Consider the following 57,671-nt stretch of genomic DNA (forward strand, 5'->3'; position numbering starts at 1 on the left):
CAGTAGAATTAATCCACCCAATCGCAATGGACCCAGGTCTACGTTTTGCGATCCGTGAAGGTGGTCGTACAGTTGGTGCTGGTGTTGTTGCTAAAGTAACTGCATAAGTATTGATTGTGTGAAAGAAACGCCCCTTTGGGGCGTTTTTTTATGGAATCTATAAAATTGTTAGACAATAAGAGTTGTAAGCTGTCCTTAACTGATAATGATGTGACCTATAAGGCATTTATCATAAAAATAATAAATCACTAAGATGAAGTAATGAAAAGAATCATAAAACTAGATTTGGATAGATCCCGAATAGGAGTCCAGCAATGAATGCTAAAGTAAATATTACAAATCGTGCCGGTGCATCATTTCCAGTACGTCGTATGCAATTTGATTTTGATCACGTACCAGAATATTGGATGAATGGTTCAGCAGGACTAACTCATTTCATGACAGCGTTATCTGCATTATTTCCTGCAGGTGAAAAATTCTTTATCGATTCAGTCCGTGCGGTTCGCCAACATCCAGCCATTAAAGATAATGAAGATCTCCAAAAAGAGATTTCAGCATTTATTGGTCAGGAAGCAATGCATACACATGAGCATGCTGGCTTTAATGCATCAGCACAAAAATTTGGTCATGATGTTGCTGCACTTGAAAAAGCCACAGATACGGTCATTCAAACTTTTCGTAAGTCAGCTAGCACCGTTATGAAACCATTTGGTATTTCACAAGAAATGATCGATCTGATGGGAACGACTGCGCTAGAACATTTTACAGCAACCATTGCCTCAGAATTATTGCGTAACGAACATATTCAAGCATTAATGACTGATGAAACAATGGCGACGATGTGGGCTTGGCATGCCATTGAAGAAAATGAGCATAAGGCTGTCGCATATGATGTATTTGAAGGTGTGTTCGGTAAAGGAATCAAATCTTATCTTGCTCGAACATCTTCTTTAGTGGCAGCAATGGTTGTGCTATTCATGGTGCAGACTTATTTTGTAGCGCGTTTATTGAAAGACGATAAACAGTTAAATATTGCATCTTTGAAAGATATCTATACCTATGGATATAGTCCATCTAAAGGCATTATTTCTGGTATGGGTAAGGAAATGTTGGCTTACTTTAAACCAGGCTTCCATCCGAATGATTTGGATACCGTAGGTTTATTGGCAACATGGAAAGCAAAACTCGGTTTTTAAGTATTTACTTTTGTGCATTCGGGCAGCGTAAGCTGCCTTTTTTTATTTCATTTATTTTCGAACTTTCTATAATGTACTGACTTAAAAAATGTAATGTAGTGATTATGATTCGACCGATGCTGACATCAGATGTTGATGTGGTATATGAAATTGAAAGTTTGGGGCAAACGCATCCTTGGACAAAAAAACAATTTTCAGAAGCGGTTGATTCATATCAATCCACAGTGATTGAATACCAGAATCGTGTTGTTGGTTTCTGTATTTTACAGCCTGTATTGGATGAAGCAAATTTGCTGTTGATGGCAGTTCATCCGAAAATGCGTGGAAAAGGGTTGGGATATCAATTGCTTGAAGCTTCAATGGCTCAACTCAATAATGATCCCGTACAAATCTTTTTAGAGGTCCGAGAAAGTAATAAGGCTGCGATTGCACTATATGAGAAATCCGGATTTCATCAAATTGATATGCGTAAAAACTATTATCCAACATTAGATGGTGGAAAAGAGCATGCCATCATTATGGTAAAGGCATGCAGTGATAATTTTGCAGATTTATTCAAGTGACAAAATTCAATACCTTACTTTACAATAAAGTTATTCCATTCAGAGGGAAGTGTCGTCATCAGCATATGACCTAATTGATCGATTTCTTCGTTGCTGAGCATTTTATTCACACGTCGCCATTGACCATCCAGTAATAATTCAAAAGGCGCATATTGGGACTTATAGTTCATTTTGAATGAATGGGGTACCCAATATCCTAAATATACAAACTCTTGATTGTGCTGCTTTACATATTCAATTTGCTTAAGGACTGCAAAAACACCTAAAGAACGTTTGGATTCATCTGGATCAAAAAATGTATAGACGGCGGATACTCCATCATCTAATACATCGCAGGTTGAGACACAAATGAGTCGATCATCTTTCCAAAGTTCTATAAAGAAACTATTGCTACAACTGTGAATCAAAAACTTCTCGAATTGATCATAGCTAGGGGGGAACATATCTCCATCTGAATGACGCTCATTGATGTAACGTTCATAGAGTTGATAGTGTAAATCAGTAGCATCTTGAGTTTGGGTTATTCTAACTTCTAAGTCTTGATTACGTTTCCAAGCTTTCTTTTGTTGACTGTTCATTTTAAAAGCATCAACAGGTACACGACATGAAAGGCATTGTCGACACAAATGACATTCAGGTCGATAGACAAAATCTCCGCTTCTTCGAAATCCTACACGAGACAATTCTGATAAAGTTACAACGTCGATTTTATGAGCAGGATCTAAAAAAACCATCCGTGCTGATTTCTCGGGAAGATAACTGCAGTCATGCGGTGGTGTAATGTAATACTGCAGTTCATTTAATAGGGACTGGGGTTGATAAGAATTCATGTTGTCCCTCCTATTTCTCAATCCATGAGTCGTTGATCAAATGCTATTGTTTTACTTGAAAATACACCGTCTTTATACTTTTGCCAATCAATCTGAGGCTGTTTTATCACATCTTGTAACGAATTAAGGTAGTCTTGGCGAGAAATTGTGCAAGCACCTAAGCTCATGAGATGATCATTCACCAATTGACAGTCAACCCAGGGTGCCTGGTTTTCAAGGCTGATCAACATGAGGGTATAAAAAGCCATTTTTGAAACATCAGTCTCTCGACTAAACATGGATTCACCAAAAATACCCTGACCTATAGAGACACCATACAGCCCGCCGACAATCGAATTTTCTCTGCGTACTTCGACACTATATGCATAGCCTGACTCAAATAATGAACAGTAACCCTGAATGATATCTTCATTAATCCATGTTTCATTGGCATAACTTCGTGGTAATGAGCAAGAACGTATCACATGTTCAAAATCACGGTTAATGGTAATCGTATAATCATGTTTTTTCATGTTACGAATGAGTGATTTACTTGGATGGTATGACGAAGGGTAGATAATACAGCGAGGTTCTGGACTCCACCAGCAGATCGGCTCACCTTCGGAAAACCAAGGAAATAAACCATGTGTATAAGCTTCAAATAATGTAGAAGGGGAGAGGTCAGCACCTATACAGATTAGTCCTTGACCTTCGGGATCGGATTCAATTGGATTAGGGAAAATAAATTCAGAAGGAGGGAGCATAGGGATTAAGTTCTAAAAATAATAATGAAAAACCGAAGATAAAAATGTTTAAAATGATTATGCCAAGTTGAAAGAATAAAAAAACCACCCGAAGGTGATTTTTTGGGTTTTTAAATAAATATTAGTTGTCTAAATATTTCTCAGCGTCTAAAGCAGCCATACAACCTGAACCTGCTGATGTAATTGCTTGGCGGTAGATATTGTCTGCAACATCACCTGCAGCAAATACGCCTTCAACAGAAGTCGCAGTTGCATTACCACGTGTACCACTTTGAACTTGGATATAACCATCACGTAGTTCAAGCTGACCTTCAAACATTGCAGTATTAGGTTTGTGACCTATAGCGACGAACAATCCAGTCACTTCAACGTTTTGTGTTGTAGTATCAGTTGTAGATTTCAAACGAACACTAGTAACGCCATCTTGAGGGTTACCAAGTACTTCTTCAACTTCATGGTTCCAGATGATGCTGATTTTGCCTTCTTTCTCTTTTGCAAAAATATGATCTTGAAGGATTTTTTCAGAACGTAATTTATCGCGACGATGTACAAGTGTTACATGTGAAGCAATGTTTGATAAATAAAGCGCTTCTTCAACCGCAGTGTTACCACCACCGACAACCATGACTTTTTGATTTTTATAGAAGAAACCATCACAAGTTGCACACGCACTCACACCTTGACCCATATAAGCAGCTTCGGATTCTAATCCTAAGTATTGAGCCGTAGCGCCTGTTGCAATGATCAAAGCATCACACGTGTATTCTTCCATATCACCTTTTAAAACGAATGGACGTACATTTAAGTCAACTTCATTAATGTGATCGTAAACCAATTCAGTACCAAAACGTTCTGCGTGAGCTTGCATACGCTCCATTAAAGCAGGACCTGTTAAGCCTTCAGGATCACCAGGCCAGTTATCAACTTCTGTAGTTGTGGTGAGCTGACCACCCAATTGCATACCAGCGATCAAAGTTGGTTTTAAATTTGCTCGTGCAGCATATACAGCTGCGCTATAACCTGCAGGACCAGAACCTAAAATAATCAATCTTGAGTGACGAGCGCTCATGTATAAGCATCCTTTTAATTTGATATATCGACTTACTGAAAATTATACGTGAAACTTCACCACAGTTGTGTGGAATGAATGTGGATTATATTGATCAACTAAATCGAATTGAGCTATATAGTTAAAAGTGTTAACAAGGAAACCTTAGAAAGCTGCACCTTTTTTTAATGAACAGGTGCATAATAGTAAGTTTTCTATAATGAAGAAATTGTTCCATTTCAACATTAGAACATTAATGAATAATCGTTTACAGGACAGTATATGACTGCGGTGTCGAGTGTATATGCACAGCGCTTAGTTTTAACATTCTTCTTAATATCATTTGGTATTTATCTGTTTTTAGCAACAGTGACTTATACGCCATTTGATCCGGGTTGGATGCATATTTCGAGTGATACTCAACAAGTTTCAAATGCAAGTGGTGTCGCAGGTGCTTGGATTGCAGATCTCTTATTTGGATTTCTGGGCTGGGCAAGTTTACTGATTCCAATTTATTTATTCATTGAAGCGATTCAAGTGTGGTGGCCAAGAAGTTTTTTGAGTCGTCCATTTCGTTTTGCTGCTCAATTTTTCATTCTACTTACCGTCGCGAGTTTGTTTTATTTACTTTGGTCAGTGCCTGCAGATACGCTTGCTAACGCTTCAGGTGGAATCATTGGTTACGAATTGGGTGAGAGTTTAAAACAGCTTCTGACGATTTATGGCGCCGTTTTTTTTCTGATCGTACTTAGCATCGTTCTAATCACACTGGCTTTTGGTATTCAGTGGAACAAGACATGGTCTACTTTGAAAGCGACACCCGCTTATTTGCAAGATTTGTTCTATAAAAATGTACCTGAGACTGAATCAGCTTATGATTTGACGACTCAGCCAAAAGCGAAAAAAGAAATTGAACCTCATCTAAAAGGTTCAGCCCCAGTCCCTCATCAAGCTGAGCTCAATGATGTCGATCATTTAGAAGAGAAAGATCAATTACAAGTGCGTCATGAACGTACTGCTGAAAGACTATTTGAAGATATGCGTTTCCAAGAGTCTCAACAAAATCATCGTTTTGATGAAGATGATGAGGCAGAGCTCGAGCGTACCATCGCGAAAGCGCATGAGTTAGAGCGTGAGAGTCAACGTATTGTTCCAACGGGTGAAGTTTGGAAAGCCTTGCATAGCGATGAAGATCATAAAAGAGAAATTGATGAGCTTTTGCGCGCAGCAGAGGAGGATCAGTTTGATCAACGTACTTCAGAAATTAATGATTTAAGTAAAAACGTTCGAGTAGAGCAGCGCTCAACTGTTCAAGATACTGCTTTGGACTGGAATGATGATCAAATCTTTGATGAATTGCTTGAAGTTGTTCCACAAGGACAGCATGCCAAAGATATTCATACTCCTTTTCATCATCAAACAAATCCTTCAGGTCAATCTGCTGATGATCAAAATACAGCATCCCTAATCCAAAATACCTCAGCTATTGGTGCAAGTGCTGTATACGCAAGTCAATCGAGCGCAGCTGCGGAAGCGATCACTAAAGCAGATTTGTTAGCTTCTGAGCTTGATGGTCTTGCATCACTTGCGGATGAAGCAGAAGCTTTGTCTAATCCAGAGGTCAAGCGTCCAAATTTGGTGACGCCAAATATTAAATTTATGACTTCACCTAAGTCAGATACATTCGCGGAATATGAATCAGAGCAAGACACTATTGCCCCATCACCACAAAACATTGTTGAGCAAGAGGGATCATCAATTCCTGTTACTAAAGTGAGTGATGAGGAAAAACTACGTATATCTTCAGATAAAGATGCTTTTAGAGAAGCTTGGCAAGAAACGGTAGGTAAGCCTGAAGTTGAAGAGGATGAGTTTGATTTCGATGCGCCATTAACAGATGCTGCTGGTCGTCCAATGTCTCGTGCAATGCAAGTTGCAGAGCGCCGTAAAGATTTATCACCACTTCCTGGTTTGGATTTACTTGATGAAGTAGACCCAAACAAAAAAGTAAACTTCACTGCAGAGCAATTATCAAGATTATCAGAACTGTTAGAAATTAAATTACAAGAATTTAATGTTAAAGCGAAAGTGATTGAAGCTCAACCGGGTCCAGTCGTGACCAGATTTGAACTAGATCTTGCTCCTGGTGTGAAAGCCTCGAAAGTAACTAATATTTCTCGTGACTTAGCACGATCAATGTCGATGGCATCAGTACGTGTGGTTGAGGTGATCCCAGGAAAACCTTACATTGGAATTGAAGTTCCGAATAGCACACGTGAGATGGTGCGCCTGATTGAATTGGTACAAATTCCAAAATTTAAGGATCCAGATGGAATCTTATCCATGGCCATGGGTAAAGACATTTCTGGTAACCCAGTCATTACTGAGTTAGGTAAGGCACCACATATGTTGGTTGCGGGTACCACAGGTTCAGGTAAATCTGTTGCTGTAAACTCGATGATTCTATCGATGCTTTTAAAATATACGCCAGATCAATTGCGTCTTATTTTGATTGATCCTAAACAACTTGAATTGGCGAACTATAATGATATTCCACATCTACTTACACCAGTTGTGACTGACATGAAAGATGCAGTCAGCGCTTTAAATTGGTGTGTGAATGAGATGGAACGTCGTTATAAGCTGATGTCGTTCTTAAAAATACGTAAATTGAGTGACTATAACCGTAAAGTTGAAGAAGCAATTGCCAATGGTGAAGATCTATTTGATCCAACTTGGAAAGCCAGTGAGTCAGTTGCAGGTGAACGTCCTCCACGCTTAACGCCATTGCCATCTATTGTCATTGTGGCGGACGAATTTGCCGACATGATCATGCAGGTGGGTAAGAAGGCGGAAGAGATGATCACTCGTCTAGCTCAAAAATCACGTGCTGCAGGCATTCATTTATTACTTGCGACACAGCGTCCATCCGTCGATGTAATCACAGGCTTAATTAAGGCAAATATACCGACGCGTGTTGCGCTACGTGTAAACTCTAAAATTGACTCGCGTACGATTTTGGATGCGGGTGGTGCAGAAGATTTGCTTGGACATGGTGATATGCTGTTCTTAGGACCAGGTAAAATTGAGCCTGAGCGTGTGCATGGTGCATTTATTGCCGATGACGAAGTGAACCGTATTTGTGATGCATGGCGTGAGCGTGGTGCACCAAACTATGTGGATGAAATTCTCACCCCATTTGATGAAGAGCCAGCATCACGTGGCTTTGAAGATGGGGATGGTGCTTCAGACCGTGACGCACTTTATGATCAATGTGTTGCTTTTGTTTTAGAAACCCGCAAAGCATCCACTTCATCTTTACAGCGTAAGTTTAGTCTTGGTTATAATCGTGCCGCACGTATTATTGACCAAATGGAAGAAAACGGTATCGTGAGTGCAATGGGCGCAAATGGTAAACGTGAAATTTTAGTTTAACGAAGACTGACTCAGAAAAAGCAACCATAGGTTGCTTTTTTTTATTTAACTCAAAAAAGTGTTGTTTTTGGGGGTAGTCCATTGGCTGGCAAATGTGATCAGTTCACTGACAGAGTGAACATTCAAGCTTTGATAAACTGACTTGACACAATCTTTAAATACCGCAGGGCTAATGGATAATTTTTGTAAAATTTCACTTTTATTCATGCCTGTAATTAACGAAAAAGCCACTTGGCATTCTCGGGGTGATAGATCAAGTGCTTCTAGTTTTTTTAAAATAATGAGGGAGCGTGGTAATGAGCGCTTTAAGTATAAGGCGATATTTGTATCGGTTGTATTTTGACTACTTAACCATTCAGCACGAAGGGTTAATATTCCATTAGGAATGGTCAAACTAAGCTTGGGGATTTGTTGCCCATATTTAAGCTCATTGATGACTTGATAGCATGATTTTGGCAACGCTTTATATGGTTCCCAAAATTCATAATGTATCGGGAAGAGATTCAATAAATCCTTTGCAGCATCGGTCATCATGACTAACTCATTTTGAGAATTTACGATTAACAACGCTTGATCCGATTCAATTACATCATCGCCATCCTCCATTTGATTGTTAAGCGCATATTCGATATAGACACCAGCTTGTTCTAATAAACGATGATCTTGTAATTGGAAGGGTTGTGACATACGCCTATAGAGGGTAATACCTCCTGCAGGAATATGATTGCGTTCTAATCTTAGATCTAGTGTATGGTGAAGACCGCTTTGGCGCACAATCATCTGGTAGGTTAAGCTATGAAAATAAGGATCATCTGGGCGTAAAAGATTTCCGACTTTGGGTAACATAGGGCAGTTGAGCCAGCGGATATGGCTTTCGGTTTTTAAGTTTAAGAATAATTCAGTATTTTCTTGCACATACCTCATCGACTGAGGGTTAAGATTTTTGTAATACAGGATATAAGGTTCACCATTTGGATAGGTTAGTGCCATACCGTAGGCATCATGTGGAATCAAAAAATTTAAATAGTCAAAAATACTGGGCGCAATGGTAAGTAGCGGAAGTTGAGTACAGCAAAGATTTCTCAGGCGGTGGAGGGTGCCACGCCTTGTTCGATCACTTTTACGAAAACTTATTGAATTCATCTTCGATTGAACTGTTTTGATTATAACAAATTCAAATTATAGATTTTTTAAAAAAAATTGAGATAAAAAAGTAAATATTAATCATTTTTTCATCCCCCCTTTAAGGGGGGCTTCGGCATTATCAGCTTTATGGTTTGATTTTCCTGAATATAAAAAGTCTTTCTTGCAAGCTAGGGAATATTTGCAAGTGACATGGCCATGTCAAAAACTAAGGGGAATTACATGAACCATATATACCGAGTTATCCGTAATCGTAATGGAAAATTAGTCGTAACAGGGGAACTTGGACGTACACGTTTTGCACAATCTTTAAAAAATATTGGAATGACGACAGGTTATCTGATTTTAATTGGGGCATTAACCGCAATGACGAGTCAGGTGCAAGCTGATGAATGTGAGGGTTCAACAGGCACAGCGACGAATTCAGACACTACATCTTTCATCTGTGGTGAAAATAACTCAGTGGTTGCACCGAGCAGTGTGGTTATGGGACAAAGCAATAACGTCAATATTGGGATGAATCATACTGTTTTTGGTTTGAATAATACGGTGACACCAAACGCTGTAACGACAACGCAAAATAATGTGGTCATTGGAAATCAAAACACAACGCATCATACAAGTAATATTGCCATTGGTAATAATCAAGTGGTTAAGGGGGAAGGGAGTATTGCGATCGGTAGTTCAAATACTGCTGAAGGGGGTATCTCTATAGGTATTTCAAATTTAAACTCGTCTGTAAAATCTGTTGTTGTTGGTATGAATAATACTCATGATGTCGCAAGTAATGGCTCGATGATTTTTGGTAGATTTAATGAGGTTGATGCGACGAATTCTTATGTAATTGCCTCCGACAGTAATGTGGATGGTAGCAAAAATGTGGCTGTCGGTGGTTCAATTATTATTCGATCAAGACCAAATGATGATCGACCAGTAATAGAGTCAGTCGCGATAGGTGAGCTGAGTCAGGTTTATGCGAGCAACTCTGTTGCTTTAGGTAGTGCATCGGTTGCAGATCGAGAGAATGTTATTTCAGTCGGTAGTGATCAATTAAAACGCCGAATCATGAACTTAGCGAAAGGTTTAGATACTCATGATGCTATTAATGTTGATCAATTGACACAAGCTTTACAAAGAATAGTAGGTAGTGAAGTGACTATGTTTCAGGGGAGTGTGATGCCCCTTTCATTTGAAATGCAAGGCAATACATACCAAAACATAAATCAAACTATTGGAGGGATTGATATTGAATTTACAGCGTTAAAAGACCGAGTGTCTGCACTCGAAAATAATGGTGCAGGCAGTGGAGCAGGCACGGGTGCAACAGGACCAGCTGGAGCAAGTGCGTACGAAGTTGCTGTGAATAATGGATTTGAGGGCTCTGAAACAGATTGGCTTACATCATTAAAAGGTGAAAAAGGCGATAAGGGAGATAAAGGTGATCAAGGTCCACAAGGATTGAAAGGTGACAAAGGGGATCAAGGTATACCAGGTACAAGCGGTGGACCTGGTGGCGGTGTAGGACCACAAGGTGATAGTGCTTACCAAGTGGCGGTGAATAATGGATTTGTAGGAACAGAGCAAGATTGGCTGACGTCACTCAAAGGAGATAAAGGTGACCAAGGTCCTCAAGGATTGAAAGGTGATAAGGGAGATCAAGGTGATCAAGGACTTCAAGGCTTAAAAGGTGACAAAGGTGATCAAGGATTTAGTGCTTTTGAGATTGCTGTACAAAATGGCTTTAATGGCACCGAACAACAGTGGCTAACGTCTTTGGCTAGTGGTGGAACTGTCGTAATATCTGTTGGAACAAATCCTAGTGAAAATGCAATATTACCAAATGCAACAGGTGAAGATGCTCTTGCAATCGGAAGTTCATCAGTAGCATCGGGTCGTGAGAGTATTGTAATTGGGGCTGAATCACAAGTCGCTGGTGAACATGCAACAGCTTTAGGAAATCACAATACGGTTACGGGTGAAAATACACATTCAGTTGGTAATTTCAACAATATTTCAGGAAATAGTACTGTAGCTCTTGGGAATAATATAACGTCTGACGCAAATAATGCTGTTCTTTTAGGAAATGCTTCGTCTACCGATCGGGACAATACGGTTTCAGTGGGTTCCTCTACGCAACAGCGCCAAATTGTTAATGTGGCAGCAGGTACAGTGGATACCGACGCAGTCAATGTAAAACAAATGCGTCAAGCAGATCAGAAAGTTTTGAGCGATGCACAGGAATATACGAATATACGAACCAATGAAATATTGAATCAGGCCAATGAGTATACTAGTCGACGTGTAAATGCTTTAGAACAGAGTTTTGCCGATGAACGACGTGACACTCGAGCAGCTATTGCAGCATCTTTGGCTGTCGCTTCATTACCCCAGCCAACTTATGCTGGTGCAAGTATGTTCAGTGCAGCTGCTGGTACATGGGATGGTGAGCAAGGTATTGCCATTGGATTTAGTGGGGTTTCTGAAACGAATCGCTTTGTCTATAAAGCATCTGGAACCGCAAGTTCACAAGGTGATGTTGGTGGTGCTATTGCATTGGGTTGGCAATGGAAATAATCTAAGTTTCACCCAAACGTAAAAGTAACCTTAATACGAAACTATTTTTTAACAGGTATAAGATAGATTTAAATCAAAAAAGCCTGCTCAAGCGGGCTTTTTTATCTGTTTTTTAGGCAAATTTTGCTAAAACAGCAAGGAATTCTGCACTTTGGCGTGGGAATTCTGCGATCACATCATGAATACGTTTGCCTTCAGGATTTTGAGCGTTAAGATCACGACCATCTGCTATAAATTTAGTGAGTAAACGCTCATAGTCATTAGCACGCATATGTTTAAAAGCATGATAGAGAACATGAAAATCAGCGTTTACACCTTCAGGAGGTAACTGATTTAAATAGGCAAAAACACGCTCGTCTGACCATTCTTCATTGAACGTGGCTGGCTGTGATAATGCCATCACAATCTCCTTGGTATTTTTAATCAATAAAAAAGGGCAAAATATGAGACTAGATGAGCAAAGCACTGCTTTGTCTAGTCGCAAGACTTGAAGCTCTGCTTCAAGTGGGCGGAATATAGCTAATAGCCTATTTCTGCCACTCTCATATTTTGCCCTGATTCAATTTGCTTGACTAATCAAAAATCAGATTAACGTTCTTCAGGCAAATTGATATTCATTTCTAGCATTTCGATATTTGCTTCTGATCGAACCGACATTTGTATATGCTGTTCATCTACACCACGCACATAACGATTCACAACTTGCATGATTTCTTTTTTCATTAAATCAATTTTATCTTGGCTTAAACGCTTACCTAGACCATTTTCAGATGCCACGATAACTTTTAAGCGATCTTTAGCTGTTTGTGCACTTGATGGTTTGTCATCACTACTAAAAAGTTTACTCCAGAATCCTGCCATCTTTATGCTCCAAATAAACGTGCTAACCAGCCTTTCGGCTTCACAGAGATGTGACGATATGGACGTTCTTCACCAAGGAAGCGTGCAACAAGATCGTCATAAGCTTGTCCAGCTGCTTCTTCAGTATAAAGAATAACAGGCTTACCTTCATTCGAAGCTTGTAACACGCTTTTACATTCAGGAATTACACCGAGCGTTGGCACGCGAAGGATATCTTTAGAAATATCATCGACTGTTAACATTTCTTGCTTGTCAGCACGTTCAGGGTTGAAGCGTGTGATACAAAGATGCTTACGAATACGACCTTCGTTATTTTCTACTTTCTTCGTTTTACTGTCCAACATACCAATAATACGATCGGAATCTCGGACAGATGAAATTTCAGGGTTCGTTACAATGATTGCTTCATCAGCATGGTACATTGCTAAAATCGCACCACGTTCAATACCTGCAGGAGAGTCACAAATGATGTAGTCGAACTCTTGAGAAAGTTCGTCCATAACACGTGCAACACCTTCATCGGTCAACGCATCTTTATCACGGGTTTGTGATGCAGGTAAAATATATAGATTTTCGATTTCTTTATCGCGAATAAGTGCTTGTTGTAATCTCGCTTCGTTATTTAATACATTCACAAAATCATAAACAACACGACGCTCACAACCCATGATAAGGTCGAGGTTACGTAAACCTACGTCAAAATCGATTACAACAGTTTTGTGGCCACGAAGGGCTAAACCTGTTGCAAAAGATGCACTGGTAGTTGTTTTACCTACGCCACCTTTACCTGATGTTACGACAACAATTTTCGCCACCGAATCCACTCCTGTTATGTTTATCCCCAATACTATAGGGGTTCTCATGTTTAGTTATACATTAAAATTCGAGTGCTTCAAAGACAAGCTCTTGAGCATCATTTAAATAGATATGTACTGACTTTTTTAGCATATGTGGTGGAATATCATCTGCAACACAATATGTTCCTGCGATAGATACTAATTCAGCTTCTAAAACATGACAGAAAATTCGTGCTGCTGTATTGCCACCGGCGCCGGCGATGACTCTACCACGAGCAGAGCCATAAATATGTATATTTCCTGAAGCGATGATTTCAGAGCCACTATTAATTCCAGCAGTTAAAATAATATCGCCGTGATCTTGTACCAGACATTGTCCTGTTCTAAGCACTTCATCGTGATACGAAGTTTTATGTGTGGTTGCAGGAGCTATGTGTGTTGGAGCCTTCTCAGCTTCAGGGGTATTTGCTGGGGCTTCTACCACTTGTTCTTTTGTTGCTTTGATGCGCTGCAAAGGACGATCAGCCGCAAGAACTGGGAATTGGATCGCACGTGCTTCATCACCCATTAAACCATCAACGACAGCCATGGGCTGTAACCCTAAACTGATGACCAATTGAATGAGTCCAATAAGTTCTTGTTCAACGGTTGTGTCTAGAATGACAAGCGCACCTTCATAAGAGGTTTCACTCATCATGGCACTTAATTGTTGGCGGATAACATTATGATCATTGGTGTCAAAGGTAATTCGGGTAAAATTCACCATTCTACCGGTAATCCGAATATCTGCCATATTCATTCCTTGCTTGCTTCCCGCTTTATAATCGAAGTAAAAATTGTTAATTGTGCAAATGCTAGTTCAATTCTCAAGAATTCTCTAGCGGATATATTAAATTAATAGAGAAATGATCATTCCTTGACTTGATTGTTTTTTGATAACTCTATTTGCCATTGTTTTACTGCCACCTGTTTTCTTAAAGACTCAAGACTTTCATAAACGACAGATTCAACGAGTTGTTCTAATGCATGATTATCAATATTGAGCTGGCTAATTTTTTCAGCAATGAGTTGATAATGCGCATTCGGTTTATCAATGGTTCCAGAAATAAAAGGTTCAACTAAACCGTCGGTAATATTTTCACCTAATCGTTGACCAATGTTGTGGATTTGCTGTTCTATACGACCACCCACCAATGGAATCAGCTTTAAGAGCTGTGTTAGCTCTGGTGTGTCTTCAATTGCTTTAATGACAATGTGACCAACGCCTTGCGAGATATTATCTTTTTGAAGTTTTAATTCGGTTGCTAAAGATTCTTGTAAGACTTGCGCTAATGTCGTGGCAAACATGTCTCGATGGTGATTCACCAGATCATGAATGATTTTTTTATGGGTTGAGCTAGTGTCTAACTCTTTTTTTACACTATCAATGACAGTAATCACCACACGATCAGAGAGCTCTTCCATGATCACGTTATAGTAAAAATTAAGACGTCTGAACCATTTATTAGGTATGACTTTATAGCCTAGCTCATGCAGTCTATAGGCAATCACTCCGACACGAATTAAACGTAAAAAGCGAAGGTAAGGGATAATGGCTAATATTTCATACCAATGAATGAAGGGAAAGAAAAACCAACGCTGATGATGTTTATTGACGATTGCAATCAGCCATCTTACAGCGAGTTCAACAATTAAAAATGTGATAAACCAACTTTCGGTAATGATGACCCATGGGTGAAGCTCGGATTTATAAAACTCCAGAATTTGAGGTAATTGAACCGTGTCAAATACCCATGAGCCAAAATTACTCATTAAAAATGCATTGGCACATAGACAAAACAAATTGACTAAAATAATGAGCATCATAAAGATGTCATAAATCAGGAACATCTTCCAAAATAACGTGTCATGACGCTGTGGACGGAAAGTTTTTCGAGAATTAGTCATGCGTTCTGTCATATGCAATACATTCTGAGGACAGCTTAATTTACAGATTCAGCTTGAAGCTGTTGTTTTAACTGTGTAATTAACTGATCTTTTTCTGTCCAAAGCTCATCAACCCATTTTTGGAAACGAGCGCGATAGTCGGCATCATCCTCATAATTGCCGCCATGCACCCAAGCAGGAATTTCAATTTTTCTTAAATTCACGGCAATTTGAGAAACTTCTCCTAACCAAAAATCTCCATAACCTGGCACACCATCTGGATAGACAATGGTCATATCGACTAGTGCATCAATTTCACTTCCTAGAATATTTAGGGCAAGTGCTAGACCACCCGCTTTAGGCTTGAGTAAATTTTTATACGGAGATTTTTGTTGAGCTTGTTTTTCGGGCGTATAGCGCGTACCTTCTAAATAATTTAACAAGGTAAAAGGTTGGCTGAGCAGTTGTTCACACGATTTACGCGCTTCTTCCATATCACGATATTTCAGCGCAGGATTTTTTTCGATTTGCGCTTTGGTATGACGCTTCATCATAGGAAAACCAAGAATCTTGAATGCTTGCCCAACAAAAGGAATAAAAATGAGTTCCCATTTCGTAAAAAAACGTGTGAGCGGCATACGTTTAAGACCAAAATATTGAGTAACAGTTGTATCCACCCAGCTTTGGTGATTACAGGTCATGATGTAACGACCTTGTAGATTGAGATCTAGATCTTCATCAATCGTGATGTGCCATTTAAGCTCAGGGAGAACTTTTTCAATGAGCCAGTTATTCGTACCAATCCAACCATTGGCGATATTGATATTGGTTTCATCGATTTTTGATGATTTTTTTACGAGTTTAGTCAAACCTAATGCAAGAATTGGTGGGCCACGAAAAAATGTACTTCCTGTGATCACAGAACCTACGGTTAAACCCTTAGAAATTTTTTTTAAAATAGGTTGTTTCTGCTTCTCTGCTGCCATTGCACAGTCCTAAAAAGTGATTGCATGTGATTGAAATTTTTAAAACACTATAAATCGAGTCGCTCAAATCACAAAGCCCGTTTTCTTAACTATGTATAAAATATGATGAAGCATTAACGAAAGATGCTACAAAAGATTACATATTGTTAATAAACTGTTTATTATTAACAAAATAGTAATGGTTAAATTGTTTCTAACAAATCATTATTCATCACATACAAAAACATATAAAAGGAGTCATCCCATGCGTGCATTAGCTATTTCAGCTGCAGTGGTTGGGGCAATGGTACTTTCTGGTTGTCAAACAACTGGTAACAATATTGGTGGCGTCGAGTATGACAAAACTGCATTGGGTACTTTAATTGGTGCAGCAGCTGGTTACGGTGTTTCTAAAGGTAATGCGAACACTAGCCGTCAAAATAACCGTGCAGCAGCGATTGGTGCTGTATTAGGTGGTGCTGCAGGTGTATATCTCGACAATAAAGAGAAAAAATTACGCCAAGCCACTGCTGGTACAGGTATTGATGTAAACCGTAATCCAGATGGCTCTATTAACTTAGTAATGCCAGGTGCTATTACGTTTGATACAAATAAATCAAATATCAAGCCAAACTTCTATGACACTTTAAACCGTGTTGCACAAGTTTTAACTGAAGACAACAAGAGCGGTATCCTTGTAACTGGTTATACTGATAGTTCAGGTAATGATGCGATTAACATCCCATTGTCACAAGCACGTGCTCAATCTGTTGCTAGCTATTTAGCATCTAAGGGTGTTTCTACAGCACGTATTAATGCTCAAGGTTTAGGTTCTTCAAACCCAATTGCTGATAATACAACTGCAGCAGGTAAAGAACAAAACCGTCGTGTAGAGATTGCTGTTTACGCAGTTCAATAATACATGATCAAAAAAGAGCCACCTTCGGGTGGTTTTTTTATGTCTGAAATTTATTCAAACATACCTTCATGAAATTTAACGTTAGTCATATTCGAAGCAGATGACTATAATCGAGCGCTGAAGGAAAAGAGGAAAGAATATGTCATCAGCCAGTCATTTGAACGACAAGCAACTTGAAGCCATGAAATACACTCAAGGACCCTTGTTAGTACTTGCTGGGGCAGGCTCAGGTAAAACCTCTGTAATCACGCAGAAAATTGCATATTTAGTAAAAAAATGCGGTATACCAGCACATCGTATTACTGCGATGACATTTACCAACAAAGCTGCACGAGAGATGAAAGAGCGTGTCGGTAAATTGCTTGGTAAAGAGGATGGAAAGGGTTTATCTGTTTCTACCTTTCACACCTTTGGTTTGAATTTATTAAGACTAGAATTAAAACATACGCCACTTAAAGCAAACTTTTCTATTTTAGATGCTGATGACTGTAAGCGTATTTTAATGGATTTAATGCACCGAGATAATTTGTCTGGTGCAGAAAGTAAAGAGCTGATCGCAAAAGCGATGAAGATGATCTCAGATTGGAAAAACGATCTAATTTTGCCTGAGCAAGCACATACGACTTGTGAAACGGCTGAAGATGTTCAATTTGCGCATCTCTATCAACTTTATGAGCGTAATTTACGTGCCTATAATGCGGTCGATTTTGACGATTTAATCGTAATGCCGACACGCCTTCTTCAAGAAAATGCTGAAGTCCGTGATAAATGGCAAAACCGTGTACGTTATTTATTGGTTGATGAATATCAAGATACCAATACCGCCCAATATATCTTGGTCAAACTGCTTGTTGGTGTCATGGGACAATTTACGGCTGTAGGAGATGATGACCAATCAATTTATGCTTGGCGGGGGGCAAAGCCAGAAAACATGGCCTTATTGAAGGAAGATTTCCCCAATTTAAAAGTCATTAAGCTTGAGCAAAACTATCGTTCAACCAGTCGTATTTTAAAAGCTGCAAACCATGTGATTGAGAATAACCCACATATTTTTGATAAAAAATTGTGGAGTGATAAAGGACATGGTGAGGTGATCCGTATTATTACTTGTCGTAATGATGATGATGAAGCGGAACGTGTTGTTAAAGATTTGCTGACTCATAAATTGATGAATGGCAAAAATTGGAAAGATTACGCCGTGTTATACCGTGGAAACTTCCAAGCACGTGTTTTAGAAACACAACTTCGTCAGATGCAGATTCCCTACAAACTTTCTGGTGGTCAGTCGTTCTTTGGTCGTGCTGAAATCAAGGATATTATGAGCTATCTACGTCTCATTATTAACCCTGAAGATGACAGTGCTTTCTTACGCATTATTAACACACCTAAACGTGCCATAGGACCTGTGACTTTAGAAAAACTAGGTTTATTTGCGCAAGAGAATAATCTTTCTTTACTAGGTGCCGCGAATGATCAGCGCCTAAGTATGGTATTACCGAAGAAGGCGACATCTCAATTGGCTGAGTTTGCTGATTTTATCGAAGGTTTTACGCGTGAACTGTTAGATGATGATGAACCTGTGCCTAAAGTCCGCCAAATGATGGTTGAGGCAGGATATATCGACTACATCAAAGAAACGGCAGCGACGCCAGCACAAGAAAAAACTAAAATTGACAATATTGAAGTGCTTTATAGCAGTATTCAAAGTTTGATCAATCGTGCTGAAGATGTCGATGAAAAAAATATCGAAAGTGTCATTCGTAAGATGGTGTTGCTGGATATGTTGGAGCAACAGCAAGAAGATGAAGATATCGATAAAGTAAACTTACTGACTTTGCATGCTTCTAAAGGCCTGGAATTCCCATTTGTTTATATTATGGGGCTTGAGGAAGAGTTGCTTCCGCACAAGAATTCAATTGTGGCTGACACCATCGAAGAAGAACGTCGACTGATGTACGTTGGTATTACACGTGCCAAACAAGGTCTGACTTTGACGCTTGCAGAACAGCGTAAAAATGGTGGTCAGATGAAACAAATGACACCAAGTCGCTTCTTGGACGAATTGCCACAAGATGAAGTCGATTGGCTAGGTCGAAAAAAGAAATTGGCTGAAAATATCGATCCAAAATTACAGGCACAGCATTATCTGCAAAATCTGAAAGCTTTACTCAAACGTTAATTACATTTAAAAACAGGATTGAATATGAAAGTTCAAGTGAAAGTACTCGACCAACGACTTGGTCAAGAATGGCCATTACCTACTTATGCAACAACAGGATCAGCAGGTTTAGATTTACGTGCATGTGTAGATGAAGCAATCACTATTGAGCCTGGTCAGACTGTTCTAGTTAAAACAGGTATGGCAATTTATATCGAAGACCCAAGTTATGCGGGTTTGATTTTGCCTCGTTCTGGCTTAGGCCATAAACACGGGATTGTATTAGGAAATCTCGTCGGTCTAATTGATTCAGATTATCAAGGTGAATTAATGGTTTCAGTTTGGAACCGCAGTCAAAATGCATTTACATTAGAGCCGGGTGAGCGATTGGCTCAATACGTATTGGTTCCTGTTTTACATGCTGAATTTGATTTAGTTGACGAATTCAAGGCAAGTGAACGAGGAGCTGGTGGATTTGGACACACTGGAAAACAATAGTATTTTGGATAAAAGCCTGTAAAATCAGGCTTTTATTTATATGTTGCAAAATATTAACAAAGATTATATAAATTGAAATTGGTACACGTTATATAAAGAATAACGATATTTTTTATTACTCAATATATTCAAAATTTATTTGGATCAACTCTCATCACGCTGTTCTGACTCAGCAGTCAACGGTGTTAATTAAGAATGAATACCCAACCACTTATTTTTCCAAGACAAATTTTCCGCGCTTATGATATTCGCGGAAAAGTCAGTCAATTGGATACAAGAACAATTTATGCGATTGCGCATGGGCTCGCTGCTCAGTATCAATCACGTGGCCAGAAAAGTATTGTGCTAGGTTACGATGCTCGATTGACTGGGCCTACTTTTGCTTGGATTATTGAATCAGTCTTCAAAAAACAAGGGATGAATGTCGAGAACATTGGATGTTGTTCAACCCCACAAATGTATTTTGCTGCTCGACATAAAAATGGCAATGGCATCATGGTGACCGCGAGTCATAACCCTAAACATGATAATGGGATTAAATGGATTATTGAATACGAACCACCTTGTCCAGACATGATTCAAAATGTTGGGGAATATGCGGAAGGTTTCTATTTTCAACATGATCAGCTTCCAACGCCACCTCAACTCACACATCAGATTAAATCAGAGTATTGCTTGGCTTATCAGCATGCTTTGCTCAAGGATATTCAATTAAAGCGCCCTCTCAAGGTTGTATTAGATGGTATGCATGGTGCCGCTGGGCGTTGTGCTGATTTAGTGCTACAAAAAATGGGATGTGAAGTCATTTCAATACGTTGTCATGAAAATGGAGAGTTTCCAGATCATCCTCCAGACCCTTCACAAGCGAAGCATTTGACGCAGCTAAAAGAAAAAATTTTGTTGCATCAGGCGGATTTAGGGATTGCTCTTGATGGTGATGGTGATCGTGCCGTCATTTTGGACGAAAATGCTCACATTGTGTCTGCTGATCGCTTGTTAGCATTATTCGCATCATTATGTTTAAGTCAGCATCCTCATCATGAAATTGTTTATGACGTAAAATGTTCAACGATGGTGTCAAAAACCATTGAACAATTACAAGGCATCGCAAAAATGATTCGTACTGGCAGCAGTTTTATGCGCCGTTATATTTCCCAGTCCAAAGGTCGAGCTGTTTTTGGGGGAGAATATGCGGGTCATTATGTTTTTAATGATGGTCGTGGTTTTGGTTACGATGATGGTATTTATGCAGCATTACGGGTCATGGAGGCATTGAGTCAACTCAATATCACGCTATCTGAATATCTCGCCCAATTTCCAGATCGCTTTGGTACTGAAGATACCTACATTGAAACTCAAGATGCAAATCCGCAAGACGTCTTAGCCTTGATAGAGCAGAATTGTAAAAGTACTGGGGCTAAAATGAGTAAAATCGATGGTATTCGCCTTGATTTTGACTACGGATTTGGCATTATGCGAGCATCAAATACTGGTGAATACTTCACGGTACGGTTTGATGCAGATAGTCCATCAAAACTTTATGAAATTCGCCAGCATTTTGTAAAAATTTTAAATGAAAAATATCCTGTGCTTGCTCAAAGTATTTTGAATGCACACTAATGTAGGAATGAAGGAGAGGCGAATGCCACACCAACACACTGGCATCGACAAAGCTCAAATTTTGACAGAAGCTTTGCCATACATCCAAAGATTTACAGGTAAAACACTTGTAGTGAAATATGGCGGCAATGCAATGACTGATCCTGCATTAGAAAGTTCGTTTGCCCGTGATATCGTGCTTCTGAAAACAGTTGGTCTTAATCCGGTTGTGGTTCATGGTGGTGGTCCTCAAGTCGATTCATTTTTGAAACAACTTGGGCGTGAATCAGACCGTATTGATGGAATGCGTGTAACTGATCCTGCAACTATGGAAGTTGTAGAAATGGTGTTGGGCGGAAGTGTAAATAAGTCTATTGTGAATTTGATCAATCAACATGGTGGTCGTGCAATTGGATTAACGGGTAAAGACGGTAACTTAATTCGTGCTCAAAAGTTGTTGATGGAAAAAAACCAAGAGGATGGATCTGTTCAACAAATTGATCTTGGGTTAGTGGGTGAAGTGGTCGGTGTAAAAACTGACGTTCTGGAAATGTTCACTCAAAGTGATTTTATTCCAGTGATTGCGCCACTCGGTGTTGATGAGGAAGGTAACACTTATAATATCAATGCGGATTTAGTTGCTGGTAAAGTTGCTGAAGCTTTGGGTGCAGAAAAGTTAATTCTTCTTACGAATATCAGTGGTGTATTGGACGAGAATAAAAACCTACTCACAGGATTAACAACACAAGAAGTTGATTGCTTGATCGATACAGGTGTGATCTACGGCGGTATGATTCCGAAAGTGGGATGTGCGCTTGATGCGGTGAAAGGTGGTGTAGTGAGCGCGCATATTGTGGATGGTCGTGTTCCACATGCGACTTTATTGGAAATTTTTACGGATCACGGTGTTGGAACATTGATTACCAATCGTTCTAAGTCGGCGCACTAACTCATAATCACATAATAAAAAGTCACTTCGGTGGCTTTTTGTTTGATAAGAATAATCGTTTTATGTCCCATATATCCGGTATAAAACATATTCAATTGCCATATTCATATTTGCAACATCTATAAGGCTGATGCACAATAAAACTGATAACTAAAGCAAAATGAAAGATTATGTGCCAACTACTTGGAATGAATTGTGCCACCCCTACGGATATTACGTTTTCTTTTCGTGGTTTTTCTCAGCGCGCTGGAATAACGTCAGATCATTCAGACGGTTTTGGCATTGCTTTCTTTGAGGATAAGGCATGCCGCTTATTTGTTGATAACCAATCTGCAGTCGAGTCTCCAATTGCAGAATTCGTTCGTAATTATCCGATTAAATCGCGTAATGTCATTGCGCATATTCGTAAAGCAACACAGGGAAAAATTACTTTAGAAAATTCTCATCCGTTTATTCGTGAATTGTGGGGGAGACAATGGATTTTCGCGCATAATGGTGATCTGCATGATTTTCATCCAAGGTTGTCGGGACAGTTCACACCAGTAGGTAATACAGATAGTGAGCTTGCATTTTGTTATTTATTAGAACATCTCGTACAAAAGTTTGGTTATGTAGAGCCAAGTGTCCAAGATGTATTTCATGCTTTAGAAGAAATTTCGCCAACAATAGCAGAGCATGGGACATTCAATTTTTGTTTATCAAATGGACAGGCTTTGTATAGTTATGCGACCACAAAATTACACTGGATTGTTCGCGAATATCCATTTCAACCTGCACGATTAATTGATATTGATGTTGAAGTCGATTTTAGTCAGGTCACGACACCTGAAGATCGTGTGGCTGTAATTACGACAGAACCATTAACAGATAATGAAGCTTGGTTTGCATATACGCCCGGCGAAATGATTTTATTTCAGGATGGTAAGCCAACACTACGTACCATAACTCACGTTGAGCGATTAGTCAGAGAAGCTCGTGACCCAAGCTTGAAGCGTGTTACTCGCGCGGATCAGTATTAAAAATTTAATGTGAAGTGGCTAAGATCTACACTTACTTTTTTAACGCCAGACTTTGATTTTAATGATTGAGCTAGGCAAAATAGCGTAAAACTTTTTAATGGAATACCTCATGCAGGACACCGCTATGTCACGATGGTTATCGCCGCTGATGGCATTTTGTTTATCATTTATCATTATTGTGGGTCTGGCACCAAGCTTAGGCTTGCAAATTGATCGACAACTCGATTTTTGGTTGCTTTGGTTTGCAACGATGTTGTTTTTAGCGTTGCCAATTATCTATTTAGAAATTGGATTGGCGAAACGAGCTCAAACATCAGCGCTGAACGCATTATCAAAATTGACCCGTGAAGCCGATGCGCACCAACGTTGGAGAGTGGTTGGTTGGCTTGCTGTGATTTTTATTCCATTCTTAGCGGGCGGTATATTACTTAATACTTCTAATGCTGTAGCACAACAAAATGATTTTGGTATTGGTTCAAATATTTTGATGGGTATCGCAGCATTCATTGCATTTAGTTTATCATTTCTTCAACGTTCTGTATTGGTTGTACTTACTGCGATTGCAACGATTGCAAGTTTAATCGCGGCTCAAGTTTTTGGTGTCCAAGTTAATGAGTGGCAGCTGACTCCTGTTGAGTTTAAAGAGTGGGGTAATGCAACTATTCTCGCTTTAGTGGCTTCTGGTCTCGGGCTTGGATTGTATTGGCAGACAAATCTTAATCAAGAGAAACAAGATGCTGCAACGCCAAAAACTTTACCGATTTGGCTAGCGCAACTGGTGGCTGTGGCTGGATTTGGATATTTTGCAATTAGTGCTGCAATTCCAGCATATATCGTTTTAATCGCGACAATATTTGCAGTAGCTTTACTCCTGCAACTTGGCAAGGAACAACTCGTACATCGTGGATTAGCACAAGCGGTGCAATATATTTTATTGCTTGCACCACTTTTAATTTGGGTATTCCCTGCAGCCGATCTATTTTTAACTCCGATTTTAATGCTTTGGGGATTAAGCATTTGTTTAATCTATGCAATTTTCGTGGGTTGGATCATGAAAATTAGTCATTTACGTAAAGCGCTGAATTTTAGTAATGAAGCTTTTTATAATATCTGGCGTGTGGCTGTACGTATTGTGACACCTTTAGCAATTGTGGTTGCAATGATTTCTTACTTAGGTCAATTGTTACCATGATCCAAAATGCAAAAGTTTGGGTTGCTTATGCTGCTGTAGACCAGCAGTTTCACATTGAACTTGAATTTGTGGAAGGCATGTCTGTTGCGGATGCTATTACACAAAGTGGTATCGCGTCGTGTACGCAGTTGCCAGACGAGTATGCTGTTGGAATTTTTGGGACGAAAGTACAAGATCAATCGCATGTTTTGCAAGCAGGTGATCGGGTGGAAATCTATCGGGCATTAACGATTAATCCAAAAGATATACGCCGTAAGCGAGCGGCAGCGAATCCAGTTGGGCGCTATTGTCGTGGCAATCGCTTTAAACAATTGAAATGATATGAAAAACCCCTCTTTGAGGGGTTTTCTTTTATGTCTAATTCTTTATAGTGGTGGCGCGTTCAAAATCGCATCTTTCGAACCTGGTAAACCAGGTTGAGTTTCTGGGATAGTTTCTAAACCTTCGATTTTATTCACGACGCCAGAACCATCGAAATATACTTTTAGATGCTGACCTTGAGTTGCAGGAATATTTGCTTTTTTAGCATATGTACCTGGGGTATAATTGTAGATGTAATCCCAACGTAAAGGATTCAAAGGATCTGAAATGGTTGGGCTACCAAGTAAAAAACGAACTTGTTGGTAAGTCATCCCGACTTGAATTTTTGAAGCTTGCGCTTGGGTTAATGGTGTTCCTTGAGGAATATCAACTTTGTATACACCAAAGACAGAACAACCACCCAGTAAAGAAGCGACGAATAACGTCAGCATGATTTTTTGCATTTTGCTACACTATCCCAAATTAATTATGATGCAATTGATCCAAGGATAGATCATACTGCATCTCAACTCTGTTGCATATTCCAACTTAAAATTTGTTGAGAGACCTTTTTATATGCCTATTTCAAATCAAGATTTACGCAAAGCTGGACTTAAAGTTACCCTTCCACGAATCAAGATTTTGGAATTATTAGAAAATTCAAGACAGCATCATTTGAGCGCGGAAGATATCTATAAGACCTTACTTGAGAAAGGCGAAGATGTCGGTCTAGCAACTGTATATCGTGTGTTAACTCAGTTTGAAGCTGCTGGTATTATCCAACGTCATCATTTCGAGAATAATCACTCTGTATTCGAAATCATGCAAGATGATCACCACGATCATATGGTCTGCCAGAACTGCAACAAAGTTGTTGAATTCCACAATGATTTGATTGAACAAGAACAACATAATGTTGCTGAACAACTTGGTTTTGTTTTAACAGGTCACTCTTTGAATTTATATGGTTACTGCGATGCGCCTGAATGCCAAGAAGCATACCGTAAAAAATAAATCTTGATTAAAGTAAAAAAGGAGCAATGATTGCTCCTTTTTTATTCACTATTGATTAATCATCTTGACCATCAAAAGTGAGGCGGGGGCCAGAATTCAACAGATAGTTTGGATCTTCTTCAGAGAGTTTGATTTGTAAGCGTAAATCGTTGGCAGAGTCAGCATGACGTAATGCTTCGTCATAAGTGATTTTCTTAGCTTTATATAAGTCAAATAGCGCTTGATCAAACGTCTGCATTCCAATTTCACCGGAACGCTTCATGACTTCCTTAATTTCATGAACTTCGCCTTTACGCACTAAGTCTGAAATCAGTGGAGAATTGATTAAGATTTCAATTGCGGGATGACGTGATTTTTTATCAGGAGTCGCAATTAACTGTTGTGCAATGATTGCCTTCAAATTCAGTGAAAGGTCCATAAACAGTTGGCTGTGACGATCTGTCTCAAAGAAATGAATAATACGATCTAAGGCTTGGTTGGCATTATTGGCATGTAAGGTCGCAAATACTAAATGTCCTGTTTCAGCGAAACTAATCGCATAGTTCATGGTTTCACGTGAGCGGATCTCACCAATAAGAATGACATCAGGTGCTTGGCGGAGTGTGTTTTTCAGTGCAATTTCAAAAGAGTCTGTATCAATGCCAACTTCACGTTGAGTAATGATACAGCCTTGATGTTGATGAATAAATTCGATTGGGTCTTCAATGGTAATGATGTGACCTTTAGAATTTTGATTACGATGACCGATCATTGCGGCAAGCGAAGTGGATTTACCTGTACCAGTAGCACCTACAAATAAGATGATCCCGCGCTTAGTCATTGCCAGATCTTTAAGTACGGGCGGTAGTTTCAGCTCTTCAATACTTGGAATGACAGTTTCAATCCGACGTAAGACCATGCCAGGTTGATCACGTTGCTGAAAAGCACTCACACGAAAACGTGCAGTTTTATCGCGATTGGCAATAGCAAAATTACATTCGTGTGTTGCAGCAAATTCGATTCGTTGTCTTTCACTCATAATCGAGTGAATCAATTGACCTATGATTTCACCAGTGAGCTTTGTTTTAACTACAGGCACAATTTCACCATTAATTTTCATTGATGGTTCAATATCTGCACTGATAAATAAATCTGAAGCCTTGCGCGCAATCATCATGTCGAGCAGGTCATTAAAATCCATTTTGATTCCCCTAAATCAAATGACGTTCACTTTTTTATAAAAATGATTCTGGTTGTTTAGCCGCAGTACGTGCAACTTGCGGGGTAATAATGCCTTTCGCGACAAGATTTTTGAGACTTTGATCGAGAGTGGTCATGCCATAATTTGCACCGGTTTGTATTGCAGAATACATTTGTGCAACTTTGTTCTCACGGATGAGATTTCGAATCGCTGGAATTCCAATCATAATTTCGTGAGCAGCTACCCGACCGCCACCTGTTTTCTTTAAAAGTGTTTGAGAGATGACGGCTTGAAGCGATTCAGAAAGCATGGCACGAACCATGTCTTTCTCATCGGCAGGAAACACGTCGATAATACGGTCAATTGTTTTTGCGGCAGATGTGGTATGCAGTGTTCCAAACACCAAGTGACCAGTTTCCGCAGCAGTGAGTGCAAGTCGAATGGTTTCGAGGTCACGCATTTCACCGACGAGAATAATATCTGGATCTTCACGCAGTGCAGAGCGTAGCGCTTCATTAAAACCGTGTGTGTCACGATGCACTTCACGCTGGTTAATCAAACACTTTTTGGATTGGTGCACAAATTCAATTGGATCTTCGACGGTTAAAATATGGTCGTAACGGTTGTCGTTAATGTAATCCATCATCGCCGCAAGCGTAGTCGATTTACCTGAACCTGTTGGTCCTGTGACCAAAACAATTCCTCGTGGATAGGCGCAAATGTCTTTGAAAATTTGCCCCATGCCCAAGTCTTCCATAGAAATCACTTGAGAAGGAATGGTACGGAATACCGCGCCAGCGCCACGATTTTGGTTGAATGCGTTGACACGGAAGCGTGCTACACCAGGTACTTCAAATGAGAAATCGGTTTCTAATTTTTCTTCATAATCGCGACGTTGTTTATCATTCATGATGTCGTAGATTAAGCGGTGTACTTCTTTGTGTTCTAAGGCTGGTAAGTTAATACGACGAACTTCACCATCAACACGAATCATCGGTGGCATTCCTGCAGAAAGGTGCAAGTCAGACGCCCCGTTTTTCACTGAAAATGCCAGTAATTCTGTAATATCCATAAATTCCCCGAACGCATTAAAATCGTAATTATTTTGATAGAATAATAAGGCTTTCCTACAGCTTAACCAACAGTTAGCGTGCAAGAAAGTAAAAAAAGATGAATTAACTGAGATAGCTATACATGATGAGTCTAGAGCAAGCGAGAAATAGTGTCATTCAACAAATTGAACAAGCCTGTGAAGTTGCTCAACGACAATCTAACGAGGTTAAACTCCTTGCTGTTTCCAAAACGCATCCAGCGGATATTTTGAGAGAAATGTATCAGACTGGTCAACGAGCATTTGGTGAGAATTACCTGCAAGAAGCATTAGATAAAATCAAAGCGCTGAATGATTTAGACATCGAATGGCATTTTATTGGTCATGTACAACGCAATAAAACCAAACAGTTGGCTGAACAATTTGCATGGGTGCATGGGGTTGATCGCTTTATTATCGCAGAGCGACTCTCTAATCAACGCACAATCGAACAGGAGCCAATCAATATTTGTCTTCAAGTGAATATTGATGCTCAAGAAAGCAAAGATGGTTGTGCAGTTTCAGAGGTCGAAGATCTGGTTGCTCAAATGAGCATATTACCTCGACTTCGATTACGAGGATTAATGGTCATTCCAGCACCTGGCAATGTAGATGCACTCTATGATGCCAAGACACTTTTTGATCAGATGAAAGAGCATCATGCACATCCTTCTGATTGGGATACCTTGAGTATGGGAATGTCGGGTGATTTACAAGATGCGATTAGCGCTGGATCGACTATGGTTCGCATAGGGACGGCCTTATTTGGGGCGCGAGATTACTCAAAATGATTGGATTCAGTCTGCACTGAACTTTCGGGTTCAGTCACTGTTATTGTAAATACAACTTTTTATGTATAAAAATAAACCAATATATTTCACATAATCATAAAACAGGGAAGAATTGGATGAGTTCGTATTATCAGCTTTTAGAACGAAAATTGTGTGATGATGGATCAGTACTGGCTAAGTATAAGTCGACTATACATGCTCAAGGTGCATGGAATGCGCACGAACAGCATATGGCGCCCGCAACAGGGATTCTTTGTGCAGAGTTGGATCACTTTTCTGCTCGGTCTGACCTACGGATTGGACGTATAAGTTTAGATATTTTGGGCCTGATACCCGCTGGGGAGTTTCAAATTGAAACTCGAATTATTCGACCTGGAAAAACCATTGAATTGATCGAGTCGACCATGTCTGCACATGGTAAAAGCTGCATTCAGGCACGTACTTGGCGAATGATGATGAGTGATACTCAGGCAGTCGCAGGATTAGAAGATCAAAAAGTTGCTGATCCTGACGAGGGGATCTTATGGGAAGAAATTAGAAACTGGCCTGGAGGCTATATTCAATCACTTGAGGCACGCCGTTTAGATCGACGGGCAGGCAAGGGAATTGTATGGCTAACCAATCCTTATGACATGGTTGAAGGACAAATACATTCAGACTTTGTGAAGTTGATGGGAATGGTCGATACAGCGAATGGAATTGTCACACGACAAGGTTGGCCATTTAACTATACTTTCCCAAATTTAGATTTACAGATACATCTCTATCGTATGCCAATAGGTAAGTGGCTAGGTCTGGAAACAGTGCAACAATATGGTGATGACGGTATCGGGTTAACTTCATCTATTCTTCATGATCTGAACGGACCTTTTGGACGAGCTGAGCAAATTTTAACTTTAAGAAAACTAGCTTAGATTAAAGCCGTCATTTGACGGCTTTAATTTTTTTATCATTAACCATTAACCGACAATGTTGATGGTACTTGCGCCAGAGCCTAAAGGCTTGACTTGAATTTGTACAGGAATTCGCTCGTGCATTTCTTGAATATGTGAAATCAGCACCACTTTACGACCTTGGCTTTGTAATTGGTCTAAGGCATTCATTACCATATGCAATGAGGATGCATCTAAAGTACCAAAACCTTCATCAATAAACAGTGACTCGATTTTCATTGAGCCAGAAGCCATATTGGCAATCGCTAAAGATAAAGCTAGGGCTGTTAAGAAGGATTCTCCGCCAGAAAGTGAGGAAACGGATCGTGTTTCTCCATCCATATCATGATCGACAATGGCAAGGCTGAGTGAGTTTTCCAAGCGTTTTAAGGTATAACGTTGCGAGAGCATACTCAGTTGCTGATTGGCGTATTCAATCAAAATATCCAAATTATACTGCTGAGCATAATCACGGAATTTTTTACCAGTCGCATCTCCCATTAAGCACGATATTTTATTCCAACGATGTTCCTCTGTCTGGATTTTTTGGATTTGCTCTGCAAATTGCTGTTGCTTCGCCTGATTGCGTTGATGAACTTCGAGTTTTAGCTTCACGTCATCACGTTGTTCAGTGATTTTTTCTATTTGATGGCTAAGGGTCGATAAGTATTCTTTAAGTGTTTCAAATTTAATTTCAGGCAAATGAACTAAATGCTGTTCGAGTTGCTCTTGCACGGTTTTCGTTGCTGATTTTGCATCGGCAACAAGTTGTTCAGCCGTTTGCAAAGTGAGCTTGATATGCTGTTCTTGCTGATGGGAAATCTGTGAAAGTTGTTGAAGTTGGGCTTCGTCGAAGTCAGTGTGTTGACTAAGCCAATCTTGAATTTTGCTTTTTAAAGTCACGATCTGTGATTCAAGTTGACGGTATTGAGTTTTTAATTGGTTGAATGATATTTGGGTGCTGTCGAAGACTTGACGTATCTCATTAAAACGCTGGCGAGTTTCGTTAAATTGAGTATTTAAATTTTGACGATTCTGTTCAAATGTCGCTAACCATTCATGTGGTTTTTCCACATGACGATGTGTCATTTCATAAATTGCTTGAATCGCTATTTCGCTGTTTTGTTGACCATCACTTACTAATTTTTCGATTCGTGTTTCTGTTGTTTTAATTTTTTCCTGACTAAATTGAAGCGACTGAGTGATCTGCTCTAAATACTGCGCTTTTTTATTCAATACATTGTTCAAGTCATTGAACTGTTTGAGCGTGTTCAGACGATGTTGAAGCTTCACAAGTATGGCTTGAGCGCAGTTCAATGTGTTTTGAGCCCAATCTTGTTGTTGCTGTGGGTTAAGTAGACTCACAATATCCTGAATATTGCCTTCAGCTTGTTGTACTAAGGATAAATGTTGTGAGCGTTGTTGAATAAATTGTATAAGTTCGTGGCGTGTTTTCTGTGTCTGTTCCAATGTATTAAGCGAATCTTCAATTTGCTTTTGTGTTTGCTGAGTATCGGCAATTCGAGAAGTGATGGCTTGAGTTAATTGTGCATGATCAATTGAAAAGTCGACTGCGATATTTAAATGATTAAATTGCTGTTCAAGTTGAGCCTGAGCGTGTTGAAGTTGTGTTGTCACATTTTCAAGCTGTTTACGATTTGCTTCTAAAGCCGCGACATGTTGAGTATGTGTTTTTTGCACATGCTGCCAAGTATTGAAAGCCTGCTGTTCTTTTTCAAGTTCTTGTCGTTCTTGCTGCTCTTGAAGTGTGATTAACTCCTTCGAAAGAGCCTCTTTATTTTCAACATAAGGGTGGTGTGTACTTCCACAAACTAAACAGGCTTCACCTTCAATTAAATTTGCTCTTAAATTTTCTATGTTCTCAGTATGTAATAGACGTTGTTGTTGCAACAAGAGTTGCAATTGTTCACGTAAATTTTTCTGCGTTTGGTATGCTTGTTCAGCGGTTTTTAATTGAGCTTGGCTGTCTTCAATGTGCTGTTTTAAGCTGTTTTGTACGGTACTTAATTGGATATTTTCCGAATAGATACTTTGGAAACTACGCCATTGTGTTTCTAAAATATTGAGCTGATTCAGCTGATGCAGAAGTTGTTCACGGTTTTGACGCAACGATGAGATATTCTGATTTAAAGCTTCATCTTGTCCATACTGTTGAGTGAGTTGCTCAAGCTGTTGTTGTTTCAGTGTGACTTGTTCATGGGCTGTATGTACATCGCCATAATGCTGTTCAAACTGTGTGTAGCTTTGAATAAAGCGTTGTAATTGATTGAGATGAGCAGAGAGTCCATCATCTAAAGCCGTAAATTGTGCTGACTCATTTAGTTGATCTGTACACTGGGTAATGTTTTGCTTGAGTTGTTCAACTTCATGTTTCGCGTGTTGTGCATCATTTAGTAAAGGCTGTTGTTGAGCCTGAAGTGTTTTCAGTTCTTCTTTGCTTTGTATCAGTTGCTGACCTAAAACGCGTCGATCTGCAATGCGGCTGCGTACCACATCGATCTGTACTTGATGTTCAATTTCAAATTTTTGTTGTTGTTGAAGTTCATTATCGATTTTTTCAAAGGTGATTTTTTCTGCATTAAATTGCTGTTCAATCGCCGTGAATTGTTGTTCAGCGCGGTCAAGCTGAGGTTGCAACTGTGAAAGTTCAACAGTTAACGCGTTTTGATGATTGACGTCTGGTCGAATTGTTGCAAATGTTTCTAGCTGTTGGAGTTGATGTTTCTGTGCAGCTAGAGCTTCTAATTTTTGTTGTTGGACTTGTAAATATTGTTGACGTGTTTGTACATCTGCTTCGAGTTTTTGCTTTTGTTCAAACCATTGCTGTTGTTTTAAAAGGTGTTGTTTTTCAGCGTCTAATTTTTGTTGTTCTATCAAATAGGTTTGAAATTGTTGGTTGAGTGCTAAAACATCTTCATCGGACAATAGTTCAATATGTCCTAGCATATTTTCAAGCTCTTTTCGTTGATTGGCGATTAGTTTGGTTTTTTCATACGCCAATTGACCAATTTTTCCAAAAATACTTGAGTTTGTTAAATATTCTAAAAGTTCTCCGCGCTCATTATCTCGTGCTTTTAAGAAAGCGGTAACTTCTGACTGTGCCAGTAAAACTGCACGAGTAAATTGTTCAAAGCTCAGTTGTGTAATTCTTTTAATACTGTCGTCAACTGCTTTGGTTTTATCAGCGACAACGTTGCCATCGGTTAAGCTTTTTAACGAGCGTTGAACACTTTGTAATTTACCATTTGGATTTTCACGCGCACGCTTAATTTCCCAGCGTGCTAAATATACTTTCTGATCTTGTGCGATAAATTTAAGTTCTGCAAAACCATGACCCGTACCACGTCTTAAAATCGTTTGAGGTGAGTTGGTTAAAAGCTCTGAGCCATCAACATCAATCAGTTTGCCATCGCTATCTTTTAAGCGGGGAACACGATTAAACAGTGCCAAACACATGGCATCTAAAATGGTAGATTTCCCCGCACCTGTTCTGCCAACGATTGCCACTAAGCCCGCGCTGGCTAAAGGCTCACTTTCAAAATCAATAAAATGCTCACCCGCTAAAGATGCCAAGTTTTTCATATGAATCGATAAAATTTTCATGGCATATCCTTAAGCGCTGAGGTCATCTTCAAGTGATTTTTGAGCTTCATCGACCAAGCTTAAAAAATCTCTAAATACTGCATCATCTGAGTGATACCCTTGTTTCTCCCATATTTGTTGAAAGAGCTTTTCAGGAGTAGGTGGTTCTAGGCTGATTTTATTTTGAGGATCATGATCACCTTTTTGATTTAAATATTTACGTGAAATGCGGACTAAACGATAACGATGAGGGGGTAAAGCATCTTCAAATTGTTGGCGTAAATTAGGCTGGGGTGGCGTTTGAGTATGATATTCAATATCGACATATTCACGTTGATTAATGGCTTCAATTTCACCAGATGGCAATGCTTTTAATTGTTCAAACACATGTTGTAATTCACCTGATATTTTATGAAGTTGTACACTACGTGGTATTTCTAAAGCTTGAAATTTAAAACGATTTTCATCGCTAGAATTTGGGTTGATTTCAACTTCAACCACTTGATGTTTGTAGCGAATTTCACTAAAAGATAATGGAATAGGTGAGCCACTATAACGAATATGGGGTTGTCCTACTTTTTGTGGTTTATGTAAATGACCTAAAGCCACGTAATCGATCACATCATCATATAAAGACGTTGAAAGTGCTTCTTCATTGCCAATGATAATGGGACGTTCAGAATCAGACGTTTCTCCACCTTGCAGATGTGCATGTGACATTAAAATAAGGGCTTGGTCAGGTTGTTTTCGTGATTTGGCTTCGGCAATAAGTTTTTGATGCAAATAGGCAATCGCATTTTGACTATTGGTCGTTTGGTCATTGAATCCAGTAATTTCTGCTGAACGTAAAAAGGGTAAGGTCAAGCACCAAGCAACAATGTTTTTGTCTTCGTTATAAATCGGCTGTAATAAACGCTCAATATTGAGGGTTTTATCTTCATTCCAAGCAATGACCCCCACAGCTTTGGCATTATATTTTTCTAATAAAGGCTCAACTTGTTCAACGCGATAGCCTGAATCATGATTACCCGCAATCATCAGTGTTTGCATGTGCGGTGCGATTGCATGTGCATCTGTTAAAAATTGATATAACTGTTTTTGAGCGGAAGAAGCTGGGTTAATGACATCAAAAATATCACCAGCGATCAGAAGGGCATGCGGTTGTTTTTTTTTGATTTGTTCGAGTAACCACGTTAAAAATTGCGTGTGTTCATAATCGCGATCATGATTGTGAAAGAATTGTCCCAAATGCCAATCTGAAGTGTGAAAAAAACGAACCGCCATTACTGAACCCCAAAACATCTCAATTGTCATCTTATCCAATATCGGACTTTAAAACATCGAAATTTTTAACATCTCTATAAGACAGCTTTTAATCGCTATTTTTTATTCGATTTACTCTTTTTTCGTCTTTTTCTCTTGTTTCTATTTTTGATTCTCGAGTTGATCGAGATTTGCTTATGAGAAGAGGATGCATGCAGTTTAGCTGCTGTTAACGATTGATCTATTTTATGGTGGAAAAATGATTGTATGAGTAATGGTACCAATAGAATGCTTAACCAAATACTCATATTGATGGGAATTATTTGATAGATATAATTTAAAGAATAGACTGAAACCGTAAAAATGAGTGCAAACCAAGCTTCTGTTTTAGAAATTTGATCTTCTGAAAAACGTTTGATATGGATCAGCGTATTTTGTTTGACATCTGAAAAATAAGAACGCGTGTATTTATTGGGAAAATAGCTGAGAAGCAGCATTAAGTTTTGAAAAAGATATAAAGACGATAAACCGAGTAAAAAATATCGAAATAATAAAATTAAACGCTCAACCCAACGATGCTCAGATGTAATATCGCCCTGTGAATAAAGTTCTATAATTTGATCTATAGACAAAATTAAAATTGAACAACAAGTAAAGAAACTCAGTAGAAAACGGCTTAAATGATGATGCTTAATTTCAAAAAAGGCATGTAAAATCGAATAGAGTAAAAATATTAACAAGATTATTGTGATGAATGTCGATAATACTGTATCAACACCAAGCATCTGTTTTTCAAAAAACCAATAGCAAATTCCAAGTGCAAATAAGAAACTAAGCCCTTCACCAAAAGGTGTGGTCAAACTTTGATGATGCTCTACAGAAAAAATCATTAAGTAAGCACCAAGATAGAAATAGACCCAAATTATTAATGGATTCGAGCTAGTACTCTGTATAGAAATAAATGAAAGTGCACTCAGAAATAGACTTAAAATTGAATAAATTAAGATTTTTTCTTTGTTTTTAATGATTTGATAACTTTGATAAAAAACACCACAGAGTAAGCTGATGATTGTAAGCGGTATGTGAAATTGATGATTAAGAAAAGCTTTAAGAAAAACAAAGCAATAGCAAATTAATACGATACCGATAAGAAAGCGAGTGAAGGGATAATTCAATACATCCCAAAAGTATGATTTAAAATTTAGACGATTTTTTAGACTTATTTTATGTTTAATTTTTTCTTTATACATTGGGACTAGGTTTTATTATGATTGTTATTTCATCTCTATGGATAAAAGTATATTTAGAAAATTTATAAATTACAAAAATAAAGCCGACGATTCGAGTGATGTGAAATCGTCGGTCAAAATACTTCAGTCATTCAAATTTAGGCTGCTAAACTAAATTTTTCTGCAAGAAGCATGATTTATAGGTCTCATTGGGGTATAAGGTCACCGTGTATCATTGCGGATGCCGGTGCAATGACTACGCGGTTGCTACTGACCTTGTACCCTATATAACGCATAAGGTTGTGATTCGGTTGACAAGAAAATTAAAAATATTTGATTTATTTTCGGTTATGCTTTGTGACAGGATTTTATCGCGTCTGAGAGTTATGGTTTCTTTAAGAAAATATTTTTTATGGTTCTTTTTACTTTGCTTAGGATTAACGCTGGTTGCAGGTATATTGGCAGCGTTATTGCCTTCAGCAATTGCAGGAATAGTCACTGCACTTCCATATTTAATAGCGATGATTGTTGTTTTATATAAATTTATTCATCAACAACAACGCGCACCTTCGGATCAAGAACGTAAAAAATTCACATTAGGTTTTACGTTGATCTTTTGGGGCTATAACTTTCTTGGTGTTTTTTTAAGTATTTTATTTTTTTCGAGAAAAGACCCTGAAATTTGGCAGAACTTTTTACTCTATGTTCAAAATTCCAGTTTCTTAAGTCTCAGTGTAATTATGATTTTGATGCTGGCGATACCATTATATTTAATTACCTTTTGGTTTTATGGTCCACAAGCGAAGCGCATGGCGAATAAATTGGTGGTAAATAAGTAATCATGAATTGAGCTCAAAGGCATCTTTCACCATGATAGAGAGATCAGATCATAAGAGTATTTCTATGTATCATCCTTGCGTTTTGGTTACTGGTGCAACAGGTTTTATTGGATCTTATTTGGTTGCATATTTGCTAGATCAAGATTATCAAGTGATTGGTTTAAGCCGACAGTCCAATCCAAAAATGAAGCATCCACGTTTGACATGGGTTCAATCTTTCGATGATATCCAACACGCTCAAATTGATTATGTTATTAACTTAGCGGGTGAAAGTATTGGTGATGGTCGCTGGACACAAAGGCGAAAACAAAAACTCATCGACAGTCGGGTGAAGACGACCGATGCATTATTTCATTATCTGCTGACCCATCAGCAACATCCCAAGCGAATTATTTCTGGTTCTGCTGTGGGGTATTATGGTATTGATCCTGATCAAGAATGGTCAGAAAAAAACAATGAGCAGGGATCATCTCAACCGATCTTTATGTCCGAACTTTGCCAAGAGTGGGAGAGGTCGGCGCTCCAATACAAAAATCAGTTTGATATTAAGGTCATTCGTTTAGGCGTGGTGTTTGGGCATGGCGGAGGAATTTTACAACAATTACTCTTACCGATTCGATTTAATCTGGTAGGTAAAATTGGTTCAGGTCAGCAGCCCTTAGCATGGATTCATATTCAGGACGTGATTCAGGCGATTGAATTTCTGATGTTGAATGACACTCCAAAAGAAGTTTTTAATTTCGTTGCTCCTGAACAAACGAATCAGGTGTATTTTGTTCGCACCGCAGCAAAAATTTTAAACAAGAAACCGCTTTTAAGTCTGCCTGATTCATTGTTTAAAATCATGTTAGGTGAGCAGTCTCAATTGGTTTTAAATGGACAATACGTTATACCAGAAGCACTTATTCAAGCAGGTTATACATTTCAGTATCCAGAACTCAAAATGGCGTTGGAGCAACTACTTCCATCACATTAAACTTGAAACTTCAAAGATGGGTCATAGGGTCTAGGATCAACGAGGGTGGTTTGATTCAGCATGAGTTGTCGTAGTAACTGCGCTGCAGCTGGCCCCATGCATAAACCATTTCTAAAATGACCAAAATTCGCCCATAAGTTTTTCATTTCAGGCATTAAACCGATATATGGAATTCCATCAGGTGAGCTAGGTCTCAAGCCTGCCCATTGTTGCACAATCGGGAAATTTTTAAGTTCAGGTATGAGTTGAATGCATGCTTGGTAAATGGATTGTTGTGTTTTCAAATTTGGGCGATGTTCAAAACCTAATTCCGCCATACTGGAACCACAGACGATATGGCCATCTCGACGTGGAATCATATACATGACCTTGTACATACACATCGTGGGTAGCCAGTTTTCATGGGTTTTGAATAGGATCATCTGCCCCTGAACAGGTTGAACAGGGATATTGAAATCGAGTTGTGATGCCCAATGTGCCGACCAAGCTCCAGTAGCGATAACATACTGATCAGCTTTAATTTGATGTTGATCATGCAGAACAATGGATTGCACTTGCTGATTTTGAATCAGTAATTTTTCTACCCACTTATGCTCGATAATCTTTACTTTTGAATGTGATTTAAGATAAGTCAGAATAGACTTTAAAAGACGAGGATTACGAACATTAGACAATTGTGGAAAATGCAAAGCCTGCTTGAAAGTATTAGAAACTCGTGGATTCAGATTTCTTAATTGAGTCTCGTCGAGTAAATCGCAATGCTGCATCGGCTCGTTAAATTGCGCCTTATAACTGAGTCCAATCTCAAAATCATCTTCATCAAAAATTAACATGCCTGAATCGTGAATTTCGAAATCAATGCCACTCAATGGTTGAATTTTTTGATTCCAAGATTGATATAACGATTTACCATGTTGTGCCAATTGATTGACTGCTTTGGGATAACGCCAAGGATACATAGGTGACAAAATACCACCACCTGCCCAAGATGCAGCTTTACCTGCTTGTTTTTGATCAATGAGGGTAATTTCACAACCTTGTTCGAGTAATTCAAGCGCTGTTAGTAAGCCGCTAATTCCACATCCAATGATGGCAACGTGCATTTTTATCCACCTTCAAAATGACGGTGTGTATTAGACCATATTCAAGCTCTAATCGTGCAAATAATCTCAATGATGTAAAGAGATTGATGTGATGTAAGATGTTAAATGAGTAATTTAAAAGTTGGGTCTTGAATACAATGATAATAATTTTAGTAGAAAAAAGCGCTTTATGGAAAAGCGCTTTTGATTCAATTGCGTGTTACATATCTTTAAGCATTTTTGCAGCATCTTCAGCAAAATAGGTCCAAATTCCATCTGCACCAGCACGACGACAGCTCATCAGTGATTCTAAAATCACACTTTCAGAAAGCCAGCCGTTTTGGATTGCTGCTGCCAACATGGCATATTCACCACTCACTTGATAAACAAATGTTGGAATGCCAAATGTGTCTTTAACTTCACGTACTATATCTAGATATGGCATCCCTGGTTTTACGATCACCATGTCTGCGCCTTCTTGAATATCTAGTGCAATTTCGTGAAGAGCTTCTGCTCGGTTGCCAACGTCCATTTGGTAGTTGTACTTGTTACCACCTTTTAAATTAGAAGCTGAACCCACAGCATCACGGAAAGGACCATAGAAGCTTGATGCATATTTGGCAGAATAAGCCATGATATTGGTATAAATATGACCATTTGCTTCAAATGCTTGACGAATCGCAGCAATACGACCATCCATCATATCACTCGGTGCGAAAACATCGGCTCCTGCTTCTGCATGGCTTAAACCTTGTTTAATCAGACACTCAACAGTTTCATCATTCAGTACATAACCTGTTTCATCGATGATGCCATCCTGACCATGTGTTGTATAAGGGTCTAAAGCGCCATCAGTGATGAGTACCATTTCTGGTAATTCTTTTTTTAGAAGACGGACTGTGGTTTGAACTAAACCATCATCTCTCCATGCTGCTTCAGCAGTTAAACTTTTGTCTTCTTGTGGGGTAACTGGGAATAAAGCTAATTTAGATACACCTAATTCTAAAAGTTTTTCAGCTTTGTTTAACAACAAATCAGCTGAAAGACGGTGAATATTTGGCATACTAGGTATTTCTTGGGTTTGATTTTGACCTGGTAGAACAAATACCGGATAAATGAGATGTTCAGCAGAAAGATGTGTTTCTCTCACCATCGCTCTGAGTTTGTCATTTTTTCGAATACGGCGCATGCGTGTTGCAGGAAAAGCAGGGCGATTAAACGTATAAGTCATCACAATCTCGATGTTTGGTATTTTACTTGGGTCTAATTGTAGCCCCCTTAAGGCGGTTTTTGGGAAAATGCTGATGGTTTTTTCTCATGATGTTAATTTGAGTTTTGTATGAACGATTCCCAAAAAAAATGGATGGGTAACCTCCATTTAGGTGCTAAACCAGATCTTGAAGTGGTATTAAATCAACTCACTCAAGTATTTAATACCTCTCCTTATTTCGCTTACAACGAAATGCAAATGCGTGTCGTAGAAGGTGAAATCCAAGGTTATATTGAGATGAAACCTAATCTCATTGGTAATATTTCTTTCCAGATTTTGCATGGCGGTGTAGCGGCAACATTACTCGATAGTATTGGCGGGATTGTTGCAATGGGCGAGCTTTACAAGCGTGCAGAGCCTGATATGTTGCCTGAAACTTTAAAGAAAGTTTCACGTTTAGCAACAGTAGATATGCGAGTGGATTATTTATCACCAGGACGCGGAAAGTATTTTATTGCCACTGCTGAAGTGCTACGCATGGGTCGCAAAGGTTGTACGATGCGCATGAATATGGTGAATGATGAAGGTAAAGCTATTGCAACAGGCATTGCTTCATACGCATATTAAAAAATCTATATATCTCTTATTAAAAAACCGCCCTTGTAGGCGGTTTTTATATCAAACGTCTGATCTTGAACGTTTTAATGCACTATTCCATTGATGTAAATGGAATTGACGTTGATCTTCAGACATTGTTGGCTCAAAGGCTTTTTCCAATTTCCATGATGCTGCAATATCAGACGGATTTTTAAATACACCTGCAGTTAAACCTGCCATTGCCGCAGCTCCCCAAGCCGTTGACTCCAAAAGTTGCGGTCTTAACACAGGAACATTCAGTAAGTCAGCTTGAAACTGCATCAACATATCATTTTGACTCGCACCACCGTCTACACGCAATTCTTTTAAAGGGTTTCGAATATCAGATTGCATGGCATTCAAAACGTCAGCGACTTGAAATGCGATTGATTCGAGAGCTGCTCGCGCAATATGTGCTTTATTTGTCCCTCTAGACATGCCGCATAATAATGCGCGGGCATCCGTATCCCAATGAGGTGCTCCTAAGCCAGTAAAGGCAGGAACAAGTACGACACCATCGGTACTGTTAACTTGACACGCCAATTGTTCAACTTCTTGGCTAGTTTGAATAATTCCTAGTCCATCACGTAACCATTGCACAATTGCACCAGCCATAAAAACACTACCTTCAAGCGCATACGAGGTGTGTTCTTTGCATTGCCAAGCTAAAGTGGAGAGGAGTTGATTTTGACTCAGTTGAATTTGATCACCTGTATTGAATAACATAAAGCAGCCAGTACCATAGGTGTTTTTAGCTGAGCCTATGTCAAAACATGATTGACCAAATAACGCTGATTGTTGATCACCTAGAATCCCTGTAATTGGAATTTCTGCACCTAAGAGACCTTTTGCTGTATTGGCAATATGGCAATCAGAAGCCACGATTTTGGGTAGTATTGCTTTTGGGATATTAAATAGTGCGAGTAATTCGTCATCCCATTGCTGGGTATGCAGATTCATTAACATGGTTCTTGAAGCATTCGAGACTTCAATCACGTGTTCAGCACCTTGAGTGAGATTCCAAACTAGCCAGCTATCAATGGTTCCAAAAGCCACTTCGCCTTGTTCCGCACGAGCTCTTAAACCATCAATATTTTCAAGTAACCACACTAATTTTCCAGCACTGAAATAAGGATCAATGCGGAGTCCTGTGGTGTAATTTATCTTGGTTTGTAAGTCTTGGTGAATGAGGGAATTACACCAATCACTTGCTCTGCGATCTTGCCAAATGATCGCAGGGGCTAGAGGCTCACCGGTTTTTTTATCCCAAATCACTGTCGTTTCGCGTTGATTGGTCAAGCCTAAAGCTTTGATATCTTTAGGCAGTAATCGCGCATCAGCAATTGCTTGCTGCACTACTGCGATTTGTGAACTCCAAATCTCTTGTGCATTTTGCTCTACCCAGCCTGACTTTGGTGTTCGTATTTTAGTTTCTCTTTGAGCTGTTGCATGAACGTTTCCATGTTCATCAAAAATGATCGCACGACTTGACGTCGTCCCTTGATCTAGTGCAAGTAAATAACTCATAAAATATGCAATTTTGAACTTGAAAAAAGGGATTTTATCTCAATTATTGGAATAAGCGCATGTGTATGTTTAATTGTTGTGAAATTAGAGGTCGTATTTTCAAACTTTTATGCTATGATTGCGTTGTACTTTGGGGATGTTCCTGGCTTCGACGCTGGTGATGAAACTCATAGATGCATGCCGAGAGCGCATTTTCTCTCGTAAATAAAATTTGCATTTTAAATAGTCGCAAACGACGAATCTTACGCTCTAGCTGCCTAAGGGCAGCTTGTCCGCATCTCTGAATACTTGTGGTTAGAGATCCCGACTGAAGCGCACGCACACAAGTCCGTATAACATCAAGCCTTGGGGTGTTGTACTAAACTTAAAGGATCGCTCTCTTAACCCTGTTCGTCGGGTCTTTGAGGGTTAAAACAATAGACGATATCTAAGCATGTAGTAATCTCGAGTGTAGTGCTTGCGGACGCGGGTTCGACTCCCGCCATCTCCACCAAAATTCTTGTTATAAATCAGCCACTTTTTAAAGTGGCTTTTTTATTTGCCACATTTAGCGCCACATTATAAGAGCTATAATTACCCAAAAGTTCATTTTGTATATATATCAGTCTTGGTGATTTGATGATTTTTTGTGCCAGTGAAGGCGGTGTCTAAAAAATAAGCCTTAATATAAGTTCTTAATTATGGCAAAGTGATGCCATTCTAAAATAATGAATTTTGGTTGATTTTAAACATGACCCAAGTGCAACTCCAACAACTGCAAAAACAACTCTGGAACATCGCAAATACCTTACGTGGGAAAATGGGAGCGGATGAGTTCCGTGATTACATCTTGGGTTTTATCTTCTTTAAATACTTATCTGAAAAATCAGTCAACTTTGCCAATGAACTACTCGACGGCGAAGACATTAGTTTTTTAGAGCTAGATGAAAATAATGCCGAGCATGTACCGTATATCGAAGTTATTAAAAAGAATGCCATTAGCGAAGTCGGTTATGCACTCACACCAAAGCAATTGTTCCATACACTAGCTGAACGTGGTCGTCAGGGTGAGTTTATTCTGGATGATCTCACAGCCACTTTAAAAGCTATTGAACAAAGCACTTTAGGCTCAGACTCAGCAGATGACTTTGCCAACCTGTTTGAAGATATGGATCTCAACTCAAGTAAGTTGGGGAATACGGCGAGTGATCGTAATGAGTTAGTGGCAAAAGTCCTTAGTCATTTAGATGATATTGATTTTGATATTTCCAATACTGAAGCCGATGTATTGGGTGATGCCTATGAATACCTGATTGGTGAGTTTGCGTCTGGTGCAGGCAAGAAAGCAGGTGAGTTCTATACACCGCAATCGGTTTCGACCTTGCTTGCCAAGATCGTGACACAAGGTAAAGAGCGTTTACGTTCAGTCTATGACCCGACTTGTGGTTCAGGTTCACTGCTTTTACGTGTGAAGCGTGAAGTGAAAGATGTAGACATGATTTACGGTCAAGAGATGAACCGTACCACTTACAACTTGGCACGTATGAACATGATTCTGCATGATGTGCATTTTGCCAAGTTTGACATTAAGCAAGAAGATACTTTAATCCGTCCTCAGCATCTGGATAAACGTTTTGACGCCGTAGTAGCGAATCCGCCATTTTCTGCAAAGTGGTCAGCCGATCCGCTATTTTTACAAGATGAGCGTTTTAGCAGTTACGGCAAGCTTGCACCAAGTTCAAAAGCGGATATGGCATTTGTTCAGCACATGCTTCATCACTTAGATGAAAACGGTACGATGGCAGTCGTCTTACCCCACGGCGTTTTATTCCGTGGTTCAAGTGAAGGTGTGATTCGTCAGTACTTGATTGAGCAGATGAATGTGATTGATACCATCATTGGTCTACCTGCCAATATTTTCTATGGTACTTCTATTCCGACCTGTATTTTGGTGCTGAAAAAAGACCGTGAGCATAAAGACAATATTCTGTTTATTGATGCCAGCAATGAGTTTGAAAAGCAAAAGACCCAGAACAAGTTATTGTCTGAGCATTTAGACAATATTATTGCTGCGTTTGAAAACCGTCAGAATATTGAGAAATATGCCAAAGTTGCCACTTTACAGGAAGTGAAAGACAACGACTTTAATTTAAACATTCCACGTTATGTGGATACCTTTGAAGCGGAAGCTGAGATTGATTTAGATGCGATTGCGAAACAGCTTCAAGCTTTAGAAGTCGAAAGCCAAAAAACTGATGCGGTGATTGCAGGATTCTGTAAAGAGTTAGGCATTGATTCACCATTTGCGGAGGTGAAGTAATGGCTACGCCTAAATTACGGTTTAAAGAGTTTAATGGGGATTGGAAAAGTTCACTATTAGGTGAATTGATAGGGATTTCATCGGCTTCCCGTGTTTTTAAGGATCAATGGCAAGAGTCAGGTGTTCCTTTTTATAGAACAAGTGATGTTGTTTCCTTTTTTAAGGGTAAAGAAAATGAAAAAGCATTTATTTCTCTAGAGCTATTTGAAGAACTTGCTAAAAAGTCAGGAAAAATTCAAAAGGATGATTTGTTAGTCACAGGTGGTGGAACAATTGGTATTCCATATCTAGTACCTAATAATGAACCTCTATACTTTAAAGATGCTGATTTACTTTGGTTAAAGTCATCAGGAATTATTAAAGGATCATTTCTTTATAATTTTCTTGTAAGTCCTAAATTTAGAGAGTATTTAAAGAGCATTTCCCATACAGGGACAATTTCTCATTTTACGATTGAGCAGGCAAAGGCAACTCCCTTCAATTACCCATCTAAACAAGAACAAACCAAAATCGCTTCTTTCCTTTCTGCAGTGGATGAAAAGATTAGTCAACTGACCCAAAAACACGAACTGCTGAGTCAATATAAACAGGGTATGATGCAAAAGCTGTTTAGTCAGCAGATTCGTTTTAAAGCGGATGATGGGAGTGAGTTTGGGGAGTGGGAAGATAAGCCATTAAATGAAATTGCATCTAAGCAATCAGGTAAGAATAAAGATGGAAATATTACAGAGGTTTTAACCAATTCTGCTACTCAAGGTATTATTAAACAAAGTGATTATTTCGAGCGAGAGATCGTTACTGAATCAAATTTGAATGGTTATTTCATCGTGAACCTAGATGATTTTGTTTATAACCCACGTATTTCTGTTCATGCACCAGTTGGACCTGTAAAACGTAATAAAAAATGTTTAGGTGTAATGTCACCTTTGTATACAGTTTTCACAATTAGCGAAGGTAATCTTCAATTTCTAGAATACTTTTTTGAAAGCAACTTTTGGCACGATTATGTCAAAAGTGTAGCTAATTCAGGTGCAAGACATGACCGAATGAACATTACAAATAAAGACTTTTTTGATATGCCTGTTCTTTATCCTTGTCTAGAAGAACAAACCAAAATCGCTAATTTCCTCTCTGGCATCGACCAAAAAATTGAAGTGGTGGCACAGCAAATTGAACAAGCCAAACAGTGGAAGAAAGGCTTGTTACAGCAGATGTTTGTGTAGAGGGATCTTATGTCTGAATGGCTGTTTCCTGTTAATCCTGCAATTTATGATATAGATCGTGCTTATCATGATGCACATCAAATATGTTGGGCAAAATACGATTTTGAATTCCAAATTAATGACATACTATTTTTATATGTGACTGAACCAATAGGAAAAATCCAATATCAATATCAAGTTATTGGTTTTATAGGTCACTCTGACTTGCCAGAAAAAGATAGAGAATATTGGTTAGATCAAAAAGAATTAGATGCATATAAAGGTGATTACTTTCTAATTCAACCAATTAAAAAAGTTGAGAAATCATCACTGTCTAGACGATATTTAGCCGAATTAGGTCTAATCACACCAAAAGATACTTTGCAGTCGCATAAGACCACTAAATTTGTGAAAGGTAAATCTTTAGATAAGGTTGAAGCACATAAAAAATTGCTTAGTTATATTGCTGACCAGTTTAGTAATGTTGAAGAGACCAACTATCCTGATGAAGCAGGTGTCAATAGCCCCAAATTTTTTGAAGGCAAAAAGATAACTGTCACTGTAAATGGCTATGAGAGATGCCCTAAAGCGAGAGCTGAATGTATTGCCATTTATGGGACTCGTTGCTATGTCTGTGGCATGAGCTTTGAACATACCTATGGCGCATTTGCTAAAGATTTTATCCATGTACATCATATTGAGCCGTTATATACGATTGGTGAGGAGTATGAAGTAGATCCTAAAGAAGATCTAAGACCAGTCTGCCCAAATTGTCATGCAATGCTGCATAAAACCGAAAATGGTATTCCAATGACAATTAAAAGATTAAAACTTTTATACAGTGTTTCTTTAAGCAATCCGCTTAGACAAATTTTTGATGATGAATGAAAAAAGTTAATACAGAATCCGTGTGGTAGAAAAATGCTTGTTACAGCAGATGTGTGTTTAAAGCATTTCAATTTGAATCACCATTCATGTTTACGGACAGTATCTCTCTTGAATAAACATGAATGGGCTTGTTATACGGTTTTATAGAATTTTTGGTATTTCATCAAAAAGTTTGAAAGGAAAATAAAGATGTGGTTTTTATGGGGAATTATTATTGCCCTATGTGCAGTACTATTATGGTACCGCACAAGAATTGTGATTAAAACAAAAGGACGTTACTCACCTGTGAAATTTTGGATGGTGAGGTAGCAAGTCTTTAGGTTGAAATTTTTCTTAGGTCCACAACTAAAGAAGCTTAAAAATGAAGGGGAAAAAGTTTATGTGACCCCAGAATTAATCTGCTATTTAGAAAGCTTACTTCCTATACGGTTTGAAGCCTTAAAAGGGTTTAACGGTATTGATGAAGTCTTAATGTATCTCGTGATTTTGGATATCCCAAATGAGAAAAAAGGTGAGTTCATTGAACTGTATAAACACTATCAGAAGGTGTATGACAGTGAAAAAGCGTTAACGATAGATTATTATTTTTATGACGTTAAAAATGAATATCACATGAACAGAAATGAAGCGATGTCTTTCTACTATCTCAATAAAAAATTGGGTAGGTATGAAAATTTCAAAAAACATTCAAATTACATCGTTGTAGAGCCTCATCCTATTTTTTAAGTCAGTAAGTAAGATATCAGCACGATCAGCAGATGGTTGTTAATCCAAATCCTCCATAAGAAGACTTATACTTTTCAACTCCATGTGTGCTTGTGGGGGATGTTTTGATCTTAAATTGAGCACTCAAAATTTATACTACCTAAAGTAGTCTTGTCTAAAAATACCTGAAAAGTAAAATATTGTGCAAAATAAAGGCTTAAGTTAGGTGAATAACATATTCACAGTCTTGTTAACTTGAAACACGCCTCTTTGTTGGTTTCCAAGGATTAATCTAAGTTAAAGATTGGGTAAATAATAATTTGGGGTAGTCATGATGTTAGATTGGCAAAAATGGAAGTATGAAAATCGCTACAAAATTCAGCATATCGTTGGGTATGAAGAAAAGTTTGTCGACGAAATTTTAAGCCAAATCCCTGGGATTACACCCGATGATGTTGTTGCTCAGTTCCCATTCAAGGACAGTAAAGCCGGTAATCGTTATATCGATTTCATGATTATCAATGAAACGAAGGGCTACAAACTACCGATTGAATTAGATGGCTATGCCAAACTCAATAACAAAGGTTATGAAAAGTTTAATGACTTTCTAGAACGTCAAAATGACCTCATTCAACAGTTTGGTATTGTGTTGCGTTATACGAATAAAAAAGCATTTAACCAACAGCAACAAGTCATTTCTGAAATACGTCAAGCTTTAAAAACACAAGCAAATCGACAAATTACTGATGCGTTAAAGCAAGAACAGCTCCAACGTCTCATTCAAGAATATGAGGCAAAAATTGCAGAGTATGAAAAACTTCGAGTCAAAGAGCATCACGATCCATCCGTAGATATGACGAATGAGTTGAGCGAAGTTCGTAGTGGTCTCAATGTATTTAAGCAAAACCATATGCAAGAGCTCGAGAAAGTTCGGAAAGAACTCTCAGATATGAAAGGTCGGCAAGATGAACATTTGGGGTCAATCAAGAAAGAAATTCGTAAGTATTTAATGGTTGGTGCTGGTGTGGTGGCTTCAATTGCACTTGGCGCAGTCGTTTATATCCAATCAAAAACATCAGTACCGAATACAGATGTTCATGTACTTAAAACAGAGACTGAATTCTCAGATCAGCCAATCTCTTTCAGTAGTGGTCATAGTCAGTCTTATACAGAAGCATCACAAGCCATTCATCATATTGGTGAAAATAAAGTCGTTTGTGGGCAGGTTGCACAGTATAAAAAATTCTCTAAAGGAGTATATTTGAATTTTGAGCGACCTTATCCTAAAGCGACTTTTACAGTTGTGATTTGGAACAATAATGCTCATATCAGTCAACAGCTTCAAAATGTAGAAAATAATACACTTTGTGTTAAAGGGTTGATTGAGGAGTACAAAGGAAAGCCACAAATAATTCTAAACTCACTCAATCAAATAATTTAAAGAGAAAAGAAATGTTTGAGTTTGCTGTTGGATTTGCAATTTTGGTAGCGGTCATCATTGTTCTAAGTATTTGTAATTTCTTTTCAGAGACATATCAGGAGCTGAAAGAAAAAGAACAATACGATCTTGAGCAAAAGAAAAAACAAGATGCATTGAATCTAGAAGCACAAAGACAGAAGGCTGAACAAGAGCTAGAAGCACAGAGAAAGAAGGATGAACTAGAGTTAGAGCTAAGAAGGCAAGCAGGACTTGAGCCTATATACCAAGAGCAAATGCGTAAGATAAAGCAATATAAAGTTATTATTGCTTGTTTAAGTGCTTTCATCGTTTTGATGCTAGGTTACTTGATAGTGCCAAAGAATGATTCGACACGAGAAACGATTTATGGTGTTTCTTCTAAGGTGGATGAAATGAATACGCCAATACAAGACGCCTCATTAAGTAGTCAGGAAGATCAAAACTTACCTAAAAGATTTACGCCATTGTTAACGAATGAAAGACTAGCAGAAATTAAACTAGTTCAAACTCAACCTTCTAATGAATCAAGAGAGATCGTTGAGCCAGTTATCGAAAATCCATTTGAAGGGAATACGAGCAATACAAAGACCATGAAATCGGATCAGATTTCGGTATATGAAGCTAGGTCACATATTGGAGACAATATGACAGTCTGTGGTGAGGTAAGTCAAATTTCACAAACATCAAAAGCAACCTATATGAACTTTGGTGGACAATATCCAAAACATAAATTCAGTGCGGTAATTTGGTCAAATAACATCATGCCAGCATCAGAGGGTAACAATATTTGTATCACTGGCTTAATCGAAAGCTATAAGGGTACTCCTCAAATTGTTATTAGCTCTATAGAAAATCAAATTTCACATCATTAAATGTATCAGGGAGTAGAGCATGTTTAAAAAAATTTTAGCGACGTCTATTTTGGCTATAGCAAGTGTTAGTGCTACAGCTCAGGAAGTTAAAATTGAGGCCATTAAAGCACCATTTCATGTTGGTAAATCAGTGATGGCATGTGGTCAATTGGCTGAAGTCAAACACTTTGACAATCGCCATTACTTGAATCTTGATAGAACGTACCCGAATCAAACACTTACGTTGTTAGTTTGGGACAATAACTATAAATGGTTTGAAGAGCGTTTTGGGCGTATTGATGGCATGGTGGGCAAGCGTTTTTGTGCTCGAGGAGCGATTGAAGAATACAAAAACAATCTGCAAATGAAGGTGAATAATCCTCAATTTTTACGCTTGATGAAATAGAAAAAAAGCTAATGTTTAGACATCAGCTCTTATTAGTTTATAGAGTTGCATAATAAGCTTTGAGGGAAGCAGTATCAAAATAGGGTCTACACCCAGGATTACCATGTTGAGTAGGATCATTGGAAGATTTCATTCTGATGGTCCCTTGGTTGGTATTCTTGAAGAACTAAAAATAAATTTGCATTTAGATAATTAAGTAAATATTAGGGTATAGGGTATGTCACAAAGCGAAGTACAACTTGAAAATGAACTCATAGCACAACTAGAACGCTTAGGGTTTGGTAGAGTTGTTATCAGGGATGAAGCTCAGCTTTTGGCTAACCTCAAGTCTCAAATCGAAAAAGCTAACGGACTATTACCACTGTCTGAAGCAGAGTGGAAACAAGTCATTAGCTTTTTAAATAACGGCACAGTATTTGAACGTGCTAAAAAGCTTCGTGATCAATTTCCTATAAAATTTGATGATGGCACAAGTAAGCATATTTACTTCTTATCTGATGATCCAAATCAAAACAGCTATCAAGTCACCAATCAAATCACGGTTGATCATCGAGATCATAATGGGCGTACTAGTCGCTTTGATGTCACGCTCTTAGTCAATGGTTTACCTGTGGTACAAGTTGAGCTGAAAAAGCGAGGCATGGAGATTGCTGAAGCATTTAATCAGACTCAACGATATACCAGAGAAGCTTATTGGGCAGGGCAAGGCTTATTTCGCTTTATTCAGCTCTTTATTATCAGCAACGGCGCAAATACGCGTTACTACTCTAATGGCACAAATCATATTGATTTCACCTTCCCTTGGGCGGATATCAAGAACCAACATATCAATGAAGTGGTCGACTTTGCTGATGTATTTCTAAATAAACAGCACCTCACCAAAATGCTGACACAGTTTATGGTCATCCATGAGACATCTAAAGAACTCATGGTTTTACGCCCGTATCAAATTTACGCCGTAGAGAAGATTGTAGAGCAGGTTAGAAATACCAAGCAGAACGGCTATATTTGGCATACGACGGGTTCAGGTAAAACACTGACCTCATTTAAAGCCAGTCAAATCATCATGCAGATGCCTGATGTGGAAAAGGTTTTATTTGTTGTAGACCGTAATGATCTAGATACGCAAACAGCAAGGGAATTTAATGCCTTTAAAGCTGAAAGCGTAGATAGTACAGATAACACATCAACCTTGGTCAATCAGCTTGATCAACGTCACGATAAGCTCATTGTCACCACGATCCAAAAGCTCAATAAAGCAATCAGTACAGACCGCTACTTAGAATATATTGATTACCTCAAAGAGAAAAAAGTCGTTTTTATCTTTGATGAGTGTCATCGAAGCCAATTTGGTGAAACCCATCAAAATATTAAAAAGTTCTTTAAAAATGCTCAGATGTTTGGCTTCACAGGAACGCCAATCTTTGAAGAAAACAGCTTATCTAAAGCAGGTTTAAAACTCACGACAGACTATTTGTTTAATGAGTGCCTACATAAGTACGTCATTGTTGATGCTATTCGTGACCGTAACGTGTTGCAGTTCCAGATTGATTATCGTGGCAAGTACACGGCGAAAGGTATGCAGGCCAATGATCAATACGATGAAGATGTAGAAGGTATTGATACCAAAGAGCTGTATGACAATCCAAAGCGTTTGGAAATGATTGCTCGTTATATCGTGAATACACACGACAAGAAAACCAAAGATCGTGAATTTACGGCAATGTTCTGTGTTAGCTCCGTGGATACTTTGACTCAATACTATGAGCTATTTGAAAAAGTCCAAGCGGAAAAGAAAATTGAGGATGAAGAGCAAGGTCGATTATTTAAGCCTTTAACCATTGCAACGATCTTTTCATATTCAGCCAATGAAGCTGTACCTGTAGAGGGGCACAATGGGCTGATAGATGAAGAGAGTGCTGATATCCCATCACAAGTGAATCAATCAAGTAGAGATAAGCTAGACCGTTATATCGCTCAATATAATGAAAACTTTGGCACAAACTTTAACTCTGGTGATCGCTTCTATGCGTATTACCGTGATATTGCTGACCGAGTGAAGAAAAAGCAGATTGATATTCTGCTTGTGGTCAATATGTTCTTAACAGGCTTTGACTCAAAACCATTAAATACGCTGTATGTAGACAAGAATCTTAAATATCATGGCTTGATTCAGGCTTTTTCACGCACCAATCGAGTATTCAATGATAAGAAGTCTTTTGGCAATATCGTGTGTTTCCGTAATCTAAAACAAGCAACTGATGAAGCTTTGGCACTATTTTCAAATAAAGATGCTAAGAAAATTGTCCTAGTTCCGAGCTTTGATGAAATCAAAAAAGATTATGAGGATGCTGTCGCTAAGCTATTGGCTTTGACACCAGGCTATAAGTCCGTTGATACGCTGATCACAGAAGAAGCTCAATTAGAGTTTATTAAGGCATTCCGTGAGGTGATGCGTTATAACGCTCAATTACAGACTTTTGTGGATTATGACCAAGATACCACGGCGTTAGATAAACAACATTTTGCGAATTTTGCGTCCAAGTATAGTGACCTATGCCGTGACGTCAGAAAGACCACAAAAAAAGAAAAAGTCTCTGTATTAGATGATGTCGATTTCCAACTTGATTTATTGCACAGTGATCGTATCAATGTGGGGTATATCCTGAATCTGCTCCAGATGATGGTCAATGCTGATACGGATGAAAAACGTCAGAAGTATAAAGCTCAGATCCATGATCTTATTGGTGGGGAGGTAACTCTACATGACAAGCAAGAACTGATTAATAAGTTCATCGAGGAAAACATGCCAAAAATGCTCAATGGGCAAAGTGTCAAAGATGCCTTTGCAGAGTATTGGGATGTGCAGAAAGAACAGGCATACCAGCATTTGTGTGAACAAGAAAATCTAAAGCCTGAAGTAATGAAAACAGTTTTGGATAATTATGAGTTCACTAAGCGTTTACCGAGAAAAGAAGAACTTAAAGACTTGCCAAACTTTAAAGTGAAGTTGTTTGAACGGGAAATTGTCTTTAATCACTTATGGATTAAAACAAAGCAATTTATTCAAATATACTACAGTGGTTTTTAAAAAACTGCATGAGTATGAATAACCTTTACTTTAATTTTGCCATTTGAATTTTATTAGAAGCACCATTTATCCATTTTGCATATCTATTTAGTAACATATCCAGACTATGACCAAGTTGTGCAGCCACGAAAAATGGATCACAACCATTCATTAACATATATGTTGCATATGTATGTCTAGTATTATATGCAACCCGATGTCTAATGTTGCAAGCTTTGAGAGCTTTATTAAACCTCATACGTGGAGGTTTTTCATTGTAAAATCGCTTAAATGTAGTTGGACAGATGAGTAAGTAATCAGACTCAATATTGTATTTTTTTTTGAATTTTTTTAAATTATGCACAGCTTCAATCGCTTTATCATGTAGATCGACAATTCTCGCTACTGAGGTTTTCGTGGTTCTTTTTTCATGACCTCTAACTAAGCTTTTAGAAACATGAAAAATATTGTCTTTAAAACAAAAGTCTGATTCTCGCAGAGCAAATAATTCTGATGGTCTGCAGCCCGTATAGAAAGCTAATTGATAATACCAATAATATAACTCTTCTCTACCGGTTAAATTTTGGGCCATCCAATCAAGAATTTTTTTTACTTCTGCCTCATTGAAAGGGTCAGGTATTGATTTTTGAATTTTTTTATTACTGATTCTATCTAATGGATTTTCACTTATTAACTCCTTTTCCATAGCTAGTCTGAAGATTCCTCTTAATGGAGTAAGACAGTTATTATGGTTTTTATTTGATGTAAAATTTCTAGAAATTATTGCTGATCTAATATCATTTACTTTAATAGTAGATATATCTTTACTTGAAAAAATATCTAACCAATGTGTATTAATGATTTTTTGATATCCCATTTTAGTATCATTATTAGCTTCACAATTGATTAAATATTCTTTCGCAAGGTTGATAAACAGATACTCTTCATTGTGAACTAAAGACTTATTATCTTTATTTAGATGTCTAATGTTATCTATATCTAATTCTGTAAGAATACCAAGTTTATCTTTTTCAATTAGTCCTGCTCTGAGTGAAGCTGCTTTCTTTAAATTCGTTGATGTTGGATATAAGTTTAACTGTAGATATATACGTTTGCCTGAACGAGAAAAATTAATCTCAATTGAGTTAGCGCGGACTCTAACACCTCTTGGCTGCTTTTCATGTTTCATTTACCGATACCTATATAATTACTTAGTACTAGTTAATTGGACAACTGCTAATTTCGTTGCAACTGATGCTTTGAAATTGGAATCGTTGTGTAAATTTTTACAAGCTCCTTTTCTTTTCTTAGCAATAGTTTCACAGTTAATACTCGAAATTAATTCGTCAGCTTTCTGAGATTGTTCATTCATCCATTTATAAAACCCTTGAAGTGAGTAATAGAATATTTTGCCTTCTTTTATCCAGACTCTGTTTTCGGGCCATTTTTTTCGACGCGATCTTAATTTGTTGGCTGGTATACCAGTTAGTTCAGAGAATTTTGTATCACTTACCCAATCGATTCCGAAATTTGTATCATTAACTTTAATATTCATTTTGTTCCTTTCATTAAGGTCTTCAATTTGACCATCTATGGAAAGAAACATATCAAATAAAAAAAAATAAAAAGTTGTTTGATGGGATTTTTAAAAAAATTCCAAAATTAATTAAAAATAATTTTTCAAAATATTATAAGCCATTGTATTTATTGGTAATAATATTTTATTTTTTTAAGTAATCACTTAGATATATGTTTCATCTAAAGTATTTGTACAAATGGCATTTATTTCATAAATACCCTTTTATTTCCAAATTACATTAGCTAAATTTTATTAAAATATTGTTTTAATTGTAAAAATTATAGAAATTTGGTTTCTCTAACTCATCTATCAATTGTGTTGCTGAATTATTAGAAAGATCATTTCCAGTTACACTTGCATAGTCTCTATGGCTAGTCATGTCTGAACCTTTATATAATAAATGTTGATACCAATAATTGTTTAATAGCTACTATTTAAGTAGTAATATTAAATATCAAATTAAATAGATGAATATTTAAATAAATAGTATTTTTTACCACTTAAGTGGTAAAAATTACCATTTATTTGATATTAGCATTCAAAAATGCATCTATGCAAGTAAATTTTATTACTTAAGTGGTACTTTATGGTTGTTTCAAATCTGGCAGTGTTGTTAGCGGAAAGAAAGCTAAAGGTCTCCGATCTCGTTAAACTTACTGGCATCAATAAAAATACACTTCATAAACTTTATAAAGATGAGTCGGTGAGGATAGATTTCGATACGATCGATAAAATTTGTATGGCACTCAATGTAGAGGTTGGTGACTTACTGAAGATAAAACATGAGTAATTTGCATAACTAAACGCACGGCGTTACCAGATTAAATCAATGTTATTTGTGATGCTGTGCTTACATGAGCTTTCATTATCGAAAATGTATATTTCCTTCCTGGAATAAAAGCTTAATAGCCAATGTCTCTTGCCAGGTAAAAGATGAAAAAAGCAATGTATTGATTTAATTAAAAAAATAAAAGTAAAAAGCGAAATATGGCATTATTAAGATTTATTTTTGCGTATAAAATAGAAACATATTCACTTATTGAGTTTTAAATTTACTTTCACTGAATCGAAATTATAAGACTCTAGAATTTTTAAAGGGGATTGATTGAGAGGTAAGTTGTTGAAATTTGTGATTAATTTTTACAATTTTAATTTGTTATAAGATCGATGCTACGATTCTTTGTCGTAGTGCAGAGGGGGAGATTTTCGTCACTGGGCGTAATATCAAATATTCAATTTTAATTTGCTTTTAGAGTTTATTCTTTATTTGCTATTGATTGAGATAAATTGATCGTTTGTATCTAATGATCAAATCAAGTCTACAAGAATAAATTTACCATTAAAGATAACTAAGCTTATTACAAGATGCATTCTTGTAAGCAATATTTATTATGAATTCTATCTATAAAAAATTGTATGAACTACATAGATTCAATGTATCAAATTAATCATAAAAATAGCATTAATTAAAACTAGATTAAGTTGTAAAGTTGAATTAGACAAATATATTCAATTTAAAAAGATGCGTTACACTTTAAATTTTTTTACGTTACAAATTAGGGTATTAGGCGTTACACGTTAAGAATTGTGCGTTACAAATTAAAATGAATGCATTACACATTAAAAATAATAATCATTTTAAATTTAAAAAAAATAATTAAAACAACTACTTGTTAATATATTTAATTCTAAGTCATTTGTGATTATATCCAGCAAGCCTACCCGTAGCTACAAAATTAATGCTCCGCATCAATTTTGGTACGCAACGGGGCTTGGTAGGGGCGACCCCCTACACCCCAAAAGACAACTCATTTAAATGTGTCAAAAATTCATTTTTTTTATTAAAACTTTTTTTTTCAAAATTTTCACCAAATCGATTTTTAAAAAAATAATTTTCTAAACTTATATGAGCAATAAGTTTGGAATCTCAAAAATGGCTAAAAGTAAAATGATAAGGTTCAGGGTAACTGACCAACAATACAATAAGATTAATAGCTTCACTGAAAAACATAATGTTCAAATGAGTTCATGGATTCTTCAAACGCTAGAGAAGAGCATTAATGCATTTGAGGATCAGAACCAAGCATCGATTTTGTTATCCAATTTAAAGCAAAGACCCGTTAAGTTGTTCCAAAGAGCCGCTCCTAAAATTGATCCAGAATTACTGTTCGGATTAGGCGTTATCTCAAACAATGTTAACGAAATAGCGATTGCATTACATACTTTGTGTGATGAAAAAGTGGGAAGTGATATCAATATAGATCTACTCGAGTGCTTAAAGATACTTTTAGCGATTCAACTGGATATTAATAGCTATTTAGATCAGTTACCCCAAGTTTCTAAGTTGAAAAAGTCTTCTAGAAAAAAAATCGATCAGGCCATCGAATATGTTGAACAAAGAGTCGGGCTATGATGATCAAATTTCTTCGACATGGATTGGGTGATCCTGGTAGAGCTGCCGCTTATCTTATCAATGATAGGGATCACCTAGATCGAGATCGTGAACATGTAGAAGTATTAAGGGGAGATCCTACAACTTTTGTAGCACTTGCTCGAAGCTCACCGCATAAGTATCGATATTCATCAGCTGTCATTGCCTGGGCGAAAGAAGATGCACCGACCGATCAGCAAATTAATGATGTGTTAAATGAATTTGAGTTGCATGCTCATGCAGGTTTGAACAGAAATCAGTATCACATGACTGCAGTCCTTCATATCAGTGATGATCAATCTAAACATATTCACGTACTGTTTCCAAGAATAGAACTGACTTCAAAGAAGTCTTTGAATGTAGCGCCACCGGGACATCTACATTATTTCGATTTGCTCAGAGATTATTTTAATCATCGATATCAATGGGCACGACCCGATGATCCAGCACGCTTAAAAGAATTGCAATTGCCTCAACATATACAGAAACAAAATGCATTTTATTTAAGTATTAAAAAAGGAGTACCTGTTAAAAAACACCGTTTGGAAATTATTCATCAATACGTTCAAGATGAAATCAAACAAGGCAATATTACAGATCGATCTTCTTTACTCAAGAAATTATCTGAAATCGGTAAGATTACGAGATGCAGTGATTCTTATATAACAATAACAACAAAGTCTGGAACTGACCG

The 57,671-nt window shown here is 38.0% G+C and carries 51 protein-coding genes and 1 other RNA gene (1 of these 52 running past the window's edge); 31 read left to right on the top strand and 21 right to left on the bottom strand.

What is annotated here, in order from left to right; translation table 11 throughout:
- The 3 genes from AC1M87_RS12200 to rimI form a co-directional block, all read left to right on the top strand.
- The coding region (locus tag AC1M87_RS12200) for an EF-Tu C-terminal domain-related protein (RefSeq protein ID WP_074166867.1) at positions 1-107 on the top strand (107 nt) is incomplete at its 5' end.
- Positions 108-314: 207 nt separating this feature from the next.
- Positions 315-1,196: a metal-dependent hydrolase gene (locus tag AC1M87_RS12205; protein WP_035267371.1), complete on the top strand. Its 882-nt coding sequence runs from the start codon at positions 315-317 to the stop codon at positions 1,194-1,196.
- Positions 1,197-1,300: 104 nt separating this feature from the next.
- A complete protein-coding gene (gene rimI, locus AC1M87_RS12210; RefSeq protein WP_481593825.1) occupies positions 1,301-1,759 on the top strand; it encodes a ribosomal protein S18-alanine N-acetyltransferase in 459 nt (152 codons plus the stop codon).
- 14 nt (positions 1,760-1,773) lie between these two features.
- Here the strand turns inward: rimI and AC1M87_RS12215 are convergent, their stop codons facing one another.
- From AC1M87_RS12215 to trxB, 3 genes are all read right to left on the bottom strand, one after another.
- The gene (locus AC1M87_RS12215; RefSeq protein ID WP_180028761.1) at positions 1,774-2,589 is read right to left on the bottom strand and encodes an arginyltransferase; all 816 of its coding nucleotides are present in this window, start codon (positions 2,587-2,589) and stop codon (positions 1,774-1,776) included.
- A 17-nt stretch (positions 2,590-2,606) separates the two neighbouring features.
- On the bottom strand, positions 2,607-3,338 hold the full coding sequence (aat, locus tag AC1M87_RS12220; RefSeq protein WP_481587889.1) for a leucyl/phenylalanyl-tRNA--protein transferase: 732 nt from the start codon (positions 3,336-3,338) through the stop codon (positions 2,607-2,609).
- Between the two features lie 115 nt (positions 3,339-3,453).
- Positions 3,454-4,401 (bottom strand): thioredoxin-disulfide reductase, encoded by a 948-nt coding sequence (gene trxB, locus AC1M87_RS12225; protein WP_481593826.1) that lies wholly within the window; start codon positions 4,399-4,401, stop codon positions 3,454-3,456.
- A gap of 261 nt (positions 4,402-4,662) precedes the next feature.
- On the opposite strand from trxB, the gene AC1M87_RS12230 reads away from it, so the two are divergent.
- Positions 4,663-7,815, top strand: a complete 3,153-nt coding sequence (locus AC1M87_RS12230) for a DNA translocase FtsK 4TM domain-containing protein (protein WP_481593827.1) — start codon at positions 4,663-4,665, stop codon at positions 7,813-7,815.
- A gap of 45 nt (positions 7,816-7,860) precedes the next feature.
- Here AC1M87_RS12230 and AC1M87_RS12235 read toward each other — a convergent pair whose 3' ends face one another.
- On the bottom strand, positions 7,861-8,958 hold the full coding sequence (locus AC1M87_RS12235; RefSeq protein WP_481593828.1) for a helix-turn-helix transcriptional regulator: 1,098 nt from the start codon (positions 8,956-8,958) through the stop codon (positions 7,861-7,863).
- 222 nt (positions 8,959-9,180) lie between these two features.
- Between AC1M87_RS12235 and AC1M87_RS12240 the strand changes: the two genes are divergently transcribed.
- Positions 9,181-11,532: a YadA-like family protein gene (locus tag AC1M87_RS12240; protein WP_481593829.1), complete on the top strand. Its 2,352-nt coding sequence runs from the start codon at positions 9,181-9,183 to the stop codon at positions 11,530-11,532.
- A gap of 112 nt (positions 11,533-11,644) precedes the next feature.
- Here the strand turns inward: AC1M87_RS12240 and AC1M87_RS12245 are convergent, their stop codons facing one another.
- The 6 genes from AC1M87_RS12245 to AC1M87_RS12270 all read right to left on the bottom strand — a co-directional run bounded on the left by AC1M87_RS12245 (position 11,645) and on the right by AC1M87_RS12270 (position 16,102).
- Positions 11,645-11,932 carry a PA4642 family protein gene (locus AC1M87_RS12245; RefSeq protein WP_035267385.1) on the bottom strand — a complete coding sequence of 96 codons (288 nt, stop codon included), beginning with the start codon at positions 11,930-11,932 and terminating at the stop codon, positions 11,645-11,647.
- Between the two features lie 188 nt (positions 11,933-12,120).
- Positions 12,121-12,393, bottom strand: a complete 273-nt coding sequence (gene minE / locus AC1M87_RS12250) for a cell division topological specificity factor MinE (RefSeq protein ID WP_035267388.1) — start codon at positions 12,391-12,393, stop codon at positions 12,121-12,123.
- Between the two features lie 2 nt (positions 12,394-12,395).
- Positions 12,396-13,208, bottom strand: a complete 813-nt coding sequence (gene minD, locus AC1M87_RS12255; RefSeq protein WP_035267390.1) for a septum site-determining protein MinD — start codon at positions 13,206-13,208, stop codon at positions 12,396-12,398.
- Positions 13,209-13,269: 61 nt separating this feature from the next.
- Complete coding sequence (gene minC / locus AC1M87_RS12260) at positions 13,270-13,983, bottom strand: septum site-determining protein MinC (RefSeq protein WP_180000266.1); 714 nt, start codon at positions 13,981-13,983, stop codon at positions 13,270-13,272.
- 116 nt (positions 13,984-14,099) lie between these two features.
- Entirely contained in the window at positions 14,100-15,137 is a 1,038-nt protein-coding gene (locus AC1M87_RS12265; protein ID WP_416202018.1) for a preprotein translocase subunit SecA, read from the bottom strand.
- Positions 15,138-15,172: 35 nt separating this feature from the next.
- Positions 15,173-16,102 carry an acyltransferase gene (locus tag AC1M87_RS12270; RefSeq protein ID WP_481593830.1) on the bottom strand — a complete coding sequence of 310 codons (930 nt, stop codon included), beginning with the start codon at positions 16,100-16,102 and terminating at the stop codon, positions 15,173-15,175.
- 244 nt (positions 16,103-16,346) lie between these two features.
- Here AC1M87_RS12270 and AC1M87_RS12275 point away from each other — a divergent pair, with 244 nt between their 5' ends.
- From AC1M87_RS12275 to AC1M87_RS12310, 8 genes are all read left to right on the top strand, one after another.
- The gene (locus AC1M87_RS12275) at positions 16,347-17,000 is read left to right on the top strand and encodes a YiaD family glycine zipper/OmpA-like lipoprotein (protein ID WP_481593831.1); all 654 of its coding nucleotides are present in this window, start codon (positions 16,347-16,349) and stop codon (positions 16,998-17,000) included.
- 139 nt (positions 17,001-17,139) lie between these two features.
- Positions 17,140-19,179, top strand: a complete 2,040-nt coding sequence (locus AC1M87_RS12280; RefSeq protein ID WP_035267404.1) for a UvrD-helicase domain-containing protein — start codon at positions 17,140-17,142, stop codon at positions 19,177-19,179.
- Positions 19,180-19,203: 24 nt separating this feature from the next.
- The gene (gene dut, locus AC1M87_RS12285) at positions 19,204-19,656 is read left to right on the top strand and encodes a dUTP diphosphatase (protein WP_481593832.1); all 453 of its coding nucleotides are present in this window, start codon (positions 19,204-19,206) and stop codon (positions 19,654-19,656) included.
- 195 nt (positions 19,657-19,851) lie between these two features.
- Positions 19,852-21,276, top strand: coding sequence for a phosphomannomutase/phosphoglucomutase (locus AC1M87_RS12290; protein ID WP_481593833.1), 1,425 nt, complete (start codon positions 19,852-19,854; stop codon positions 21,274-21,276).
- Between the two features lie 22 nt (positions 21,277-21,298).
- The gene (gene argB, locus AC1M87_RS12295) at positions 21,299-22,204 is read left to right on the top strand and encodes an acetylglutamate kinase (protein WP_481593834.1); all 906 of its coding nucleotides are present in this window, start codon (positions 21,299-21,301) and stop codon (positions 22,202-22,204) included.
- Positions 22,205-22,374: 170 nt separating this feature from the next.
- Positions 22,375-23,223, top strand: a complete 849-nt coding sequence (locus AC1M87_RS12300; protein ID WP_481593835.1) for a class II glutamine amidotransferase — start codon at positions 22,375-22,377, stop codon at positions 23,221-23,223.
- A gap of 109 nt (positions 23,224-23,332) precedes the next feature.
- On the top strand, positions 23,333-24,415 hold the full coding sequence (locus AC1M87_RS12305; RefSeq protein ID WP_481593836.1) for a hypothetical protein: 1,083 nt from the start codon (positions 23,333-23,335) through the stop codon (positions 24,413-24,415).
- Positions 24,412-24,735, top strand: coding sequence for an RnfH family protein (locus AC1M87_RS12310; RefSeq protein ID WP_092768198.1), 324 nt, complete (start codon positions 24,412-24,414; stop codon positions 24,733-24,735). Before AC1M87_RS12305 ends, AC1M87_RS12310 begins: the two co-directional genes overlap by 4 nt.
- Before the next feature lie 45 nt (positions 24,736-24,780).
- On the opposite strand, the gene AC1M87_RS12315 is transcribed toward AC1M87_RS12310, so the two are convergent.
- Positions 24,781-25,179: an outer membrane protein assembly factor BamE gene (locus AC1M87_RS12315; RefSeq protein ID WP_092768200.1), complete on the bottom strand. Its 399-nt coding sequence runs from the start codon at positions 25,177-25,179 to the stop codon at positions 24,781-24,783.
- A gap of 112 nt (positions 25,180-25,291) precedes the next feature.
- Between AC1M87_RS12315 and fur the strand changes: the two genes are divergently transcribed.
- A complete protein-coding gene (fur, locus tag AC1M87_RS12320) occupies positions 25,292-25,729 on the top strand; it encodes a ferric iron uptake transcriptional regulator (RefSeq protein ID WP_481593837.1) in 438 nt (145 codons plus the stop codon).
- A gap of 55 nt (positions 25,730-25,784) precedes the next feature.
- On the opposite strand, the gene AC1M87_RS12325 is transcribed toward fur, so the two are convergent.
- Both AC1M87_RS12325 and AC1M87_RS12330 read right to left on the bottom strand, forming a co-directional pair.
- The gene (locus tag AC1M87_RS12325; protein ID WP_481593838.1) at positions 25,785-26,909 is read right to left on the bottom strand and encodes a PilT/PilU family type 4a pilus ATPase; all 1,125 of its coding nucleotides are present in this window, start codon (positions 26,907-26,909) and stop codon (positions 25,785-25,787) included.
- A 34-nt stretch (positions 26,910-26,943) separates the two neighbouring features.
- Positions 26,944-27,981, bottom strand: coding sequence for a type IV pilus twitching motility protein PilT (locus AC1M87_RS12330; RefSeq protein WP_092768204.1), 1,038 nt, complete (start codon positions 27,979-27,981; stop codon positions 26,944-26,946).
- Between the two features lie 122 nt (positions 27,982-28,103).
- Here AC1M87_RS12330 and AC1M87_RS12335 point away from each other — a divergent pair, with 122 nt between their 5' ends.
- Together AC1M87_RS12335 and AC1M87_RS12340 are read left to right on the top strand one after the other, a co-directional pair.
- On the top strand, positions 28,104-28,790 hold the full coding sequence (locus AC1M87_RS12335; protein ID WP_035267462.1) for a YggS family pyridoxal phosphate-dependent enzyme: 687 nt from the start codon (positions 28,104-28,106) through the stop codon (positions 28,788-28,790).
- Positions 28,791-28,906: 116 nt separating this feature from the next.
- Positions 28,907-29,704 (top strand): thioesterase family protein, encoded by a 798-nt coding sequence (locus tag AC1M87_RS12340; protein WP_481593839.1) that lies wholly within the window; start codon positions 28,907-28,909, stop codon positions 29,702-29,704.
- Between the two features lie 45 nt (positions 29,705-29,749).
- Here AC1M87_RS12340 and AC1M87_RS12345 read toward each other — a convergent pair whose 3' ends face one another.
- From AC1M87_RS12345 to AC1M87_RS12355, 3 genes are all read right to left on the bottom strand, one after another.
- A complete protein-coding gene (locus AC1M87_RS12345) occupies positions 29,750-33,346 on the bottom strand; it encodes an AAA family ATPase (RefSeq protein ID WP_481593840.1) in 3,597 nt (1,198 codons plus the stop codon).
- A gap of 9 nt (positions 33,347-33,355) precedes the next feature.
- On the bottom strand, positions 33,356-34,609 hold the full coding sequence (locus AC1M87_RS12350) for an exonuclease SbcCD subunit D C-terminal domain-containing protein (protein WP_481593841.1): 1,254 nt from the start codon (positions 34,607-34,609) through the stop codon (positions 33,356-33,358).
- A 95-nt stretch (positions 34,610-34,704) separates the two neighbouring features.
- Positions 34,705-35,838 (bottom strand): hypothetical protein, encoded by a 1,134-nt coding sequence (locus AC1M87_RS12355; RefSeq protein ID WP_481593842.1) that lies wholly within the window; start codon positions 35,836-35,838, stop codon positions 34,705-34,707.
- A gap of 365 nt (positions 35,839-36,203) precedes the next feature.
- On the opposite strand from AC1M87_RS12355, the gene AC1M87_RS12360 reads away from it, so the two are divergent.
- Both AC1M87_RS12360 and AC1M87_RS12365 read left to right on the top strand, forming a co-directional pair.
- Positions 36,204-36,656, top strand: coding sequence for an ABZJ_00895 family protein (locus tag AC1M87_RS12360; RefSeq protein ID WP_481593891.1), 453 nt, complete (start codon positions 36,204-36,206; stop codon positions 36,654-36,656).
- 64 nt (positions 36,657-36,720) lie between these two features.
- Positions 36,721-37,632 carry a TIGR01777 family oxidoreductase gene (locus AC1M87_RS12365; RefSeq protein ID WP_481593843.1) on the top strand — a complete coding sequence of 304 codons (912 nt, stop codon included), beginning with the start codon at positions 36,721-36,723 and terminating at the stop codon, positions 37,630-37,632.
- Here AC1M87_RS12365 and thiO read toward each other — a convergent pair.
- Together thiO and hemB are read right to left on the bottom strand one after the other, a co-directional pair.
- Positions 37,629-38,735 carry a glycine oxidase ThiO gene (gene thiO / locus AC1M87_RS12370; protein WP_481593844.1) on the bottom strand — a complete coding sequence of 369 codons (1,107 nt, stop codon included), beginning with the start codon at positions 38,733-38,735 and terminating at the stop codon, positions 37,629-37,631. The genes AC1M87_RS12365 and thiO overlap by 4 nt on opposite strands.
- A gap of 199 nt (positions 38,736-38,934) precedes the next feature.
- Positions 38,935-39,945: a porphobilinogen synthase gene (hemB, locus tag AC1M87_RS12375; protein WP_481593845.1), complete on the bottom strand. Its 1,011-nt coding sequence runs from the start codon at positions 39,943-39,945 to the stop codon at positions 38,935-38,937.
- Between the two features lie 108 nt (positions 39,946-40,053).
- Here hemB and AC1M87_RS12380 point away from each other — a divergent pair, with 108 nt between their 5' ends.
- Positions 40,054-40,551 carry a thioesterase family protein gene (locus AC1M87_RS12380; protein WP_035266285.1) on the top strand — a complete coding sequence of 166 codons (498 nt, stop codon included), beginning with the start codon at positions 40,054-40,056 and terminating at the stop codon, positions 40,549-40,551.
- 51 nt (positions 40,552-40,602) lie between these two features.
- Here AC1M87_RS12380 and glpK read toward each other — a convergent pair whose 3' ends face one another.
- Positions 40,603-42,087: a glycerol kinase GlpK gene (gene glpK, locus AC1M87_RS12385; protein WP_481593846.1), complete on the bottom strand. Its 1,485-nt coding sequence runs from the start codon at positions 42,085-42,087 to the stop codon at positions 40,603-40,605.
- Positions 42,088-42,219: 132 nt separating this feature from the next.
- On the opposite strand from glpK, the gene ssrA reads away from it, so the two are divergent.
- The 9 genes from ssrA to AC1M87_RS12430 all read left to right on the top strand — a co-directional run bounded on the left by ssrA (position 42,220) and on the right by AC1M87_RS12430 (position 52,988).
- Positions 42,220-42,580, top strand: a transfer-messenger RNA (tmRNA) gene (gene ssrA, locus AC1M87_RS12390).
- A gap of 237 nt (positions 42,581-42,817) precedes the next feature.
- Positions 42,818-44,386, top strand: a complete 1,569-nt coding sequence (locus tag AC1M87_RS12395; RefSeq protein WP_481593847.1) for a type I restriction-modification system subunit M — start codon at positions 42,818-42,820, stop codon at positions 44,384-44,386.
- Entirely contained in the window at positions 44,386-45,609 is a 1,224-nt protein-coding gene (locus AC1M87_RS12400) for a restriction endonuclease subunit S (protein ID WP_481593848.1), read from the top strand. The genes AC1M87_RS12395 and AC1M87_RS12400 overlap by 1 nt, the downstream gene beginning before the upstream one ends.
- A 9-nt stretch (positions 45,610-45,618) precedes the next feature.
- Positions 45,619-46,476, top strand: coding sequence for an HNH endonuclease (locus AC1M87_RS12405; protein ID WP_481593849.1), 858 nt, complete (start codon positions 45,619-45,621; stop codon positions 46,474-46,476).
- A gap of 381 nt (positions 46,477-46,857) precedes the next feature.
- Positions 46,858-47,202 carry a hypothetical protein gene (locus AC1M87_RS12410; RefSeq protein ID WP_481593850.1) on the top strand — a complete coding sequence of 115 codons (345 nt, stop codon included), beginning with the start codon at positions 46,858-46,860 and terminating at the stop codon, positions 47,200-47,202.
- Positions 47,203-47,512: 310 nt separating this feature from the next.
- Positions 47,513-48,622 carry a hypothetical protein gene (locus AC1M87_RS12415; RefSeq protein WP_481593851.1) on the top strand — a complete coding sequence of 370 codons (1,110 nt, stop codon included), beginning with the start codon at positions 47,513-47,515 and terminating at the stop codon, positions 48,620-48,622.
- An 11-nt stretch (positions 48,623-48,633) separates the two neighbouring features.
- Positions 48,634-49,512 (top strand): hypothetical protein, encoded by an 879-nt coding sequence (locus AC1M87_RS12420; RefSeq protein WP_481593852.1) that lies wholly within the window; start codon positions 48,634-48,636, stop codon positions 49,510-49,512.
- Positions 49,513-49,531: 19 nt separating this feature from the next.
- Positions 49,532-49,897 carry a hypothetical protein gene (locus AC1M87_RS12425; RefSeq protein ID WP_481593853.1) on the top strand — a complete coding sequence of 122 codons (366 nt, stop codon included), beginning with the start codon at positions 49,532-49,534 and terminating at the stop codon, positions 49,895-49,897.
- Positions 49,898-50,114: 217 nt separating this feature from the next.
- Positions 50,115-52,988: a type I restriction endonuclease subunit R gene (locus AC1M87_RS12430; protein ID WP_481593854.1), complete on the top strand. Its 2,874-nt coding sequence runs from the start codon at positions 50,115-50,117 to the stop codon at positions 52,986-52,988.
- A gap of 25 nt (positions 52,989-53,013) precedes the next feature.
- Here the strand turns inward: AC1M87_RS12430 and AC1M87_RS12435 are convergent, their stop codons facing one another.
- On the bottom strand, positions 53,014-54,156 hold the full coding sequence (locus AC1M87_RS12435; RefSeq protein ID WP_481593855.1) for a tyrosine-type recombinase/integrase: 1,143 nt from the start codon (positions 54,154-54,156) through the stop codon (positions 53,014-53,016).
- A gap of 18 nt (positions 54,157-54,174) precedes the next feature.
- Positions 54,175-54,522: a hypothetical protein gene (locus AC1M87_RS12440; RefSeq protein WP_481593856.1), complete on the bottom strand. Its 348-nt coding sequence runs from the start codon at positions 54,520-54,522 to the stop codon at positions 54,175-54,177.
- A gap of 610 nt (positions 54,523-55,132) precedes the next feature.
- On the opposite strand from AC1M87_RS12440, the gene AC1M87_RS12445 reads away from it, so the two are divergent.
- The 3 genes from AC1M87_RS12445 to AC1M87_RS12455 all read left to right on the top strand — a co-directional run.
- Positions 55,133-55,336 (top strand): helix-turn-helix domain-containing protein, encoded by a 204-nt coding sequence (locus AC1M87_RS12445; protein ID WP_481593857.1) that lies wholly within the window; start codon positions 55,133-55,135, stop codon positions 55,334-55,336.
- 1,143 nt (positions 55,337-56,479) lie between these two features.
- Positions 56,480-56,959 carry a hypothetical protein gene (locus AC1M87_RS12450; protein ID WP_481593858.1) on the top strand — a complete coding sequence of 160 codons (480 nt, stop codon included), beginning with the start codon at positions 56,480-56,482 and terminating at the stop codon, positions 56,957-56,959.
- Positions 56,956-57,671 carry the 5' portion of a hypothetical protein gene (locus AC1M87_RS12455; RefSeq protein ID WP_481593859.1) on the top strand. Its footprint extends 1,627 nt past the window's final position, so only the first 716 of its 2,343 coding nucleotides appear in the window; the start codon lies at positions 56,956-56,958; the stop codon falls past the right edge of the window. The genes AC1M87_RS12450 and AC1M87_RS12455 overlap by 4 nt, the downstream gene beginning before the upstream one ends.

The sequence above is a fragment of the Acinetobacter sp. 24-47-62 genome (assembly GCF_056779765.1).

Excerpts from the sequence above, each read along its gene's own strand:
- AC1M87_RS12205 (WP_035267371.1), top strand. The coding sequence starts at position 315 with ATGAATGCTAAAGTAAATATTACAAATCGTGCCGGTGCATCATTTCCA.
- rimI (WP_481593825.1), top strand. The coding sequence starts at position 1,301 with ATGATTCGACCGATGCTGACATCAGATGTTGATGTGGTATATGAAATT.
- AC1M87_RS12215 (WP_180028761.1), bottom strand. The coding sequence starts at position 2,589 with ATGAATTCTTATCAACCCCAGTCCCTATTAAATGAACTGCAGTATTAC.
- trxB (WP_481593826.1), bottom strand. The coding sequence starts at position 4,401 with ATGAGCGCTCGTCACTCAAGATTGATTATTTTAGGTTCTGGTCCTGCA.
- AC1M87_RS12230 (WP_481593827.1), top strand. The coding sequence starts at position 4,663 with ATGACTGCGGTGTCGAGTGTATATGCACAGCGCTTAGTTTTAACATTC.
- AC1M87_RS12235 (WP_481593828.1), bottom strand. The coding sequence starts at position 8,958 with ATGAATTCAATAAGTTTTCGTAAAAGTGATCGAACAAGGCGTGGCACC.
- AC1M87_RS12240 (WP_481593829.1), top strand. The coding sequence starts at position 9,181 with ATGAACCATATATACCGAGTTATCCGTAATCGTAATGGAAAATTAGTC.
- AC1M87_RS12245 (WP_035267385.1), bottom strand. The coding sequence starts at position 11,932 with ATGGCATTATCACAGCCAGCCACGTTCAATGAAGAATGGTCAGACGAG.
- minE (WP_035267388.1), bottom strand. The coding sequence starts at position 12,393 with ATGGCAGGATTCTGGAGTAAACTTTTTAGTAGTGATGACAAACCATCA.
- minC (WP_180000266.1), bottom strand. The coding sequence starts at position 13,983 with ATGGCAGATATTCGGATTACCGGTAGAATGGTGAATTTTACCCGAATT.
- AC1M87_RS12265 (WP_416202018.1), bottom strand. The coding sequence starts at position 15,137 with ATGACTAATTCTCGAAAAACTTTCCGTCCACAGCGTCATGACACGTTA.
- AC1M87_RS12270 (WP_481593830.1), bottom strand. The coding sequence starts at position 16,102 with ATGGCAGCAGAGAAGCAGAAACAACCTATTTTAAAAAAAATTTCTAAG.
- AC1M87_RS12275 (WP_481593831.1), top strand. The coding sequence starts at position 16,347 with ATGCGTGCATTAGCTATTTCAGCTGCAGTGGTTGGGGCAATGGTACTT.
- AC1M87_RS12280 (WP_035267404.1), top strand. The coding sequence starts at position 17,140 with ATGTCATCAGCCAGTCATTTGAACGACAAGCAACTTGAAGCCATGAAA.
- dut (WP_481593832.1), top strand. The coding sequence starts at position 19,204 with ATGAAAGTTCAAGTGAAAGTACTCGACCAACGACTTGGTCAAGAATGG.
- AC1M87_RS12290 (WP_481593833.1), top strand. The coding sequence starts at position 19,852 with ATGAATACCCAACCACTTATTTTTCCAAGACAAATTTTCCGCGCTTAT.
- argB (WP_481593834.1), top strand. The coding sequence starts at position 21,299 with ATGCCACACCAACACACTGGCATCGACAAAGCTCAAATTTTGACAGAA.
- AC1M87_RS12300 (WP_481593835.1), top strand. The coding sequence starts at position 22,375 with ATGTGCCAACTACTTGGAATGAATTGTGCCACCCCTACGGATATTACG.
- AC1M87_RS12305 (WP_481593836.1), top strand. The coding sequence starts at position 23,333 with ATGCAGGACACCGCTATGTCACGATGGTTATCGCCGCTGATGGCATTT.
- AC1M87_RS12310 (WP_092768198.1), top strand. The coding sequence starts at position 24,412 with ATGATCCAAAATGCAAAAGTTTGGGTTGCTTATGCTGCTGTAGACCAG.
- AC1M87_RS12315 (WP_092768200.1), bottom strand. The coding sequence starts at position 25,179 with ATGCAAAAAATCATGCTGACGTTATTCGTCGCTTCTTTACTGGGTGGT.
- fur (WP_481593837.1), top strand. The coding sequence starts at position 25,292 with ATGCCTATTTCAAATCAAGATTTACGCAAAGCTGGACTTAAAGTTACC.
- AC1M87_RS12325 (WP_481593838.1), bottom strand. The coding sequence starts at position 26,909 with ATGGATTTTAATGACCTGCTCGACATGATGATTGCGCGCAAGGCTTCA.
- AC1M87_RS12330 (WP_092768204.1), bottom strand. The coding sequence starts at position 27,981 with ATGGATATTACAGAATTACTGGCATTTTCAGTGAAAAACGGGGCGTCT.
- AC1M87_RS12335 (WP_035267462.1), top strand. The coding sequence starts at position 28,104 with ATGATGAGTCTAGAGCAAGCGAGAAATAGTGTCATTCAACAAATTGAA.
- AC1M87_RS12340 (WP_481593839.1), top strand. The coding sequence starts at position 28,907 with ATGAGTTCGTATTATCAGCTTTTAGAACGAAAATTGTGTGATGATGGA.
- AC1M87_RS12345 (WP_481593840.1), bottom strand. The coding sequence starts at position 33,346 with ATGAAAATTTTATCGATTCATATGAAAAACTTGGCATCTTTAGCGGGT.
- AC1M87_RS12350 (WP_481593841.1), bottom strand. The coding sequence starts at position 34,609 with ATGGCGGTTCGTTTTTTTCACACTTCAGATTGGCATTTGGGACAATTC.
- AC1M87_RS12355 (WP_481593842.1), bottom strand. The coding sequence starts at position 35,838 with ATGTATAAAGAAAAAATTAAACATAAAATAAGTCTAAAAAATCGTCTA.
- AC1M87_RS12360 (WP_481593891.1), top strand. The coding sequence starts at position 36,204 with ATGGTTTCTTTAAGAAAATATTTTTTATGGTTCTTTTTACTTTGCTTA.
- AC1M87_RS12365 (WP_481593843.1), top strand. The coding sequence starts at position 36,721 with ATGTATCATCCTTGCGTTTTGGTTACTGGTGCAACAGGTTTTATTGGA.
- thiO (WP_481593844.1), bottom strand. The coding sequence starts at position 38,735 with ATGCACGTTGCCATCATTGGATGTGGAATTAGCGGCTTACTAACAGCG.
- hemB (WP_481593845.1), bottom strand. The coding sequence starts at position 39,945 with ATGACTTATACGTTTAATCGCCCTGCTTTTCCTGCAACACGCATGCGC.
- AC1M87_RS12380 (WP_035266285.1), top strand. The coding sequence starts at position 40,054 with ATGAACGATTCCCAAAAAAAATGGATGGGTAACCTCCATTTAGGTGCT.
- glpK (WP_481593846.1), bottom strand. The coding sequence starts at position 42,087 with ATGAGTTATTTACTTGCACTAGATCAAGGGACGACGTCAAGTCGTGCG.
- AC1M87_RS12395 (WP_481593847.1), top strand. The coding sequence starts at position 42,818 with ATGACCCAAGTGCAACTCCAACAACTGCAAAAACAACTCTGGAACATC.
- AC1M87_RS12400 (WP_481593848.1), top strand. The coding sequence starts at position 44,386 with ATGGCTACGCCTAAATTACGGTTTAAAGAGTTTAATGGGGATTGGAAA.
- AC1M87_RS12405 (WP_481593849.1), top strand. The coding sequence starts at position 45,619 with ATGTCTGAATGGCTGTTTCCTGTTAATCCTGCAATTTATGATATAGAT.
- AC1M87_RS12415 (WP_481593851.1), top strand. The coding sequence starts at position 47,513 with ATGATGTTAGATTGGCAAAAATGGAAGTATGAAAATCGCTACAAAATT.
- AC1M87_RS12420 (WP_481593852.1), top strand. The coding sequence starts at position 48,634 with ATGTTTGAGTTTGCTGTTGGATTTGCAATTTTGGTAGCGGTCATCATT.
- AC1M87_RS12425 (WP_481593853.1), top strand. The coding sequence starts at position 49,532 with ATGTTTAAAAAAATTTTAGCGACGTCTATTTTGGCTATAGCAAGTGTT.
- AC1M87_RS12430 (WP_481593854.1), top strand. The coding sequence starts at position 50,115 with ATGTCACAAAGCGAAGTACAACTTGAAAATGAACTCATAGCACAACTA.
- AC1M87_RS12435 (WP_481593855.1), bottom strand. The coding sequence starts at position 54,156 with ATGAAACATGAAAAGCAGCCAAGAGGTGTTAGAGTCCGCGCTAACTCA.
- AC1M87_RS12440 (WP_481593856.1), bottom strand. The coding sequence starts at position 54,522 with ATGAATATTAAAGTTAATGATACAAATTTCGGAATCGATTGGGTAAGT.
- AC1M87_RS12445 (WP_481593857.1), top strand. The coding sequence starts at position 55,133 with ATGGTTGTTTCAAATCTGGCAGTGTTGTTAGCGGAAAGAAAGCTAAAG.
- AC1M87_RS12450 (WP_481593858.1), top strand. The coding sequence starts at position 56,480 with ATGGCTAAAAGTAAAATGATAAGGTTCAGGGTAACTGACCAACAATAC.